Below are 57,671 nucleotides of genomic sequence, written 5' to 3'. Positions count from 1 at the left end.
CCGGTGACAATCACCACTTTCTCTTTCAGATACAAATCCATCACTCAACTCCGTTAATCCGTAGCTAGCCCATAGCCAGGCTGTAAACGCGGTTGGCCGTCCCGCCCCAAATTGCCGCCTGTTGTGCGGGGCTCAGCGCGGCGACGGCCTGTTCGCACAGGTGATAAACCTGGCCGTAATCGCCGGCCAGCAGGCACACCGGCCAGTCGGAGCCGAACATCAGCCGCTTCGGGCCGAATGCCTCCAGCGCCGCCTCAAAAAACGGCAGCAGCTGCTGCGCCTGCCAACCGCCGCCGGGCACTTCGGTAATCAACCCGGACAGCTTGCAGGCCACGTGGGGCAACGCCGCCAGCGGTTTGATTTGCTGCGCCCAATGCTGCGCGCCACGAGCGATATCCGGTTTGCCGAGATGATCCAGCACCAGCCAGTAATCGTCGTGCCGGGCGGCAAACTGCGCCGCAGCCGCCAGATCCCGGTGGGTGACCAGAATGTCGTAGACATAACCGTGCCGCTGCAGCGTCTGCATGCCGTGCCGCACCGCCTGCCGCTCCAGCCAGGCCGCCGGTTGCGGCTCATCCTGAACCAGATGACGCAGGCCGCGCAGCAGCGGCTGTTGGCGCAGTTCATCAAGCCGCTGCGGCAGCTGTGGCGAGGCAATGTCCAGCCATCCCACCACGCCGGATACGCCGCTGCTTTGCTGCACCTGCGCCAACAGCGTCCGGGTTTCCTGCTCGCACTGACGGGCCTGCACCACCAGCGCGCCGTCGAAACCGTGGCGTTTCAGCAGCGGTTCGAGCTGCGCCGGGCCGTAGTCCTGACGCAGCACCGCCATCTGTTCGCTAATCCACGGATACTCCTGCGGCCGATAGCGCCAGTAGTGTTGGTGAGCGTCGATGCGCAGCATGCCGTGCTCCCGCTTCAACCGCGAAACCGGTACTGTTCGATCGACGCAGGATGCATCTCGATCGAATATCCAGGGTGTTGCGGCGGCATGTAGGCCGCGCCCCGGATATCGCAAGGATGAATAAAATGTTCATGCAGGTGGTCAACGTATTCGATCACTCGCCCGTCGTGGGTGCCGGCGATGCACAGGTAATCGATCATCGACAGATGCTGCACGTATTCGCACAACCCCACGCCACCGGCATGCGGGCACACCGGCAAGTTGTATTTCGCCGCCATCAGCATCACCGCCAACACCTCGTTGACCCCACCAAGGCGGCAGGCGTCGATCTGCACCACGTCAATCGCCCCGCGCATGATGAACTGCTTGAACATAATGCGGTTCTGGCACATCTCGCCGGTGGCAACCTTGACCGGATGGATCCCTTCGCGGATGCGGCGATGCCCTTCAATGTCGTCCGGGCTGGTCGGTTCTTCGATAAACCAGGGTTTGGCGAACGCCAGGTGCTTCACCCAGGGAATGGCGTCGTTAACTTCCCACACCTGGTTGGCGTCGATCATCAGTTGGCGATCGGGGCCAATCACCTCGCGGGCGATGCGCACGCGGCGGATATCGTCTTCCAGATCGCGGCCCACTTTCAGCTTCAGGTAGGAGAAACCGGCGTCGACCGCTTCCTGGCACAACCGACGCAGCTTGTCGTCCGGGTAGCCCAGCCAGCCGGCGGAGGTGGTGTAGCACGGATAGCCTTCCTCCAGCAGCCGCGCCAGACGCTGTTCCTTACCCTCGGCCCGCTGGTTCAGCAGGTTGAGCGCCTCCTGCGGCGTAATGCAGTCGGTGATGTAACGGAAATCGATGCAACGCACCAGTTCCTCCGGCGTCATCTCCGCCACCAGCCGCCACACCGGTTTGCCCACGGATTTGGCCCACAGATCCCATACCGCATTCACCACCGCCCCGGTCGCCAGGTGAATCGCGCCCTTGTCCGGCCCAATCCAGCGCAGTTGGCTGTCGCCGGTAAAACGCCGCCAAAACGCGCCCATATCGGCGGCAATCTCCTCAAGCCGGACGCCGACAATCTGATGCTCCAGCGCGCGGATCGCTGCGCAGCAGATCTCGTTGCCGCGGCCGATGGTAAAGGTCAGCCCGTGGCCGCGCAGATCGGCGCGATCGGTCTCCAGGATCACGTACGCCGCCGAATAGTCCGGATCCGGATTCATCGCGTCGGATCCGTCCAGCCCCAGCGACGTGGGGAAACGAATATCTTCAACCCGCAGTGCGGTAATCGTCGTCATGGTGCGGCTCCCCATCAGGCCTGTACGGTTGTTTGACGCTGTTCACCCAATCCCTCGATACCCAGACGCATCGTCTGCCCGGCCTTCAGGTAGATGGGTTGCGGCTTCTGCCCCATGCCCACGCCCGGTGGCGTGCCGGTGGAGATCACGTCGCCCGGCTGCAGGCTCATAAAGCGGCTCAGGTAGCTGATGATGTGCGGAATGCGGAAGATCATGGTGCTGGTGTTGCCGTCCTGATAGCGTTTGCCGTCCACCTCCAGCCACAGGTTCAGGCGGTGAGGGTCGGCAATTTCATCGGCGGTCACCAGCCAGGGGCCGGTGGGGCCGAAGGTGTCGCACCCCTTGCCCTTGTCCCAGGTGCCGCCGCGCTCAATCTGGAATTCACGTTCGGAAACGTCGTTAATCACGCAGTAGCCGGCGACGTGACGCAGGGCATCCTGCTCACTGATATAACGCCCGCCCTGGCCGATGATCACGCCCAGCTCCACTTCCCAGTCGGTTTTGACCGAATCGCGCGGAATTTGCACGTCGTCGTTTGGCCCCACCACCGCGCTGGTCCATTTGCTGAACACTACAGGTTCGCCGGGGATCGCCGCACCGGTTTCCGCCGCGTGATCGGCGTAATTGAGGCCAATGCAGATAAACTTGCCGATGTGGCCGACGCACGGCCCCAGGCGCGGTTGCCCCTCGACCAGCGGCAGTTGGTTGATATCCAGCGCACGCAGTTTTTCCAGTGACGCCGGCAGCAGCGCCTCACCGCTGACATCGGCGATATGCTGCGAAAGGTCGCGGATCTGGCCGTTATTGTCCAACACTCCCGGGCGTTCCTGTCCTGGCGCGCCATAGCGTAAAAGTTTCATGTCATCCTCTCTGAGAAAATATGTCGGAGGGGTGGGCCAGCAGGCGTCGTGAGCGCCGGTAGTTTGAGTGAGGACAGCGCGCAGGACCCGGAGCGTACACGGAGTACGTGAGGAGTCCGAGCACTGCCCAAGCTCAAAATGGCAAGCGCAACAGCCTGATGGGCCATTCCTCAGTTGCTCCAGCCGCCGTCGATGATCTGCACCGTGCCGGTGGTATAAGAGCTGGCATCCGAAGCCAGATACAACGCCAACTGAGCGATCTCGGCGGTCGTGCCGATGCGGCCAATCGGCTGGCGGGCGACAAACGCCTGATAAACCTCTTCCTCGCTGCGCCCCTGTTCACGCGCCTGCTCGGCAATGCGCTGGCGCAACGACGGCGACTCCACCGTGCCGGGGCAGATGGCGTTACAGCGAATGCCCTGGGTAACGTAATCCGCTGCCACCGAACGCGTCAGGCCGATCACCGCCGCCTTGGTGGTGCTGTAAGCAAAGCGGTTCGGCACCCCTTTCACGCTAGAGGCGACCGAAGACATATTGATAATCGAGCCGTTTTTACGCGCCAGCATCCCGGGCAAAAAGGCGCGGATCATGCGGAACATCGCCGTCACGTTAAGCTCGTTGGCGAACGCCCACTGCTCCTCGCTGCACGCCAAAATCGACCCGCTGTGCACCACGCCTGCGCAGTTAAACAACACGTCGACTGGCCCGAGGGTCTCCGCCGCCGCAGCTATCGCGGCCGGATCGGTGACGTCAAGCGTCAGCGCCTGAATGCCGGGCAGCCCCTGCAGTTGGCCGATGTTGATATCGGTGGCGATCACTTCCGCGCCCGCCTCGGCGAACAGCCTGACGGTGCTGAAGCCGATACCCTGTCCGGCGGCGGTGATCAGCACGCGTTTCCCGGTTAAATTCATTTTCGCTCCCTTGGCCTAAAGGTCCAATGGTCAGGCCATTAAAGGCGATTAAAGGTCAGACCTTTAACATGACAAAAGACGCTTTACGCGTTATCGTTTGGTGAGAATGTTATGAGACACACTTAAAACAGCATTTTGATTAACCAACTTTTTACACTTGATTAACCATTACTCAAGCGGCTTGACTAATAACTGTGCGCTGAATCACTTAACGCTAAACAGCTCAAGGTAACCCATGCCTATCACTCGACTGGAAAACCCACGTATTTACAGACAGATAGCCGATCAACTAAAGCGGCTCATCGAAAACAACGAATTTCCCCCGGGCAGCCGCTTGCCGTCCGAGCGGGATCTGGCCCAGCAGTTACAGGTCAGCCGCGCCTCGGTACGTGAGGCGCTGATCGCGCTGGAAGTGATTGGTCTGGTCGACGTGAAAGTCGGTAACGGCGTGATCGTGCGGGCGCAGGCACCGATTTTGGCCTCGCAGGAGCCGGTGATGGCGCAAGCCGGGCGCGACCAATGGGCGGAAATCGATGATGAACTGAATATCGAGCTGGATTTTAACGCCGAGTTGCCGCCGTTCTCGCTGCTGCAAACCCGCTTGTTGATCGAACCGGAAACCGCCGCGCTGGCGGCGCGCCACGCCACCGACGACGAGTTGGCGGGTATTCGGGCGGCCTATGAGCAAAACTGCCGCGATAACCGCGCCGGATCGGCCACCCACCCCGGCGACCGGCTGTTCCACATCCGCATTGCCCAGGCCAGCGGCAACCCGGCCTATGCGTTCGTTATCGGCCACCTGCTCGGCCATCGCTACGGCAGCATGTTCCGCGTGCTGCAACGCCACTATACGCCGGACGATATGCCGCACCGTTCAGAACAGGAACACCGGGCAATTCTGGAGGCGATCGAGGCGCGTGACGTGCGCGGCGCACGCAAGGCCATGAAAGCGCATCTGGATGAAGTGATCGCCATCTTTACCCGCGCGCAATAGGCCGTTTCGGCACGGCGGGGGCAAGGGTAAAAATTTTGACGGACCGCTCTTTTTTCCACATGCAGCCGGGGCCAAGGCACATTACACTGGCAGCATATTGCCCCCTATGGCTTTCAGTTGCAGCGAGCGCAGGTAACGACACTGCGGCTTGAAAGACGACGGGTATAGGCCGCGTCAGTCACGCCACGGCCCGGGCCCTTTCCTGCAGCCTTTAACATGGATAACGATCGTTGAAGAACTCTTTCCGCGCTTCATTGCTGGCGCTGAGCCTGTGCGCCGCGCCACTGGCCGCTCACGCCGCCGACCCGCAACTGGCCTCGCAAATCGTCGACCAGTATGCCGAACACATTTTCTTCAACAGCGGCGCCACCGGTATGGCGCTGGTGGTGATTGACAACAATCAGGTGGTTAACCGCAGCTTTGGCGATACCAAGCCGGGCAATGATCTGCGCCCGCGCCCGGATTCGTTGATCCGCATCGCCTCAATCACCAAGTTGATGACCAGCGAAGTGATGGTCAAAATGGCGGCGGAAGGCCGGGTCAAGCTGACCGATCCGCTGCGAAAATACGCCCCGCCGGGTGCCTCAGTGCCGGCCTATAATTCGCGCCAGCCCATTACCCTGCTGAACCTGGCGACCCACACCAGCTCGCTGCCGCGCGAGCAACCGGGTCAAAAACCGGCGAAAACGCCGGTGTTCACCTGGCCAACCAAGGCACAGCGCTGGCAGTGGCTCGAACACGCCAACGTCACCGTGCCGCCGGGCGTGCGCGCCGCCTATTCCAACCTGGCATATGATCTGCTGGCAGATGCCTTATCGCGGGCGGCAAACAAACCCTACAGCGCCCTGTTGCGCGAAAAAATCACCGCGCCGCTCGGCATGGTCGACACCACCCTCACCCCCAGCGCCGAACAGTGCTCGCGCCTGATGGTGGCGGCTGCCGGGCCAAGCGCCTGTCGCGATACCACCGCAGCGGCCGGCAGCGGCGGGATTTATTCCACCCCGCGCGACATGCAACGCTGGATGCAACAGTTCCTCTCTTCCAACACCGCCGGCGCACGTAAATCGACGGCGGCCAGCGAACAAACCATGTACTTCCAGCGCAACGACTTGGTGTCGCTGAAAGGGATGGACGTGCCGGGTGAGGCAAGCGCGTTGGGATTGGGTTGGGTGTATATGGCACCGAAGGACGGCCTGCCGGGCATTATTCAGAAAACCGGCGGTGGCGGGGGTTTTATTACCTATATGGCGATGATCCCGCAGAAAAATATCGGCGTCTTCGTGGTGGTAACTCGCTCAGATCTGACCAAATTCACCAATATGAGCGATCCGGTTAACCGGCTGGTGGGGGATTTGGCGGCCAACAAAAGCTAGAATGTCGGGGCGAGCAGGCTCGCCCCGACAACACTCAGGCCAAAGTCATTCCGTGCATCACCGGGTGGAAGTTGCGTTTGAAGTAGATCAGGCCGTTACCGGCGGCGCTCACCAGGATCTGGCGGATCTGCACCAGATACACCTGATGGGTGCCGATGCTCTGGATCTGCGTGATCTCCCCTTCCAGGCTGGCCAGCGCATTGCGCAGGGCCGGCTGGCCCAACGGCCCGCTTTGCCACTCCTCCAGCCGGAAGCGCTCCTCCATGCTGACGTCGGTCATGCCGGCGAAATGGCGCGCCATCAGCTCCTGCTCATGGTTCAGCACGTTGACGCACAATCGCTGATTCTCCTGGAAGACCGGGTTCATCGCGCTGTTGCGGTTAATGCAAACCAGCAGCGTCGGCGGCGTATCTGTCACCGAGCAGACTGCGGTAGCGGTGATGCCGCAGCGCCCCGCCGGGCCGTCGGTAGTCACAATATTCACCGCCGCAGACAGGCTGGCCATGGCGTCGCGAAACCGCAGACGGTGTTCATTTTCCTGAGACATACACCCCTCCTCCTGAATTACTTCAGCAGATTATCCAGCTGATTTATATCGCCATTGTTATGCAGGTGCGGCACTTTCCAGCCGTGCTGATCGTAATCGGACAGGCACTTGTCGACCATCTGCATCATCTGATCCATGGTGCCGGATCCCTGCGCGTGGCGCAGACACTGCAGGCGGATCTCGTCCTGGCTGCCGGCATAGTTGATCTCATACAGCTCATGACGGCCGCCGAACTCGCTGCCGATCGCATCCCACATCAGCTTGAGGATCTTGATGCGCTCGACGTGATCCATACCGTCCGATCCGCGCACGTAACGCGCCAGGTATTTGTCGATCTCCGGGTTGTTCATGTCGCGCACGCTGGACGGCAGATAAATCAGCCCGCTGGTGACGTTCTTTTCGATGATGTGCTTCACCTTGGTGTAGGCCATCGGCGCCATCACGCGGTAGGTTTGCAAGGCGGCGGAATCCGGCAGATAGGCGCCGTTTTCCCATTTTGTGGACTCCGCGCACATCGCATCGCTCAGCGACCAGAACAGGTTGCGCCAGGCCACCACTTCGCCGAGATCGGCCTGCACGCCGCGGAACTCCAGCACGCCGGTGCAAGACAGGCTCTTTTGCAGCAGCGCGGTGATAAAGTCCATCTTCACCGCCAGGCGCACGCAGGCCTGCAGCGGGAACAGCCGGGCGAAACCGCCCTGGGTGCTCCAACGGCGACAACGATCGAAATCGCGGTAGATCAGCACGTTTTCCCAGGGGATCAATACGTGATCCATAATCAGGATCGCATCGTTCTCGTCAAAACGGCTCGAGAGCGGGTAATCGAATGGCGATCCGGTCGCGCCGGCCACCAGCTCATAGGAGGCGCGGGAGATAAGCTTCACCCCTTCGGCATCCATCGGCGCCACAAACATCAGCGCAAAGTCCGGGTTATCGCCCATCACCTGGGCGGAGCCGAAGCCGATAAAGTTGTAGTGGGTCAACGCCGAGTTGGTCGCCACCACCTTGGCGCCGCTGACGATAATGCCGGCGTCGGTCTCTTTCTCCACCTGGATATAAACGTCTTTCACTTCGTTGACCGGTTTGTGGCGGTCAATCGGCGGGTTGACGATGGCGTGGTTAAAGTACAGGCCGGTTTCCTGAATGCGTTGGTACCAATGGCGGGCGTTATCGGCGAACTGGCCATAAAACTCCGGATAAGCGCCCAGCGCGCAGCCGAAGGCCGCCTTGTAATCCGGGGTGCGCCCCATCCAGCCGTAGGTCTGGCGCGACCAGTCGGCAATGGCGTCACGCTGCTGGCGCATTTCTTCCGGGCTACGGGCGTAGCGGAAGAACTTGTGCGTATAGCCGCCGTTGCCGGTGTCGGTATTCCAGCACAAACGATCCTGGCTAACCGGATCGTGCAGCGCGTCGTACAGCTGGCCGACCGAAGCCGCCGCATTGCGGAACGCCGGGTGGGTGGTGACGTCCTTCACCCGCTCGCCGTAAATATAGATTTCGCGGCCATCCTGCAGGCTTTTCAGGTATTCGGCGCCGGTGAACGGGCGTTTGCTGTCGGCACGAAAGTCTTCTGGTTTCATTTAAGTCTTCCTCGTAATCGGCATTTTTCAGACCCTGGACTCGGTCATTTGTTAAATTCATGTTTCTTTTTGGTTGCTTAATTGAAGCTGCCAATGCCGGTTTCGAGAAGAGACTTTTGCGGCAATCGCCGGTACTTTTCCGGCGGATTGGCCGCAATGGCTGCAAATTGTGATCCAGCTTACGAAAGGGGATGCTGCGCGGCGCGGTAGGTCGAAGGCGAACAGCCTTCCAGGCGATTGAAAAAACGGGCGAAGTAGGCCGGGTCCTTGAACCCCAGGCTGTAAGCGGTCTCATGTACGGTACAGGCGCTGAACAGCAGCATACGCTTGGCTTCGCGCAGCAACCTGTCGAAGATCAGCCGTTTGGGGGGTTGGTTGGCGAAACGGCGGCACAGGTCGTTCAGCCGTGATTCGGTCACCCCCAACGCCTGCGCGTAGTCCGGTACCGACAGATGATCGCGGAAGCGTTCATCCACCATTTTGTTGAAACGCTGGAACAATTTCAGCTCGCCGCGCACCCCGCCGGTGGCGGTATCCTCCAACGCGGCATTGCGCAACAGTAGGGTAAACACCGCCTGCGCCAGCAGCGCCAGCGTCTGCTCGCGGCCGGCCAGCTGCTGGCCGAATTCACGGCGGATCAGTGCCCAATAATGGCTCAGCGCCGTCAACTCCTGCGGGGCGTCCGCCATCGACAGACAGATGCCCGGCATATCGAGCGCCAGATTGCTGCCGGGGTACAGCCGCTCCAGCAGCGGCCAAATCAGCTCCTGGCGCACCGTCAGCACGTGGCCGTCACTGACCGGCTCGGTGAAGAATGCATGCGGCACCGAGGGCGGCGTCAGGATAAACAGCGGCGCCTGCACCGAATAGTGCTGGCTATCGAGCTGCAACTCAATCTTGCCGGTCTCCAGAAAATGCACCTGGAAGAAACGGTCGTGCCAATGCACCTGCATGTCGCGGCCAAAAAACGCCGCCAGCCCGGCAAAGGTTTCGTAGTGCACTTCATCGGCGGCGTAACGCGCATCGTACTCTTTGCAGATGTCGATATTGGCGATAAAACCGGTACTTTTTTGCACATCCTCCTCCCTCAGCGATGAGATCGGTAAAATAGCCTTATTAGGCGTCATTGTCGCAGGCAGTTTGGCCATGGACAGCGCGCAGGAACCCGAGCGTACACGCAGTACGTAAGGGTTCCGAGCACTGCCCTAGGCAAAAATGGCAAGTAAAATAGCCTAATATCAGGCTTATGGCGTGGCCCGCGGACGCGAGCCCTGCATCGGAATGCGCCAGACGATCAACGCCCCGATGACCAACAGCGCCGCCACGAAATACAGCCCGGCATTAAAACTGCCGGTCAGATCCTTAAGCCAACCGATCAACAACGGGCTGACTGCCGATCCTATATTGCCGGTGGCGTTGATCACTGCGATCCCGATCGCGCGCGCTTCCAGGCTGATGGATTGATCCGGCGTGGTCCAGAAGATCGCCATCGCGGTGAAGGACCCCACCGAAGCCATGACGATCCCAAGCAGTTGAACCATGCTGTGATCGGTGGCCGAGGCCAGCAGCCAGCCGGCGGCGGCAAACAGATAGGGCAGCGCGGTATGCCGCTTGCGCTCCTGCAGGCGATCCGATCGTTTGCTCCACCACACCATGCCGGCGATGGTACAGATCTGCGGGATCGCCGCCAAAATGCCGATCACGATATTGCTGCTGCCCTGGTTGAAGCTCTGCAGGATCTGCGGCGTCCAGATGTTGATGGCGCTCAGGGTATTGGTCAGGCAAAAATAGGCCAGCGTGTACATCAATACGATCGGGGTGAACACCTCACGCCACAGGCTGCGCTGCTGCATCGCCCGCTGGCTGCGCGGCCCGTTGGGCTGCACCAGTTGCAGCTTGTCGGCGTCCATCATCGCCTTCAGGCTGGCTTTCTCTTCGTCGGTCAGCCACTTGGCCTTGGCCGGCGTATCGTCGAGATAGAACCACACCACCACGCCCAGCAACACCGAAGGAATGCCTTCCAGCAGGAACAGCCATTGCCAGCCCTTGAGGTTCATCAACCCGTCCAGCGCCAGAATGTAGCCCGAGACCAGTGAACCGATAGCCATGGTCACCGGCATGGCTATCATAAACAGCGCGTTGGCGCGGGCGCGGTAAAACGCCGGGAACCAATAGGTGAGATACACCAGAATGCCGGGCAGGAAACCGGCTTCGGTGATGCCGACGATCATGCGCAGCACATACAGGCTGGTCGGGCCGGTGGCGAACAACGTGCAGGTCGAAGCGATGCCCCACAGCACCATGATGGTAGCGATCCAGCGCCGCGCGCCGACGATCCCGAGCATGATATTGCTGGGAATGCCGAAGATCACGTAGGTGACGTAAAACAGCGTCGCCGCCAGGCCAAACATGGTCGAACTGAGGCCGAGATCCTTACCCATCGTCAGCCCGGCGAAACCGATATTGATGCGGTCGAGGAAAGAGAAAACAAACAGCACGAACAGGAAAATAATCAGTCGCCGAAACAGCTTTTTAATCACCGATTGCTCGGCGGCGGTTAACGCTTTATGTTGCTGCGCCGGGTTGACCGGCGGCAGCGAATCGACGTTGCTCATGGTAGCTCCGATTAATAAACGCCCGGGGATGGCGGTTGCGCCGGCGGCAGATCCTGTTTAAAACGGCTCGCCAGGGATTCCGCCGCACGCGCCAGCAGGGTGGTGTCCACCCCAACGGCGACAAACAGCGCGCCGGAAGCCAGGTAATGCTGCGCCAACTGCGGATTGGCCATCAGGATGCCCGGCGCTTTGCCGGCCGCGCTGATGCGCGCAATGGCGTCGTCAATGGTGCGTTGCACTTCCGGGTGCTGCGGGTTGCCGGCAAACCCCATGTCGGCGCTCAGATCCGCCGGGCCGATAAACACCCCGTCGACGCCTTCCACCTGCAGGATAGCGTCCAGATTTTTCACCGCCTCGCGGGTCTCGATCTGCACCAGCACGCACATCTGCGCATCGGCCTGCTGCAGATAATCCGGTACCCGATTCCAGCGAGAAGCTCGCGCCAGCGCACTGCCGACGCCACGTACGCCGCGCGGCGGATAACGGGTGGCTCGCACCGCCTCGCGCGCTTGTTCGGCATTCTGAATCATCGGGATCAGCAGGGTCTGCGCACCGACGTCCAGCAGCTGTTTGATGATCACCGCATCGTTCCAGGGCGGGCGCACCACCGGGTGGCTCGGGTAAGGTGCTATCGCCTGCAACTGGCCCAGCACCGTCTGCACGTTATTGGGCGCGTGTTCGCCGTCGATCAGCAACCAGTCGAAGCCGGCACCGGCCAACAGCTCCGCGCTGTAGCTGCTGCACAGCCCCAGCCACAGGCCAATCTGCGGGCGCTTTTCCTGCAATGCCCGTTTGAAATGGTTGGTTAACATTGAACCCCCTTATACGAACCGGCAGCTGATACAACCCATCGGGCCGTAATCGACGTGGAAGGTGTCGCCGCGCCGCGCCGGCACCGGCCGGGTAAAGGAACCGCCGAGGATCACCTGGCCGGCCTCCAGCTCTACGTCATACGGGAACAGTTTGTTGGCCAGCCAGGCGACGCCGTTGGCCGGGTGGTTGAGCACCGCCGCCGCCACGCCGGACTCTTCGATCACCCCGTTGCGGTACAGCAGCGCACTGATCCAACGCAGGTCCAGCGCGTCCGGTTTGATCGGCCGGCCGCCCATCACTACCCCGGCGTTGGCGGCATTATCGGAAATGGTGTCGAACACCTTGCGCGGCCGCTGGGTCTGCGGATCGACGTTATGGCTGCGTGCATCGATGATCTCCAGCGCCGGAATGACGTAATCGGTGGCGTTGTACACGTCGAACAGCGTGCAGTTCGGCCCGCGCAGCGGTTTGGCCAACACGAACGCCAGCTCCACCTCAACGCGCGGCACGATAAAACGATCGACGGGAATGTCGCTGCCGTCGTTGAAGAACATGTCGTCCAGCAGCGCGCCGAAATCCGGTTCGGTGATCTGCGAGCTGACCTGCATGGCGCGTGAGGTCAGGCCGATCTTATGGCCCTTCAGCGTACGGCCTTCTGCGATCTTCAGCGCCACCCACTGCCGCTGAATGGCATAAGCGTCCTCAAGGGTGATCTCGGGGTGATCCAGCGACAGCGCGCGGATCTGTTCGCGGCTCTGTTCCGCCTGATGCAAGCGCTGCACGGCGCGGCTAATCAGCTCTTTATCCAACATTTACGGCCCCTTACTCTTTGCGAAATAGCGCATGGACATTGTTCTGCTTGTAATTCAGCACCGGATCCAGCTCTTCCATCGTGAAAGAGAGCGCCAGATAACGCTGCGCCATCAGCGCGGCAAAGTGTTCCTTGATCAGCGCAAACAGCATTTCCCCTACCTGCTCACGGCTCTCCAGGCTGCGGCCGTGGCCGATTTTCAACGTCATGTGCACGAAGGCGTAATCCTGCTTGCCGTCGGCCATTTGCCAGGTGTCCAGCCAGATGGCGCGGCTGCGTACCCCGGCCAACGGGAAGATGCCGGTATCCGCCAGTGCCTGATTGACTTTGGCGAACAGCGCGGGAAGAGCGGCCTCTTCGCGGATGTTATTGGTGCATTCAGCATAAAAATGCGGCATGGGCGCTCCTCAGGCTTCGGTCGGCAGCGGGAACACGGCGTTAACCTGCCCGGTGCCGGAACTGGCGAACAGCGGGGTGACGAACTCCACCTTGCCGTCATAGTTGTCCCAACCCAGCAGGCCAAGCAGCATCACGGTGTCGTGCATGTTGCCTTCGCCGTAGCAGTAGTCGGCGTACTCCGGCAGCATGGCGCAAAACTCGCGGAACCGCCCTTCTTCCCACAGCTTGACCACCCGCTCGTCCATCTGCTGGTCAAACTGGCGGGTGTAGCTGTTCATGCCCTCTTCGGCGCGCTGATCGTCGATAAAGCGATGCGACAGCGAACCGCTGGCCAGCACCGCCACGGTGCCGTCGTATTTCTCGATGGCGGTTTTGATCGCCTCGCCCAGCCGGCGGCTGTCGGCAAAGTCATGCACCGTGCAGAACGCCGAGATCGACACCACCTTGAAATGCTTGTCGCCGTTCATGTAGCGCATCGGCACCAGCGTGCCGTATTCCAGCTTCAGGCTCGGGATGTCGTGCGCCTTGGCACGCACCCCCAGTTTGCAGGCTTCGTCGGCGATCATCTGGCCCAGTTCCGGGTTGCCGTCGTAGTCGTAGGCCATGTCGCGGATAAAATGCGGCAGCTCGTTGCTGGTATACAGGCCGGAGAAATGCGCGCTGCAATTGATGTGATAGGCGCTGTTCACCAGCCAGTGGGTGTCGAACACGATGATGGTGTCGACGCCCATTTCGCGGCAGCGCGCACCGATCTCTTTATGACCGTCGATCGCCGCCTGGCGGCAACCGAAGTTTTTGCCCGGAATTTCCGACAGGTACATCGACGGAACATGCGTAATCTTGGCGGCCAGAGCTAACTTGCCCATAAATCCTCCTATCCCCGTCATACTTCAAGCTGCAGGCGTGTTGGCTGCCTTTACTCACCCGAATCACTTACCTCAGTAAGCTCATCGGGACTCGCTCAGTTGCCGCCTTCCTGCAACTCGAATTATTTAGGGTATATTTTCAGTTTTAAAACACGGAGACGGTATCAACAGGCGTTATTGTCGCAGCCAATTTGCGGGCGGACAGCGCGCAAGAACCGCAGCGTACACGTAGTACGTGAGGATTCTGAGCACTGCCCAACCACAAAGTGGCAAGTAAAATAGCCTGCCTAATTTGTCTCAGACGCCCCAGCGCGGGATGGGGTGATCACCCATGGAAATACAGACGTTCTTCATCTCGGCGAACACTTCAAAGCTGTATTCCCCGCCTTCACGCCCGGTGCCGGACGCTTTCACGCCGCCGAACGGCTGGCGCAGATCGCGTACGTTTTGGGTGTTGACGAACACCATGCCCGCTTCAATATTGCGGGCCAGACGCAGCACCTTGCTCACATCCTGTGTCCAGATGTAGGACGCCAGGCCGTATTCCACGTCGTTGGCCATGCGCAGACCGTCTTCTTCCGATTTGAACGGCAGCAGGCAGGCCACCGGCCCGAAGATCTCCTCCTGCGCGATGCGCATCCGGTTGTCGACGTCCGCCAGCACCGTTGGGCGCAAGAAGTTGCCGTGGCTCAGCCCGGCCGGTTTTTCCGGGCCGCCGGCCAACAGGGTCGCCCCTTCTTCCACCCCCAGGCGGATATAGCCGGAGACTTTTTCCCAGTGCTGCGGGCTGATCAGCGCCCCCACCTGGGTGTTGGGATCTTGCGGATCGCCCACGCGCAGGCGGTTGGCACGCTCGGCGAAACGTTTGACGAATTCCGGGTAGATGCTTTCCTGAATGAAAATGCGCGAACCGGCAGTACAGCGTTCACCGTTGATCGAGAAGATGGTGAACAGCGCGGCGTCCAGCGCGCGTTCGATGTCCGCATCCTCAAAAATCAGCACCGGCGATTTGCCGCCCAGCTCCATGGAAAATTTCTTCAACCCGGCGCTCTCGATGATGCGGCGGCCGGTGGCGGTACCGCCGGTGAACGACACGGCGCGCACGTCCTTATGGCGCACCAGCGCGTCGCCGGCGGTTGCGCCGTAGCCCTGCACCACGTTGAGCACCCCGGCCGGGATGCCGGCTTCCAGCGCCAGTTCACCCAGGCGATCGGCGGTCAGCGGCGACAACTCGGACATTTTCAACACCGCAGTATTGCCCAGTGCCAGGCAGGGCGCGGTTTTCCAGGTGGCGGTCATGAAGGGCACGTTCCACGGCGACACCAGCGCGCACACCCCGACCGGCTGGATCAGCGTGTAGTTGAGCATTTTGTCGTCCACCGGGTAGGTGCGGCCGTTCATCTGCTGGCAGATTTCGGCGAAGAACTCGAAGTTATGCGAGGCTCGTGGGATCAGCACGTTTTTGGTCTGGTGGATCGGCAGGCCGGTATCGGCGGTTTCCATCTCGGCGATCTGCGGCACGTTCTCGTCAATCAGTTCGCCCAGGCGGCGCATCAGGCGTGCGCGCTCTTTCATCGGCGTATTGGCCCATTTGGGGAACGCCGCTTTGGCGGCAGCCACCGCCTGGTCGATCTCCCGTTGTCCGCCGGATGCCACTTCCGCCAGCACCTCGCCGTTGGCCGGGTTGCTGGTGGTGAAATACTCTGTGCTGGCGACGTTCTTGCCGTTGATCCAATGGTTGATGGTTTTCATCGCAGGCTTTCCTCGTAATCTTTTTCACTGATGATGTGGTTAACCAAACGGCCGATACCCTCGATTTCCACCACCACCTCGTCGCCCGGCTGCACGTCGGCCAGCCCTTTCGGCGTGCCGGTGGCGATCATGTCGCCCGGTTGCAGCGTCATAAATTCGCTCAGGTAGGCGATCAGGAACGGGATATCGAAAATCATGTCGGCGGTGCTGCCGCGCTGGCGCAGTTCGCCGTTGACGTAGGTGCTGAGCGCCAGGCGGTGCGGATCGGCGATATCATCGCGATCGACGATGTACGGCCCAATGGGCGTCAGGGTGTCGCGGCTTTTCACCCGCAGGTTCGGCCGATAGTAGTTTTCCAGATAGTCGCGGATGGCGTAGTCGTTGCACAGCGTGTAACCGGCCACATACTCCATCGCCTGTTCGCGGCTGACGTTGCGGGCGGTTTTACCGATCACTACCACCAGCTCGGCTTCGTAGTGCATATATTCCACGCCGGCTGGGCGTACCGACACCTGGCGGTGGCCGGTCAGGGTGTTCGGCGCCTTGAGGAACACCAGCGGCTCTTCCGGCGCCTTGAATTCCAGCTCGCTGGCGTGGTCGGCATAGTTGAGGCCCAGGGCAAACACCGTTCCCTGCGCCGGGGGCAGCCACTCGGTGTCCCGTTCCTGCAACACAGTGCCGTCCGGCAGGGTAACGCGTAGTTGGTCATCCACGCGGGCGTTAACAATCTGGCCATGATGGCGAATACGGGCGTGTCTCATGATAATTCTCCTGCCTGCGTCACGCGGTTGGTCAGCGTGGGTAGCCCGGCGGCGCGCACCGTCACTTCATCCCCCGGGTTGAGATCCACCCGCTGATGCGGAGTGCCAATCAGCACCGCGTCGCCCGGTTGCAGGGTAATGAAATCGCTGATGGCGGCGATCAGTTCAGGCACCGAGCGCACCAGATCGGCGGTCGACCAGCGATCCCGCTCCACGCCGTTGATTTCGGTGACGATCTCAAGCTTGCCGGTTGCTGACAGCTGGCCGATATCCCCCAGCGGACAAAAACCGTCGCGACACTTCGCCTTGATCGCCGGGCGGTAAAAGCTGCTTTCCGGCAGGCTGACGTCGTTGGCCAGCGCATAGCCCGCCAGATAATCCGCCACCCGCTCGGCCGGCACCTTACGGGCGATAGCGCCGATCACCACCGCCAGCGTAGCGCCGCTCTGCACCTTCTCACCGGCCGGGAACGGGATCGCCCCGCCGTTGGCGAGGTGGGTATTGCGCGGTTTGATAAACCACACCGGAGTCTTGGGCGGGGTGCTATAGGGCGGCTGATGGAACGCCTGATCCCAGGCGTCAATCTGGCTGCGGTGGTTCAACGCGACGGAAAATACGGTGCCTTTCATGCAAACTCCTCTCGTGACAGAACATGACAACCGGCATTCATTAATATATTAACGATTAGTTTTATACGCTGTTTAGGATTTACGCAACGCGGTTGGATTGATTTGTGATCCTGATAACAAAATATTCACAACTCAGAAAAATTAACGATACCATTCAAAGAATTAATCTTTTTTTGGCGTATTTTTACCCGCCGGCCGCTTTTTCGCTTTATCCGTCGGGGTAAAACTGGCTATTATTAAGTTATTAACAAATCAGGCTTTGTAGCGGCGCACTCTATTGTGCTCCTGGTCTCCGCAGGCTGAGCCCCTACGAAAGAAGCCGACATACCAAACACCTTGACAGTAAAGGCCAAATCTATGCATGAATCCTTAACCATTGCCCTGTTGCAGGCGCGTGAAACCGCCATGGGGTTTTTCCGCCCGATACTGAAAAGCCACAATCTGACGGAACAGCAGTGGCGCATCATCCGCGTGCTGGCCAACAACCGCTCGATTGAATTCCACGAGTTGGCGGCAGAAACCTGCATCCTGCGCCCCAGCCTGACCGGCATTTTGTCGCGCATGGAGCGCGATAAGCTGATTTTCCGCCTGAAACCGGTTAACGATCAGCGCAAGCTGTACGTTTCGCTGACCCAGCCGGGCCAGGAGCTGTACGACGTGGCGCGCCATCAGGTGGAACAGGGTTACCGTGAGATTGAAGCCGCGTTTTCGCGGCAGAAGATGGATCAACTGATGACGTTGCTGGACGAGCTGATCACCCTGGGCGACAAACTGCCGGCCAACGTGACGGCCCATCCCGCCAAGAAGTGATTCAATGAATCGGCGTCCTCAATGAACGGGCGTTGCAGCTAAATAGCTGTGTTTAATACCGCTACACCCTAAGCTTGAGGTTGGTGGGCGTCATGGCAGGTTAGCCGACCGTTGAGCGCAGGGATGCGCGATACGAGCCCCCAGGGACGGGTTCACGGCGCGTCGGCGTTCTGCATGACCCCCACCTGTAGCACTATTCGGCGCAGCTAGTTACGCCTGCAGCCAACCACGCTGCAGCGTCAAGTAAGAAGAGAATTCGCTTCCGGCAGCAGTGCGCCGCCGTCCACCACCAGCGTCTGGCCGGTGATATAGGCCGCCGCCGGCGAAGCGAGAAACACCATCGCCGCGGCGATGTCTTCCGGCTCCCCCAGCCGCCCGAGCGGCACTGCAGCCGCAATCGCCTGATTGACTGCCGCGCCGCCCAGATTGGCCATTGCCGGCGTGCGTATCATCCCCGGCTCCACGCCGTTAACCCGAATGCCCACCGGTGCCAGCTCCAGCGCCGCCGCGCGAATAAACCCGTTCACGCCGGCCTTTGAGGCTGCGTAGTGTGCCAGCCCCGGATAAGCTACCCGCGGTCCGGTCACCGACGAGGTCACCAGCACGCAGCCGCCCTGGCGGCGCATCCACGGCAGCGCCGCCTGCGCCAGAAAGAACGGTGCCATCAGATTGACGCTCAGCGTGCGTTGCAACAGCGGGGCATCAATGTCGGCAAACGGCGTCAGCGGGAAGTAGGCCGCATTGTGGACAACCACGTCCAGCCGCTGATGCTGCTCCCCCACCGCCGCGACCCGTTCGGCAATCTGCGCCGCGTCGGCCACATCGCAGGCCACGGCCTGCACCCGCCAGCCTTGCCGTTGCAAGGTCTCCGCCGCGTCCTGCGCCTTGCGCAGTTGCAGATCGGCCATCACCACCGTCGCGCCCAGGCGGGCAAAGGCGCCGACAATCGCCAGCCCGATGCCCTGGGCACCGCCGGTCACCAACACCACCTGACCGCTGAAGGCATCGGCCGCATAGGTTGCGTTCATCGGCTTATCCCCTTGGATACCGGGTGGTATTCAGCACCTGCGCATGAGCGCCCACCGCAAAATTGCTCAGTGCGCTGAAGTCGCTGCCCTGATAGCCGAGGATCTTGCCGTCGGTACGCATCGCCTGCAGATCGATCATCACCACGCCCAGCGTCGGCACGATCTTCTCGCGCCACACGAACAGGTACAGCTGCTCGGCGACTTTCACGTAATGGCAACGATCGACGTCCGCCAGCCCTTTCTCAACGCCGTCCAGACACTGCCAGGCATAGAAATTGTCGTTCAGGTAGATGTGCTCGTAACGTTCGGTCGGGCTGTAGGTGTACATATTGCGCATGCCGATCAGTTCGTCGGTGAAATGCGGCAATGCGGCGGCCGCATTATGCAGCATGCCGAAGCGGAATTCGGCGTTGACCGCCGTGAGCGGCAAGCCTTGTTCAACGCGGCTGAAAGCATCCAGCCGGGTTTGCCGTTCATCCGGCAATTGGCCGTACACCAGGGTGAAATTGCCCTGATTGCGATCGCACACCAGCGTCATGCTGGCGTTGTCTTGCGAAGGATCGAGAAAATCGATAAACAAAATACCGGAGCGAATGCTGGTGGCACGATAAGCAATACCCGTGCGCGCGCCCCAGTTCAGCCTTTGGTCGTCGGTAAAATGACACTTCAGCGTTTCGCCATCGGCAAAATGCAATGTCAGCGTGCTGCCGCTCAGCCCGAGCTGCCGTTCCAGCGTGTTGCTGTGCGGCGCAAAGCCTTCCGCCAGTGCGCCAACCTGAATAAATACCGCCTCTGTACTCATCTGATTCTCCTTAAAGGGAAGTAAAAGCCAACGTCGGCACGTCGACGATGGTAGAGCCGCCATCGGCCACCAGCGCCGCACCGGTAATGATTGACGCCTCGGCAGAGCAGAGAAAACGGCAGATACCGGCGATGTCTTCCGCACTGGCCGGCCGACGCAGCGGCACATCACGGCACACCATCCGGTAAGCCTGCTCCAGCGAGATCCGATGGGCGTCCATCAGCGGCTGCATCTCCTCGTCCGCCATCGGCGTCGTCACCCAACCGGGGCACACCGCATTGGCGCGCACCCCGAGCGGGCCATAATCGCGGGCGATGGAACGCATCAGCCCGATCAGCGCATGCTTGGCGGTGACGTAACCGCACACCTCCGGCCCGGCGGCCAGCGAGGCGATAGAGGCGACGAACAGCAGGTTGCCGCCGGTTTTCACCAGCTCAGGCAAGCAGGCGCGCGCGCTGGCGAAAGCGCTGTTGAGATTGCTGTCCAGCGCGCCTTGCCACTGCGCGTCGCTCGTGTCGGTAATGCGCCCAACCCCCATGCCGCCGGCGCAGCCGATCAGACAATCGATGCGCCCGCCCTGCCGCAAAATGGCCGGCAGCAGGATGGTATTCCAGCTTTCGCCGCTCGACGCGTCGCCCACCAGCGCCACGGCGCCGATTTCCTCGGCCAACAGCGCCAGCGGTTCGCGGCGACGGCCGATGATAAACACCCTGTCGCCCTGGGCGGCCAGCCGCCGGGCACAGGCGGCCCCCACTCCGGTGCCGCCGCCGGTAATCACCACCACTCTATTCATCCAGTTTCTCCATCAGTTGGCCGATCATCAGCAGGCTGCTCAGCAGTAACCGCCGCTGTTCCGGCTCCAGCCGCAGGTAGCGACGGCCGGCCGGCAATCGGCTGACCACTTCAGACGCGGCAAAATGTTCGATATCCAGCCGCCAACATCCGTCGGCCACCCTCAGTTGGATGCTGCGGAAATCGAGCTGCTCCAGCGTCTGGCCAATCTGCGGATAACGTTGCAAGGCCTCGATCACCCGCTGCGCCGTGGCAGTGTTCCAGGCGGCGCGATAAACCACGCCCCTGCGCCGCAACCAACCACCGGCGGTAATGCGCAGCACCAGCGGCTCCGCCAACGTGCTTGCCCCCTGCAGGCGGAAGCGATGGCTGACGATATGCGCCATAAACAGCGAGCTGACCCGTTCGCTGACCTCAATCACCGGCCCCTGCGGCAGCGTCAAGCGCAGTTGGCACGGCGCAGGACGTTCGCAGGCATAGGGCTGAAGGTTTTGCGCCAACCGAGTGAGCGTCGCCCCCGGCTGATAACCCGCCGGCTGTCGCCGCCACACACGATTAAGTGAGGGAAGTAAGCCGATCAAACTGCGCCTCCTCGTTTTCCGTTTTGGCGAAGGCGGTTTCCAGCACCTGTTCGACCGGCACCGGTTTGAACGGGTTGACCTTCTGCACGCACAGCGTCCAGAACAGCGCATAGGCGGCGGTCAGACCGATCATGATGCTGAAGGGGATATAGACGTCACGCGGGTTCATGCCCGGCGGAGTGATGTAGATAATCGCCAGCACAATGCCGACGCTGGAGACGATTTGCGGCAGCGGGAAGCACGGCGATTTGTAGGCGCGCGGCAGATCCGGCCGGCGGATACGCAGGATCACCACTGAACAAGTCACCAAAAGATAGGCCACGCCCCAGGCGCACACCGCAGCCAGCACCAGGGGAATAATGCGCTCGAGATTGCCCTGAATGACGAAGGCGTGTACGCAGGGGATCAGCACCGCCACCAGAATGCCCACCACCGGGGTTTTAAAGCGCGGGTGCAGATAAGCGAAAATGCGCGGCAGCGCGCCGTCCAGCGCCATGCCGTACAGAATGCGCGGCACCGCCGCCATCAGCGTATTAATGGTCGCCGCCCCGGCCAGCAGCAGCCCGATACCGAGCCAATATTTGCCGAACTCGCCCATCACCTGCCCGGCAAAGGCCGGGATCGCCATCGGCGTGTCCAGCAAGTGAACGCCGTTGGCGGCATCCACCACCACGTTCTCCACCTGATGACTGAGCGCGGCGCCGTAAAGCGCCATGCAGACCGCCACACCACACAGCCCCAACGACATGGCGCGCGGGATCACTCTGGCGGAGCCTTTGATCTCCGGCGCCATCGGCGTCACCAGTTCACAGCCGACAAACATAAACATCGCCATGCCGATCAGGCTGAACACCGCAAAGGGATCGCCCAGGCTCAGCGTGCTGCCGAACCAGCCTTCCAGCGGCACCGCATGCGGCGACAGCAGCCCGGCGATACCGAAGATCACCAGCGTGCTCCACATGGTGAAAGTCAGCACGATCTCCGCCTTGCCGAACGCCTCGATGCCAAACGCATTGAGCAGGCCGAACAGGATCACCAACCCGACGCCAATCATCCAGGAGGCGTTGTGGGTTGCCATCAGCGTGTTGAGGTGTTCGAAATTCACCAACGCCATGATGCCGGAGAGAATGGTTTCGGCGGTGCCGGCAAAGATATGCACAATCAGATAGGCCGACAGCGCGCCGGTAATGGCAAAAAAACGGCCCATGCCGCAGGCGATATAGTCATACACCGAGCCGGACGTCGGCAACATCGCCGCCGCCTCCGAAAAGGTGGTGAGCTGGGCTTGCATCATGATGAAGGCGATCAGCATCGCCAGCGCGAAGGTGTCGCCGCCAATACCGAAACCGCTGGTGACGGTGAGGATCACCGGACTGGCCATAATCACCCCAACCGAGCTGGCCAGCGTAGTGGGGAATCCGACCTTGCCCCGTTCAAGGTGGGCATGAAGCCGCGACGACAGGTTCATGGGTAGTTCCTCTTAGAGTTTTTGCCCTGGTGTTGTTTGTGCAGGTTTACGCCGCAATTAGCGGCGATCTCACTATAGAGAGGAAAGGAAAATACTGGCTATCGTCCTTAAGGACGAGGCCGAACCATAGCTTTTTCCTCTTATCTTTTTAGCCCGGCCAGCCGTTATGGTTTGAATCTCGATGAGGGGATTTTCGAGAGAATGCGGGGAACAGCGCGTCTGTCCATCGTTCTTAGGAACGAGCCGCCGGCAGCGAGCGAAGAGGGGTCGCCAACCGGCGATACGCACAGCGCCGTCCCCCTGGCAGGGGAAATCACTTTAAATTCAGCGGGAAGGAGGCATGCCATTCGTTAATATATTAACTAAATATTGACGCAAGGCCGCCCATTCCCCAGCCAAACGGGGGGCGTTGCCTTGTTATTTATGTATTTTATTGCAATCAGGCTCACGTTGTTAATATGTTCTTATTGTGTTACCGAATTGCTACAACTATGCTGGGATCGTTCATATATTGAACGACGCATTCTCCAGAACGCAGGGTAGGTAAAGGAGGGAAATGAATCATGCACAGCACATCATCCGATGCCTTTATCAACAGCTGTCTGACTACCATTGCGCATTTGATCCCGGTGTCCGCCGGGGTGTTTTATCTGGTCAATCAAGATCTGCGGCCAGACCACTATATTTTGCACGGCATTTCCGATAAAACGCATCAGCAATATCTGACCCATTTTCAGCAGATTGATCCGCTTAAACCCGCCAATTTCCACCAGCAGGATATCAGCATGGTCGGCATGAGCCCGGCGGCCATCGCCAATAATCGCCACTATTATCATGACTTTATGCTGCCGAATGACATGCGCGATATGACGGAGATTTTTATCCGCCAGCGTAAACGCATTATCGCCGGCGTCTCTTTGATCCGCGATACGCCGTTTACCGAGGTGGAGCGCGGCCGCCTGCGGGCGGTACTGCCGCTGATAGAACTGGCGACGCGCGATCTGCTGCCGGGCGGCGAAGCCCAGTTGCTGACCGCCAAGGAGCAGGAGATCGTCAATATGGTGCGCGAAGGGGCCAGCAATAAACGCATCGCCCTGAAACTGGGCATTTCACTTTCGACGGTGAAAACCCATATGCGCAATATCTTTGCCAAAACCGAGGTAGCAAACCGCACCGAATTGGTGGCCAGCAGCTTTATTGCCCTGGGTTAATTCACCCATAGCGATTGCTTATGGCTGCACGGACGCAACGCTTCGAAATGTCGTTTTCTTCTGGACCACCGCACGTTGTGCCCCTACGTCATTCCCGTTTTGCCGCTACGCTGAATAGGGTTTCCGTTATCCTGCCGATGAGAAAATACTATGTCTGAACAAAAGATTAGCTTTATCAAAGGTGGCCATGGCGATATTGCGGTGCATGACTGGAGCCATGATCGGCCGCGTTTTCTGGCGCTGCTGGTACACGGTTACGGCGAGCATCTTGGCCGTTATCAGTACGTGGCGCGCACGCTGGAAGCACTGGGCGCACGCGTGTTTGGCCCGGACCACCTCGGCCATGGGCTATCGCAGGGCGAGCGCGTATTGATTGAGGATTATGACGCCGTAGTCGACGACGTTCGCCGCGTAGTAGAGCATTTTCAGCGGCTGCACCCCGACGTGCCGCTGGTGGTCATCGGCCATTCGATGGGCGGCATGATCGCCACCCGTTATACCCAGCGTTATCGCGAAGGTATCCGCGCACTGGTGCTATCCGGCCCGCTGATTGGCGAAAGAACCCTGATATCCGACTTGCTTGATCTGCCCGCGATCCCGAACGAACCGCTGGATACCGCCACTTTATCGCGCGATCCGGCCGTTGGCGAAGCCTATCAGGCCGCTCCTTTGGTGTGGCACGGGCCATTCAAACGACCGACGCTACGCGCCATGCAGCAGATCCTGGCAAAAATCAACGCAGGGCCGGGTTTCGGCACGCTGCCTACGCTGTGGATACACGGCGATGACGATCGGCTGGTGCTGATGGCCGAATCGCAGACCGCCATCGATCGGCTGAAGGGCAGCGATTTCGACGCCATGATCAACCCCGGCGGGCGGCATGAGAGTTTTAACGAAACCAACAAAGATCAGATATTGAAGCGGGTCACCGATTTTATCGAGCGGGTGCTGGGATAGCGGATTTCCCCTCTCCCGGCGGAGAGGGGCTAACGGTGAGATCAACCTTCGACGATGGCGAGATAGTGTTTTACAAAACGATCGGAGGTGATTTCCCAGCGCACCGGCGTGCCCTTTTCGACAAACCACGAATCCCCGGCCTGATACTGCACGGACTTCCCGGTGTTCTCATCGGTCAACGTCGCGGTCCCTTCCCACACGGTGGCGTGCTCGGCAAACGGATACTCCATCACAAAAATGCCGCGCGTACAGCTGAAAACGCCGCAGTTCAGGTTATCGGTCGGCTCACCGAAAAGCGTCGCTATCCCGACGTTCGGGGAACCTGCGATCACTCGGGCACCCAGGTTGCTGACGCTGCCCATCTCCAGCAGTTCAGGCAGCGGCTGCTTAAGCAGTAATGGTTTCATGTCTTTCTCCTCTGATAAGAATTAACGGCGGCCTTTCCAGTAGCCGGATGTCTGGTGCCAGGCCTTGCCGGCGGTGGTCATCACCCGGCGCAACCGATCTTTACCGAAGATGTTGGCGTGCGGGATAGAACTCATCAGATCGTAACGATCAGATCCTTCACTCATGCCCTCCGCCAGCACTTTGCAGACGATATGGCTTGGCGTCACGCCAAAGCCGGAATAGCCCTGTACGTAGAACACATTGTCGTGCTGCGGCAAGGTACCTATCTGCGGGAACAGGTTGGCGCAACAGCACAGCGGCCCGCCCCAGGCCAGATCGATCTTCACGTCATGCAGGTACGGGAACACTTTCAGCATCAGGTTGCGGTTCCAGGCTTTGAGATCCGCCGGGATGTACTCGATCAACCGAGTGGCGCTGCCGAACAGCAGGCGGTTTTCATTGGTGACCCGGTAGTAATCGATCACCGGGCGAATGTCGCTGTAGGCGCCGCGGATCGGGCTGATGCGCCGGATCAGTTCCTCGGGCAGCGGTTCGGTCGCCAGCTGGAAAGCGTAGGTGTTGATGGTTTTACTATGGATGAACGGCTCCATGCCGTTGAGAAAGCCGTTGCACGCCCACAGCATCTTGTGGGCGCGCACCGAGCCCATGGCGGTGCGAACCTGAATGCGCGAACCGTACTCGACGTTGAGCACGCTGCTGTTTTCGAAGATTTTCACGCCGTAGCCGCTCAATGCCTTGGCCTCGCCCAGCAGCAGGTTGAGCGAGTGCACGTGGCCGCCGCCCATGTGCTTCAATGCGCAGGTGTAAGCGTCGGATCCCACCACCTGTTTCACTTCCGCGCCGGTATAAAGTTCGATCTCTTCATTCGGCGATACCGCCCTGAACTCTTTTAGCCAGCTACGCAGGGTTTTCTCCTGGCGCACATTGCTGCCAAGATAGCCGTAACCAAAGCGGAAATCGGCGTCGATAGCGTATTTCTTGATGCGCTCACGGATAATGCCAGCGCCGAGGTTGCTGATTTTAAAGATGGTTTCCAGCCCGGACGGCCCGACGTGGCGTTTGATTTTTTCCAGATCGTGACCGATGCCGGCCATCACCTGCCCGCCGTTGCGCCCGGTGCCGCCGTAGCCCAAATGGCGCCCCTCCAGAATGGCGATGTTGGTGATGCCCCGCTCCGCCAGCTCCAGCGCGGTATTGATACCGGAGAAGCCGCCGCCGATGATCACCACGTCAACGTCCAGATCGTCTTCCAGCGTCGGGAAGCGCAGATCGTACTTTTTGGTTGCCGCGTAGTAAGTTAACGATTCGATATTATTGTTCACTGCCGCACTCCCGAAGACCCTATGCCCTACAGCGGATTATCGGGAGCGGCCGGCAAAGCCACCATGTCCCCTTAGGGACATTTGCTACAAAAAATTAACATTATGCGCTGCGGCGGTTCGGCCCGGCCAACAGCAGGTTGAACAGTTCGGCCTGCGAACCGATATCCAGCTTGCCGTAGATGTTCTTGCGATGGTTTTTCACCGTCCCCAGGCTGATGAACAGCCGGTCGGCAATCTGTTGCGAGCCGCAGCCGCTCAGGATCAGATCGACAATTTCGCGTTCTCGCGGGGTCAACAGATAGCGCACCTGCACGCTGCTGTTCTCTGCCGTATCCGGCAATACCGGCGCGGCGACCACTTCGTCATGCAGGCGCGCGATGCTTTTGAGCAACGTCAACGCGCCCCTTAACTCAGCCAGTTGCGGGTAACGCACCCCCACCGTCTGGCGCGCCGAGCCGAAAAACACCCCCAGCCCACGTTCCGACGTCAGTGGCAGCAGCACGCCGGCCTCGTCGTGCCAGCCGGTTTTACGGTAAAAATTACGGTAATAGTCAGTGTGATAGAAACCGCACGGTGCCAACTGACGCAGCGAAAACACCTCACCGCTGTCGCCGCCGCTTAGCACCTGATAAAACGGATCCTGCAGGTAAGCACCCTGCTGGTAGATTTGGTTGATCGCATCGCTGTTTTCACGCTCGGTTTTGAGCAGGCAACGCGGCGCGCGGCCCCGTTCGAAGGCATAAACAATGGCGTTGTCGAAGGCGAAGAAACCCTCCATCCAGGCCAGCAGGCTGGGATAAAACCTGGGGGTCGCTACCGCGTCAATCACCGTCGATAATCGTTCGACCTGAATATTCATCTCCGCCCTCGCCATCATTAATAAATTAACAATTACTTTGCTCCGGATAAAACCGGCGGTGTCGTGGCCTGCTTATTATAAAATGCACTCAACAGCGCCAAATGCAAGGTTTCGCTTGCTCGCATGTTAAACAAATCACAGCTTCGCCAGATTATGGCAGCCGGTCGCGCGCGGATATTGTTAATATATTAATAAATGAGTTTCAGGCAGTGAAAAGCAGTGGTTCACCCGCCGATGCTGGCTTATGCTGTGATTTTACCGCGCCAAGGAGAAAACATGACCACCAGCCTGACGATCGCCAACCGGCATACCTGGTTCGGCCACGGCAGTATTAGCCAACTGATCCCACTACTGGCCGCCGATCCCCAGCCGACATTGCTGTTCAGTTGCCGCTCATTCCTCAATGGCGTGGTGTATGCCTCGTTGGCAGATGCCCTGACGCCGCTGCTGATCGGCACCGAGATCGTCAGCCACGAAGCCTCGCCGCAGGAGATCGACGCCTGGGTCGCGCGTTGGCGCGGCAAGGTGCAACGGGTGGTGGCGATAGGCGGCGGCAGCGTGCTGGATGCCGCCAAGGCGTTTGCTGCTTTGGTGGAGCACCCGTTGCCGACACTGCGCTATATGGAAAAGATCGGTGATACCAAAATCAGCGGCGCTACCCTGCCGCTGATCGCCATCCCGACCACTGCCGGCACCGGCAGTGAAGTGACCCAGAACGCGGTGATCACCGACACCCGGCTCAGCAAGGTGAAAGCCTCGCTGCGCCATAACAACTTCGTGCCGCATACCGCCATCCTGGATCCGCAGCTGCTGCAGGGCGCGCCGGACCCGGTGCTGGCTTACTGCGCCATCGACGCCTTTACCCACCTGTTCGAAGCCTATCTGTCCAAAACCGCCAGCGCCATGACGCGCGAGATGTCGCTGACCGGCATCCGCCATTTCCTGGACGCCTGGCCGGCGCTCAACCGCAGCGATCGCGCCCGTGAAGCCATCATGCAAGCCTCTTACCTTGGCGGGTTGACGTTGAGCGCCGCCGGGCTGGGGGTGATCCACGGCATTGCCGGCGAGATTGGCGCGCTGCACGATTACCATCACGGCCAGGTCTGCGGCCGCCTGCTGCTCCCCTTCCTCGAACTGCTGGCGCAAAGCGAGCAGCCGCAACAGCGCGCGCTGATGAGCGATCTGGCCGCACGCCTGTTCCCCGAACAGCAGGACAGCCCGGAACGCTATCTGATCGAATTTATTACCCGCAACGCCATCGCGCCGTTCTGGCAGGATGATTTGCCGATTTCCAGCGACGAACTGGCGGTGACGCTGGAGAAATCCAACAGCAAAAACGCGTTGATCGACTATACCGCCGCGCAACGGCAACTGATGATCGAAGGCGCATTCCGCGTCGAATGATAATATAATGAGATCATAGCAATAGCGGGAGATCGGAAATGGGTATCATCGGCTGGATTTTCACCGGCATCGCCATTGGCATTCTGGTTGGCGTACTGCTGAAAATCTTCAGTAGGAAGAAGAAAGACCAATAAGCGTCAGGCCGTTCCATGGGCCGCCAGCAGGCACTCGCGGAACGGCCTTACCCCCGCCGCGTACCGTTCAACGTACTTGCCGGCTGACGAATACCCATGAAGGAGCCGTACCTTCGGCTCCTCCAATGACCCTTGCTTTACTGACGGGTTATCTCGGCTACTTAATTTAACGACATAAACCCCGGTCGGGCGGAATCAACGCTGATGATAACTTCTCGCACGTCTGAAGCCTCCGCAGACTTGGAGAAACTTCTGTTTAATACGCCGATAGCGTTCTTGGTTCCACCGGTAACTGTTTTATCAAAGATGTAAGGAACCCCACCAAGACCGCCACTAATATATAAAGGTTTGAGTTTGCCGTCCCAATTTGAACTAATAAGTTCCGCAGAGTCACCTTCAACAGTGAGTTCCAACGTTTGATCAAAGTGGCATTGATCATTCGTCAAAGACTGAGCCGGGTAAATCGCCGTATTTTGCGCCTTCACAACCTGATCGAAATCTTTCCCAGACTTAATAAGGACTTCATCACTTTCAGGCGCCCCTAAAACCACTTTAACATCACATTTGTTATTATTACTCACCTTCAACCGGAAACCGTCATCATTGGCATATGACGATCCTGCGACTAACGTTAGCAACAGAAAAGAAAGACTCAATTTCTTCATGGATTTTATCCTAAAAATATATAATAACCGGAAATCGTTCTCGTCATCTGGATAAGCGAAAATACGATCTCAGCCTGTGCGCAGAATATGGCTTTGAGTTACCCAACGTTAAATTTGGCCTGAAACCTATCGCTGGCGCCTTTAAGATTCCATCGATAGTTCTGTAACCTAATTGCCATCTGGCGCCAGCAAATATATAAGAAAGGATAATAATTCGATCTTAATTCTTATTATTTAAGGCTTAATTTTCAGTAAGTTTCAACTCGCACAAGGTTGAGAAAGAGGGTTTGAACGCCAGGCTCAGCGCACGCCGGCCTGGCCCCTTCTGAATTAGCCGCCCGGTTTCGGCGCCGGGTAGTCGTAATCCAGTTTCAGCGGTTCGGCGTAAACACTGTCCCACAGCTGGCTGTAGAGTGTGTCCAGCCGCTGGCTCATCGCCGGGTTGTGCAGCACCAGTTCCAGGTTGCGCGAGTTATCCAGATAGCCACCGGTCCAGTTGCTGGTACCCACCCAGGCGGTTTCGCCGTCGATAGTCATCAGCTTGCTGTGGATCACCCGGGCGAACGGGATAAACCCGTGGCTGGCCGGCGGAATGGTCACCACCTTTATTTGCACGTTCGGCACCAGCGCCAGGCTTTTCAGCCAGGCGATATCGGGCTTTTTGGTGTTCCAGTTGGCCACCATCAGCTCGATCTGCACGCCACGCGCGGCGGCGCTGCGCAGGGCATTGTCGATGACCGCGTAATAAGGCCGGCTGCGTTCGGGGCCGTAAGACAACGGCGCATAGTCCATCACCTGCACCCACACCTGCCGTTTGGCGTTCGCCAGCAGACGCGGCAGCTCAACCTGCGAGTCAATTACGCCGGCCGGGTTATAGGCGCGCGGGCTGGCGACCAGATAGTTGCCCTGCGGCGTTGCCGCCGTGGGCTGATACGCCAGCTGCGGCACCGGTTTATCCGCCGTCAGCAACGCCTGCGCCCGCCAGTCCTGCTCGAAGATCGCCTGAATCTGCCCGACAACCCCGGCATCGCTGATGCGCAGCCCGGTTTCATGAATATGCTCCAGCGCCCGCCAGTCGAAGTTCTGGCTGCCGACAAACGCCTGCTCGCCGTCCACCAGCAGGTATTTGGCGTGCAAAATACCGCCGCTCAACCGCTGGTAAGGAATAATCCTCAGCTCCAGGTTGGGGATCGCCTTCAGCTGTTCCAGCGTCTCCGGGGTGGAGATACGGATCCCCTTCTCTTCCATCAGAAAACGGATTTTCACCCCACGCTCGCCCGCCGCTTTCAGGTGCTGCAGCACGCCGTCCAGCCGCGAACCCTGTTGGTTCGCCACATAGAACTGGCCCAGATCGATGCGGGTTTTCGCCGCATCGAACATCTGCTGCCACACCTCGGCGGTGTTGCGCAGGTCATCCGCCTGCAACGCGGTTTCCACCGGCGCGGTATACACCAGCTCGTAGCCGGGAATAGCAAAACGCGCCGCCGCACTCTGGCTCAACATCAACAAACAGCTACCCCATAACGCCGTGTAAAGGCGGCCTAATGGCCGCCGTGGTCGATGGCCATTAGGCATAGCGCGGTGCCTCACTGTCAACCCATTGCTCGCGACTGCCGTTTTCCGGGCGGCTGGCCGGTGCACCGGCACGGATCAACAACACTTTCAGCAGTTCGTTGATGCGCTCCATGCGGCTTTGCAGGTAGTTGTTGCCCACCAGGCACAGCAGCGCGATGGCGATCCCCAGCCCGGTGGCGTACAGCGCGGTGCCCATGCCGGCGGACACCAGACTCGGCTCCGACACCCCGGAAGCGGCCAGCGCCTTAAAGGTTTCGATGATCCCCATCACCGTGCCCAGCAGCCCCAGCAGCGGGGCGGCGGTGACGATGGTTTCCAACAGCCACAGACCACGCGCCATCAGCGGTTTGCTCAACAGGTACTGCGCGTCGACCAGATCCCCTATCGCTTCGCGGTCACCGGCACGGTGCTTCTGCTCCAGTACCGGCGCGATCACCGCCAGCGGCAGGCTGTTGCGCTGGGTCAGTTCATCCGGCAGATCGGCGGCGCGATGCACGTCCGGCGTCAGCGCCTGCTCCAACCGACGGGCCTGGCGCTGGGTGTAAGCGAAATACAGCGCGCGTTCGATAATGATCACCAGCGCAATCGCCAGTGCGGCGTACATCACGTAGAAAATAATGTCGTGCAACAAATTGGCATTCATAACATACCCCTAAAATGAGTTAAAAGGTGGCTTCCAGCGACACGCTGAAGGTGCGCTCTTCCCCGACGTTGTAATACGGCGTACTGGCTTTCACGCCGCCATAAGGCGCGGCGTTGAAGGTGGTGGTACGCACCGAGGTCAGGTATTCCTTGTCAAACAGGTTGCTGACGCCAAAGCGCAGCGCTGCGCTTTTGATGATTTTCTTGTCCACCGGCAAATGCACCCCCGCCGCCAGATCGAACACCGTGCGGCCGCCGATCTTCTCGTCGTTGGTCAGATCGCCGTAGAACGAGCTGACGTATTTGCCGCTGACGCTGCCGTAATACAGGCCGTCGTCGTAGCCCAGCGTCATGTTCAGCAGGTTTTTCGGCACGTTCGGCACCTCTTTGCCGGACGTCGGCAGCGGCAGCCCGCCGTTGCTGACGATGTCGTTCTTCTGCTTCGACTGGGTATAGGTGTATGAGGTGTAGTAGTTAAAGTTGTGCGGCAATTGGCCGCTCCACTCCAGCTCCAGCCCTTTGTTCTCCACGTTGCCGATATTCATCATCTCGTAGTCGCCGGACGCGTTGGTGGTGGAGACCTGACGATCGCTGTAGCGCATATAGAACAGCGTGGCGCTCATCAGCATGTCTTCCTGCTGGAAACGCCAGCCCAGCTCGTGGTTCCAGCTCAGTTCCGGCTTGGTGCTGATCGAGTCGCCGACGTTGTACAGCACGTAGTTCGGCGGGGTACGCATGTTGCGCGTCAGGTTATAGAACACCTGATTTTCCTGGTTCAGCTTGTAGCTGGCGCTGAAGTTCGGCAGGAACTCGTGGTAAGTGGCATCGCGCTTCTCCGGCACGTTGTACAGGCTGCCCCGGTTGTCCCCTTTGCGTTCCACGTACTGATAGGCCAGCCCGCCGACGAAGGTCCAGTCCGGCGTGGCGTACCAGGTGTCCTGCAGCCACACTTTCTGCGCCGGGGTGATGGTGTATTGGTTACGGCCCTGCACAGTATTGCCGTTGGCGTCCTGCACCTGATCGGAACCGCCCGGTTTGCCCGAAATCTGCGCCGGGTTGCCGTCGTCCTTGATGCTGATAAATGGCTGGGTCTGCAACTGGCGCGCACGTTCATACCAGTAGCCGATATCCAGGCTGTGCTGATCGTTGATGTCCCACTTCAGCTTGGTGGTAATGCCGGGGCGCCAGGTCTGGGTCCACGACGGGCGATAATAGGTGTTGGACTGCAAATTGCTGAGGTCATACTGGCCGGCCTTGTCCGAGGTATTGGACAGCACCGACGCCGTCTGGCCGGTGAAGCTGCCGCCGTTGCCCCAGTAGTAATAGGGTTGCAGGGTCAGCGACAGATTGTCGCGCAGCTGCAACTTTTGGGTGAAGGACAGCGTGAAGGTATCGAACGGGTTGCGGTTGAGTTTGTAGTACTTGTTCAACTGGCTCTTGCTGTTGTATTCCGGCGTGGTGGCGTAGTCGGTATAACGCCCGTCGTTTTCGAACTGCGCCTTGCTCAGGGTGTTGTAGTTGACGTTCTGCTGGCGGTTGTACTTCATGACCAGGTTACTGCTGTTGCCGTTGCCGTCTTCGTACAGCGAGTTCATCTCGAACTTGTTGGAATATTCGCGCCCTTCACCGCGCCATTTTTTCGCCTCGGTGTGCGAGTAGGAAATCCAGTTGCTGAAACCCTTGTACTCGCCGGTTTCCAGACGGGCAAAGGTTTTGCTCAGGTTATTGCTGCCCAGCGTCTGTTTGACGAAGCCGCCGAAATCTTTTGCCGGCCGGCGCGTCACCATGCCGATATTGCCGCCGCTGGAACCGATGTGCGGGCCATCCGCCTCGGATGAACCCTGGGTGACGAACACTTCCTCCAGGTTCTCCGAGTCGCCCAGCAGGTTCGGGTAAACCGCATAGTTGCCGGAATCGTTGATCGGGATGCCGTCCATCGACAGGCCGATCTGATCCGAGTTCATGCCGCGCATGGTGTAATCGACGCCGCTCAGGCCGCTGGCGTCGTTGCTGTTGACGTTCAGGCCCGGCGTGTATTTCAGTTTGTCGATGGCATTGGCCGCGGCGGGCATTTTGTCCATCGCCTCTTTGGTGACGGTGGAGCGCGCCTTGGCGCTGTCGTCCTGCACCATCATGCCGCCGCCCAGCGACTGCCCTTTTACGCTGATGGTACCGACGTCGGTGGTGTCCGCCGCCAGCGCCGCGCCCGGCAACATCGCCGACATCACCGCCAGATAAATCCCAGATCGATTGAAAGACTTCATTGTTTCCATCCCCTAAAAATCAAACTGTTATGCCAGGTCGCTAAGGCGCCTGATAATTGAACGTGGCTGAAAATCGTTTTGTTGTTTGCCCGGCAAAAGCGTCGCTCGGGAACGGCTTCACCTGGCTGATGCTTTGTAAACTGCCCATCGCCGCGCGGTTCAGCAGCATGCTGGCAGCCTTGTTGGCGATGCCGGAAGAGAGCACACGGCCGCTGCGATCGACCTCCAGCCAGACCTCGACGTTGCCCTGCGGCCGTTCGAGCGAAGCCTGCCGCCCGCTCGGGTAGCGCTTGCGCTGTTCCAGTTCGCGGCGCAGTGCCTGCAAATAACCGTTTTCGATCGCCTGGGCATTCACCTTCGGCGCGGCAGGCGCGGCCGGCGTTGGCGCAGGTTTGCTGACCAGCGCTTTCGGCGTTGGCGGTGCGGATACCGGTTTGGCCTTCTCTGCCGGTTTGGCTTTCTCTTTCACCGGCTTGGGCTTGGGTTTGGGCTGCGGTTTGGGAACCGGCTTGGCCTCGATAATCGGCTCAGGGGCCGGCACCACAGGTTCAGGAACGGGTTGCGGCTCCGGTGGCGGGGGTTCGGGTTGCGGTGGGGTTTCCACCGGCGGTTCCGGCTGAGGTTCAGGCTCCGGCTCGACCAGCGCCAGTTCCATGGTGGTGTCGTCATAGCGGGGCTGGATTTTCAGCGCAGCCTGCTGGCTGGCGAACAGCAAACAACCCGCCACGATCAGCGCCGGCAGCCAGCTGAAAAGGTGACGTGAACGATAGAGCAGATACATGTCACAGCTTCCGTGTGGCGATGGAGACGGAATAGAATCCGCCCTGACGCAGGTTATCCATCACCGCCACCAGCCGCTCCACCGCAACGCCCTTGTCGCTGTTGACGATAATGGTGGTGGTCTGGTTTTCCTGCTGCTGCTGTTTGAGCGTGCTGACCAGCGCGTTAAGCGCCACCGGTTGGCCGTCCAACTGCAATTGCTCCTCTGCCCCCAACGTGATGATCGCCTTCTTCTGCGGCTTCAGTTGCTGAGCGCTGCCGGCGGATGGCAACTGGGTTTTCAGTCCCAACGCGGGAATGACGTTCAGGCTGATCAACACAAAAAACACCAACAAAAACATCATCACGTCGATCATCGGGATCAGCTCGATGTGCGCCTTGTTCTTTTTCGGTTCGTTCCAGTTACGCATGGCACTCCCTCCCAAAAGCAAAGCAGCCAATATAGGAGGCCTTTGTTTACCTTTCGTTACGCTTTTGTGATCTTATTCTCACAGCCTGGATTTTTTGCGAAGATTATTTCAACCCCAGGCGCTGCAGAGGATATATAACCCGTTAATTAGCTCTAGTTTTTATCGAAATAACTGGGATTCAGGCCTATCGCCGTACTGATGACAGAGTCGTAAATGTGAAAATAGTGACAGGATGTACCGATCGGACGGGGTGAGAAAAAGGCGGGCTTTTACCCGCCTTCGGATTTATTTCGTCAGAAGCGGAGGAATGGTCGGCACTTCCGGCGCATTATCGATATCGTGCCGAGTCATGCGAAATTCGAGCGGATAATGTTCCCGTTCCGTTCTGCGGGCGGGTTCGGTGTTTCGCCAAGTATAGTGGCAGTGCCGGCACTGATATACCGTCCATACGTCCTTGACCGGCGAATGCGCCATGACGTCTATTTTCTTATCGGCACAACGAGGACAAATCATATGAGCTCCTTAATGGCGGTTAGCCAGCATGGCGGTTAATTTATCCACCCAAAGAGCGGTCTCGGGCAAGTCTTTGACCGGCTGGCTGTAGTGGCCACGCATATCCGGATAAACCGGCGTTGTCGCGTCGATGATTAATTTGTCCGTGATACCCGCAGGGCTGGAAGCGGGATCCAATCTCAGCACGGACATGTTTGGTATTTGCACCAGGTCGCCGGCCGGGTTGACCTTGGTGGACAACGCCCACATGACCTGCGGCAGGTTAAAGGGGTCAACATCTTCATCGACCATGATCACCATTTTCACGTAACCAAGGCCGTGCGGTGTGGTCATTGCCCGCATCCCCACCGCACGTGCAAAACCGCCATAACGTTTTTTGGTTGAAATGATGACGAGAAGCCCATGGGTATACATCGCATTCACCGCCTGCACTTCCGGAAATTCGGCTTTCAGCTGTTGATACAACGGCACGCAGGTTGCCGGCCCTATCAGATAGTCGATTTCTGTCCAGGGCATGCCCAGATACAAGGATTCAAAAATCGGCCGTGAGCGGTAAGAAACCTTATCAATGCGCACCACCGTCATCTTGCGGCCACCGGAATAGTGGCCCGTAAACTCACCGAAAGGGCCTTCAAGCTCGCGCTTGCGGCCTTCAATCACCCCTTCAATGATGACTTCAGAACCCCAGGGTACATCGAAGCCAGTCAAGGGGGCCGCCGCTATCGGGTACGGACTTCCACGGAGGGCGCCGGCCATTTCATACTCCGACTGATCGTATTTCAGCGACGTCGCCCCCATCAGCGTAATGATCGGGTCGTTGCCCAGCGTAATGGTGATAGGAAGATCCTCTCCGCGTTCTTCGGCTTTATGAAGATGCAGTGCGATATCGTGCACTGGTACAGGTTGCAGACCAAGCTTGCGTTTTCCCTTCACCTGCATACGATAAATGCCGACGTTTTGCTTGCCGAAGTGCCCGGGATCTTCAGGGTCACGGGAAACGACGCAGGCTTTATCAAGATAGAATCCGCCGTCACCGTCGTTTAAGCGAAACAGCGGAAGGATATCAAACAGATTAATATCCTCGCCGTTGACCTCGTTCTGAGCCCAGGGCGGGTTATCGCGGCGTTCCACAGAGACAGGGAAACGATCCCAGCGGCGAATATACTCATCGATTTGCTGTTTCACCGGCGTTGTCGGCGGGAGCCCCAGGGAAATGGCGTGGTTTTGCCATGATCCCATGGCGTTCATGACCACATGAGCATGTTCAAATCCTTTAATGTTCCTGAATGAAATGGCCGGGGCGCCTTCACCGATTCTTCCGGTTGCGTTTGCCGCCGCGGCAATATCCGGTTCCGCCTGAACCTCCTCTGTAATTTCGAGTAATTGTCCGGCCTCATCCAGCGCAGATAAATAACTTCGAAGATCATCATAAGCCATCTTTAAACCTCCTCACTGTCAGCCTCTTTTTTGCCGTTCTCTATTAATCCAGCCCAGCGTTTGCCTGGCTGCAATCAATGCCGAATTGATCCGGAACCCGCGCGATAACAGGTATCTTGAAACAGCCAATAAAGCCCATTACGAGTCCGCGCTTTTAGTATTGAAGGCGATGATTGGGAAATAATAAAGATGAGTTCGCCATGCGATATTGACGACAGAGGATGGTGACCGAAAGGCATAAAAAAAAGACGCCCTAAGGCGTCTTTTATCGCAATCACTGAAGCCCGAGGCTATCAGTTCACTTTAACCGGCATACCGGAACGGGCTTTGATCGCCGCGTCCACTTCGCTCTGGTTAACGGCAGGATCCATCGCCACTTTGCCCACGGCGGCAGAAAGGGTTAACGGCACCGGATCTTTGGATTTCAGTTCTTCTTCGTTAGCGGAAAGCGGATTGTGCACTTCCAGGTAACGGGAACCGTCCGGCTCAACGGTGGCTTTCACCGGCTCGTTGATAAACTGCACGCGGGTGCCGACCGGCACGTTGTCGAACAGATATTTGATGTCGTCAGCACGCAGACGCACACAGCCGTGGCTCACGCGCAGACCGATACCGAAGTTGGCGTTGGTGCCGTGGATCGCATACAGGCGGCCAACGTACAGCGCATACAGGCCCATCGGGTTGTCCGGACCGGCCGGGAACACTGCCGGCAGGATTTCGCCGTCTGCCGCGTATTCTTCACGCATTTTGGCGGTTGGCGTCCAGGTTGGGCCGTCTTTTTTACGCTGTACCGAGGTTACCCAGTTCAGCGGGGTGTCTTTACCCAACTGGCCGATACCGATTGGCAGCACGACCACGGTGTTGGTGCCTTTCGGGTAGTAGTACAGACGCATCTCGGCGCTGTTGATGATGATGCCCTGACGCGGAGCGTCCGGCAGGATCAACTGCTGTGGGATGGTCAGGGTGCTGCCCGCTTTCGGCAGGAACGGATCCACGCCCGGGTTGGCTTCCAGCATATTGCTCAGGCCCATCTGGTATTGAGCGGCAAAGCTCTCCAGCGGCAGTTTGCTGTCTTCCGGTACGGTAATCTGGATGTTTTCACCAACCAGACGGCTGTCTTTGGCAGGTAAAGGATAAACGACAGCGAAGGCAGCCTGGCTGAATGCAACCAGCGCCGTAAACAGGGTTAATAACGCGCGAATGTTCATTTTCATCTTCGTGTTGGTCGGTGGCCACTGGCAGATTATTGATATAGGTTATTTTCGGCCATAAATGACCGGATGCGCATTATATGTGCACATTGACCTAAGTGCTAAACATTACCGGTGTCATGGCGCACTTTTTTGTAACCTGCTGCGGCGTGAAGATGAATTACTGTGAAAAACGCCGCTAAAGCGCGGCGGTTGGCGGTGTCATTCGGCGTATGGGGATCAGGTATTCACAACGGATCGCCGTGCTCGCTCCATTGCACACCCCACCCGGTGTGGGGTAAAAACGCTCGATATCCTGCCCAGGCCGGCGGACCGCTTTCATCATCGGGATCGCGGTGTCGTACAGGCGAGCGATAAAGTTTTGCAACTCTTCCACCCTGCCCTGATAGGCAAAACTGGCATAGTCGCCTTGCTCGATAAACACCGCCTCGCCTTCCGCCTGTTGATCCGCCAGCGCCACGGTATAGACCACGCGTTTGGCACCGCGTTGGCGGCTGTCCGCTTCCAGGCTGGTGAGGCCATACACCACCGTCGGCAGTTCGGCTTGCGTGCGTACCATCTGGCGCCAGGCGTGTTGACGCAGCTCGTTTTTCGGATGCGGCAGTGGCTCCAGGGCGCCGCTGCTACGCCGGGTACGCCCCACCAGTTGCATGGCAGGCAGAGTGACAATGTCCGCCTGCGGCAACGGCCCTTCACTCAAACGCAGCGGGGGTTGCATGCCGTGGCTGGCCCAATCCGGGCTGCGGCGATAGCCGGCCGGCGGCAAACCGAACTGCTTTTTGAAACAGCGGGTGAAGGTCTGCTGAGAATCAAACTGGTATTTATCGGCAATGCAGGCCACGCTGATGTGGGTGAGCCGCAGCTCGCGCGCAGCCGCGCTCAGCCTTCTGCGCCGGGCGTAGGTTCCCAGAACATGGCCGGTGACCTGTTTGAACAACCGCTGCAAATGCCATTTGGAATAGCCGGACCTGGCGGCGATATCGTCCAGCGTCAGCGGCTGGTCAAGATTTTGCTCAATCCAGTCCAGCAGCTGCATGATTACCTGTTGCTGATACATTACGCCCCCTCAAAGAGCCAAGACTGGCGCCTACTTTATCGACTCCCGCGCTAGACCGCATTGCACAATCAGGACATAATGTTTTTCAATTGCGCCACATTGATAACTATTCTCATGACCATTATTACCAAGCCGCGTTTCGATATCGATCAGGTGCCACGGGCGATTTTCGCCGTTCAGGGTTCCACCATCAGCAGCGATTGGGAGATGGCCCCTCACCGCCACCGCAAAGCGCAGCTGATTTATACGGTGCGCGGGATGATCCGCTGCGAGGCGGAAAACGGCCTGTGGTTGGTGCCGCCACAGTGCGCGCTTTGGATGCCGGGCAACGTGCTGCATAACGCCCAGGGGGCCGGCGACACCGAATGCTATTGCCTGTTTGTCGATCAGGACGCTATCGCCGGCCTGCCCACCCATTGCTGCACGCTGGCGGTGTCGCCGTTGCTGCGCGAGCTGCTGTTGCAGGCCAGCGGGTTCGATCCGCTCTATGACGAACAGGGCCCGGAAGGGCGGCTGACCACCGTGCTGCTGGATCAGGTGGTCAACGCACCGATCGAGAACCTGCATTTGCCGGTCTCTCAGGACGCGCGCATTCGCCAACTGACCGAACGCCTGCTGGCCAATCCGGCGGACAAAGCCACCCTGAGCCAATGGGCGCTGCGCATCGGCATGAGCGAACGCTCTCTCAATCGCACCCTGCAGCAGCAATTGGGCATGAGCTTCGGCCATTGGCGGCGGCAGTTGCACGTGATGCTGGCGTTGCAACGGCTGACCAAGGGCGACAGCGTGCAGAAGGTGGCGCTGGATCTGGGCTATGAGAGCGCCAGCGGCTTTGTCACCATGTTTCGCAAAGCGGTGGGCAAACCGCCGGCGCGCTATCTGGCCGAGAGAAATGCCTCAGACCCGGCGGTGGTCAGCGGAATAGCAATGTAAAAAGGCCGGCATCGACGCCGGCCTGCGGGAAACATCAGAAGTCGTAGAACACCGTAATCCAGGTGGAATCCGGCTCTTTGTCGCTGCTGTTGGCCAGCGTGCGCTCAACGTACACCGACAGCCCGTAACCGATAGTGGTGCCCGCGCCAAGGTAAACGTGATTGGCGTGGTAGTCTTCGTCGCCCTTCAGCTGCAGCGAGTCCGCCGCCACATAAGGTTGAATCGATTTAAGGTACGGCTTGTCGATATTGAAGGTGTAGCCGACGAAGCCTTCCACCCCATAGCCGCTGCCGGCGAAATAATGCGATAGCGTGCGTTCGCGGGTGCTTGGCACATAGTCCTTGTAATAGCTGGCGGTGCCGACGATATACCAGTTGTTCGGCTGCCAGGTCAGCGCGGTGCCAGACAGTTGCTGGTGGTAGTCTTTCTCGTTATACAGGTTGTCTTTAATCTTCACGTCGGTGTAGCTGTAGGCGGCGCTGAAGGTAAATTCTTTCGTCACCTTATAATCGAAGCCCAACCCGCCGCCGCCCTTGCGGCGATAACTGAGATTATCGGCAGTGTGCAGATCGTCTTCCGGCAATAAATAGTTGGCGTACAGGGTGAGCGGCCCAAAATCATTGGTGTATTTCAGGCTGTTCTTCGGTTTATTCCCCCCGTCGTAGTCGCCGGAAATACCAATGCCGGTACCGCCCGCATGGCCATCGTTATCCCAGACGTCGCTTTTAATGCCGACGACCGAATAATAAATGCCGTATTGGTGGCCGAAGGTTAAGGTGCCGTAGCGGTCATCTTTGAAGCCGCCATACAGCTGGCGCTGATGGTCGCGCTTGCCGTCTTCGTTGTAGTGGCCATCCCAACTCAGCGCGTGTGCCAGATCGACCCCCCACTCGTAGTAGCCGATAATCGAGGTATCCTGCGTCAGCGCATAGTCGCCGCTAAAGCGAAAGCGCGTGCCGCCGTCGTGACCATTTTTATAATATCCCGGCTCGGGGCCATTATTAAATATCCATTCAGGGCGAATACTGCCGCCGACTTTTAAACTTAGTGGCGCCAGCAACACATTGCTTTGCGGGTTTTTATCCAGAATGGTGATCTCTGCCTGCGCGCTGGCGGATAACACCGACAGCACAACACCGCCAATGAATATTGGCGTTTTTATATATCTCATTATTACCCCTGCCCGAAAAGTTATTTTTATAAATGCGGTGATCTTAATTCACGCATAAACAATTACCCGATGTGTGCAAATGACGCAAGTTATAAAAACTCATGTCATAACCTATCGTTATCCACCGCAGGGTTATATTCTCACCATAAAAGTATTCAATTGTAACTCAATGCAAGACGATGTAATTAACTGCTTGCGTAACATACGAAAAAAGGATTTTTAACCAATAGAATCCTCCGTTATTATCAGGATTTTATTATAAGTGATAACAAATAAATATTATTACAGCGTTCGAATAATAACGTAGATAAATTAATTATTCGTTATCCAGCCACAGGAAAAACAAGGAATCCAACGCGGCAAAACGGCAATGGTGACCTTTCGCCCCCCTTCACACTGTGATTTTCACCCCAACCCACGCCGAAATAGCTCCCCTTCGGCATGAATAATGATTACTATTCTCAAACACAAGGATCGGCGCGCAACGACGCGACCGGCCGGATTTTCCCTTTATTCAATGTTGAGCTTTCCTGGCTCCAGGGCAACCGCCCTGTGGGCGATATGCTTCGTTAACTCCATGGAGAGGTTATGAATTCTGCCACCACCACCAGCCGCCGCTTTGGCGCACGCGCCACCTTCCCGCTGCTGCTGCTCACGTCGATGCTGTTTTCCGCCCCGCTGCTCGCCCAGGGCGAGCCTGAACTGCTGCGCAAACCGGTAGGCAAAGGCGCTTACGAGCTGGTGTACAGCCAGGGCGAAAACGCGCTGTACCTGGCAACCTCGCAAAGCCGCAAGCTGGACAAGGGCGGCGTGGTTTATCGGCTGGATCCCAATACGCTGGACATCACCCAGGTGATTCACAACGACATCAAGCCCTTCGGCGCAGCGATTAACGGCAAGACCGATACGCTGTTCTTCGGCAACACGGTAAACAACTCGGTGACCGCTATCGACGCCAAAACCGGCGAAGTGAAAGGCCGCCTGGTGCTGGATGCCCGCCAACGCACCGAGACGGTAAAACCGCTGGCACCGCGTGAGCTGGTGGCCGACGCCGCGACCGACACGCTGTACATTACCGGGCTGGGCGAATCCAGCGTGGTCTGGGTGGTGGACGGTAAAGATCTCACCCTGCGCACCACCATCGCCGATACCGGCAAATACGGCACCGGCCTGGCGCTGGATGCCGCAGCCGGCCGCCTGTATGTGACCAACGCCGACGGCGAACTGGTGACTATCGACACCAAAACCAACAAGGTGCTCACCCGCAAAAAGCTGGATGAAGCCAAAGAGCACTTCTTCCTGAACATCAGCCTGGATCCGGCCACCCACCGCGCGTTTATCACCGACTCCAAGCAAGCGCAGGTGTTGGTTGTCGACACCCGCGACGGCACCGTCCTGAGCAAAATCGAGGTACCGGAATCGCTGGCGGTGCTGTTCAACCCGGCGCGCAATGAAGTTTACGTGACCCACCGCAAGGCGGGCGAAGTGAGCGTGATCGACGCCAAAAGTTACAAGCTGCTGAACACCCTCAAGACGCCGACCCACCCGAACAGCCTGGCGCTGTCACCGGATGGCCAGACGCTGTACGTCAGCGTCAAACAGGCGTCCAGCCGCGAAAAAGAAGCCACGGATCCGGATGACGTGATCCGTATCGCGTTGAAATAATCAAGACCGGGGGCGCTTCGGTGCCCCCACCTCTACGGCTTACCCAAAAACCCGTCGGCTTCCTGAACCACCGCCTTTTGGGTCGCCCGCTGGTAAAGGCACAGCGCCTTGCCCGGCTTGTTCTTCATAAACGGCTGCGGGTAGCGCCCGCTGATCAACAGCGCCGAGTAACCGACTGCGTCATCATAATGAATGATCGCCCCGGCGGCTTTGGCCGCTTTCAATCCGCTGGCCTTCAGGCAGGCAGCCTGCAACGCGTTATCGCCCTTGGCCCAGGCGGTTTCGGATGACGCTGCCGCATGGAAGGCGGTGATGACGGCGGCAAGCAGGATAACGATTCTGAACATGGCTCTCTCCGATTTATTTTGTTCTCCGCAGTATATGCAGCCTTTTATTATTCAGCCATCGGACAGCCGCGTATTATTTACAGCTTTTTTATTCCGGGCGGAAATAAAGTTACGGCGTTTTTACAGACAGTTTTCAGAGGCGCGGATAACATCATTACATCGCCATAATGGCCTCACGAGACGGATGCCGCATGTGTTTATACCCTGCCTTTTTTATTATTGAACCCGCGTGTTCCATTAAGTTCGGGGGCCGCCATGTATTCTAATATTATTGGCTTCAACCCTCTACTGGCGGATATTCCGGCCTCGCGATCGCGTTCGTTTCGCAAAGAAGTCGAACAGTATTTACAGCGCTATCCGGATACCGAACACGTCGATATTTATCTCAACGATCTCAATGGCCAGTTTCGCGGCAAGCGGCTGCCGGTGGCCGAACTGTTTTCGCTGGATAAGGGCTGCTATTTCCCGTTGTCGATTTATGCCATGGATCTCGGCGGGCGGGTGATCGAGGAAAGCGGGCTGGGCCAGCAGGCGGGCGAACCGGATCGCTTGTGCCTGCCGGTACCCGGCACGCTGCGGCCCTGCGCCCGCGATCCGCAACGCCATGCTCAACTGCTGCTGACGATGAAAGATGCCGATGGCGACGCCTGCGAGCTGGAACCGCGCGTGGTGCTGCAACAGCTGCTCGGGCGCTTGCATGCCAAAGGCTATTACCCGGTGGTGGCGGCCGAGCTGGAGTTTTATCTGCACGATCCGCAGCAACTGCCCGCCGGGGCCGGCCACAGCCCAACGCAGAGTTTTTCTGTCGATGCGCCGGCGCGCCACCACGCACTGCTCAATGAGATTGAGCATCAGGCCCGGCTGCAGGCGCTGCCGCTGACGGGGATCGTAGCCGAGGCCGCCTCCGGCCAGTACGAGTTGAACCTGCACCACAGCGCGCGGGTGCTGGAAGCCTGCGACCAGGTGCTGGCCCTGAAACGGCTGACGCGCCAGATGGCGGAAAAACACCACCAGCACGCCTGCTTTATGGCCAAGCCCTGCGCGCAGGCCGCCGGCAGCGGTCTGCATTTTCATCTCAGCCTGCAGGATGAACAGGGCCACAACCTGTTGGCCGGCACGCCGGGCGAGCTGAGCGCCACCATGACGCAGGCGATCGCCGGGATGCTGGCGCTGATGCCGGCCTCGATGGCGATATTCGCGCCGAACATCAATGCGTTCCGCCGTTTCCGCCCAGGCATGCACGTGCCGCTGCGCGCCTCCTGGGGCCACAACAACCGCACGGTGGCGCTGCGTTTACCCTGCGCCGACAGCGCCAACCAGCGGATCGAATACCGGCTGGCCGGTGCCGACGCCAACCCCTATCTGGCGGTGGCGGCGATGCTGAGCGGCATGCTGTACGGGCTGGAACACGCACTGCCGCTGCCCCCGGCGGCCTGCGGCAACGGGTATGAAAACGACGACGCGGCGGCGCTGCCGCTTAGCCAGCAAGAAGCGCTAACGCTGTTCCGGCAAAGCTTGCCGCTGCGCGAAATGCTCGGCCCGGCGTTTACCGCCCTGTGGCACACCTGCAAGACCGCCGAATTGCGCCGTTTTGAAGAGCAGGTCACCGAGGTGGAAATAAGCTGGATGCTGTAACGCGGCGGCTATCCGCCGATGAATACGCAATGCGAAGAGGAAAGCCCCATGTCCCGTTTGGTTTTGATCTCGAATAGGCAGTGTGACAGCAAAGATCTGGCCTGCGCCACGCAGGCTCTTTCGCCCGATGGCGCGCGTGAGGCGGATCGGGGATTGTGGTTGGGCTGGAACGGCGACGTGCAGAACTTTGGCGAACGCCCGATCAACTATCGACACAACGTCGGCTATGAGCAAGTGACCTTCCCGCTGTCGATCGACGAGTTTTGCCGCCACTATCAGGGCTACTATCACGATGGCCTGTGGCCGGTGTTCCACAACCAGTCGGAGAAAGCGCATTTCACGCCGGAGAATTACCGGGCTTACCGGCAGCTCAACCTGCATTTCGCCGACATCGCCTGCGAATATGTCTGCCCAGACGACATCATCTGCATTGATGATTACCAGTTGCTGCCCTGCGGCCAGGCGCTGAAGGAACAAGGATTGCTGAACCCGAGCGCGTTCTTTTTCCACTTGCCGTTCCCGTCGGCGGCGGTGCTCAGGCAGATCCCCGAGCACCGCGGGTTAATCGAGTCGCTGTTTTTCTACGATCTGATTGGCTTTCAGTCGCTTGACGACCGCAATAACTTCCTCAGCTATCTGGCCAGCGAATACCCGCTGGAGATGTTGCCCGACGACCAGTTGCAGGTTAACGGGCACATCTTCGCCACCGGCATCTTCCCGGCCGGGATCAACGCCAGGAAGATTTATTGATTCAGGCGGCCACCCGCCGGCGTTCCGGTTCGCGCCCCCGCGGGTTCACCTCTTTGCCGAACAACCCGACCTCTTTCTGAACGTGCAGGAACGCCGGCCGCATCAGGTTTTCCCGGCGTTTTTCTTTACGCCGGCTTGCGGTTGTCGCCGATATCCCAGCAGGTACGCGGCGAGACATTGCCGCCCCCGCGCCGTACGAAATATAAGCCATCTTGATTGAACGCCCCCTTCCGGCGTGTTGATAGAGGACAGCGTCATGCCAGACCATAGCTATCGCCCGCCGACCATCGACCAACGGGATCAATGGCTCCAACAAGCCAACACCGCCCAAACCGAGCCTTCCCCGAGGGGGAGGTATTGCCATCTGCTGATAGCCCGCGACGCCCCCGGCCACATAGACTCTCCCGCCGGGGTTGGCGTAATGGTGAGCGTGAAGGGGTTGACGGTGAATGGCACCGCGCTTGCCACCTGGCTCGCCAAAAAAGTGATGGCGATAATGAGCGGCGAGGAAACGCCTTCCGTTTGACGCAACCCACGAAACTGCTGCATACGGCATCGGCCACACCCGATGCCGTTCATCTCTCACACATCTCCAACCGCTCACCTGCCCATTTCAACCGTTCACCCAGCGCAGGGAACCGCTGACTGAAATTCACATGTCTTCCCTTTCCCTAACCCGCAATGATGAGCTGTTGCCAAACCTACGGCGCCACCGTTATCCGCACCCCGGCCACGCGCCTGAAACATCTTATAAGCGGATTAACTCACTCATTTTTTTGCAGATTAGAATATTAAGGACACCTCATGAACCGAGAGGGGATTTTAAAACACATTCCGTGGATGCTACTGGGGATACTCGGTGCATCCTGCCTGGGCGTGGTTGCGCTGCGCCGTGGCGAAAACATCAGTGCGCTGTGGATCATCGTCGCGTCGGTGGCGGTGTATCTGGTGGCGTACCGGTATTACAGCCTGTATATCGCCACCAGGGTGATGAAACTGGACGCCTTCCGCGCCACCCCGGCGGTGGTCAACAACGACGGCCTGAACTACGTGCCGACCAACAAGAACGTGCTGTTCGGCCACCACTTCGCCGCCATTGCCGGCGCAGGCCCGCTGGTCGGCCCGGTGCTGGCGGCGCAGGTCGGTTACCTGCCCGGCACGCTGTGGCTGCTGGGTGGCGTAGTGCTGGCGGGGGCGGTGCAGGACTTTATGGTGCTGTTCATCTCCTCGCGCCGCAACGGCGCTTCGCTCGGCGAGATCATCAAAAAGGAAATGGGCCCGGTGCCGGGCACCATCGCGCTGTTTGGCTGCTTCCTGATTATGATCATCATCCTGGCGGTGCTGGCCCTGATCGTGGTGAAAGCCCTGGCGGAAAGCCCGTGGGGCGTGTTCACCGTCTGCGCCACCGTGCCGATCGCACTGTTTATGGGCATTTACATGCGCTTCCTGCGCCCCGGCCGGGTGGGTGAAGTGTCGGTGATTGGCATCGTGCTGCTGGTGGCATCCATCTGGTTCGGCGGCGTGATCGCCCAGGATCCGTACTGGGGCCCGGCGCTGACCTTTAAAGACACCACCATCACCTTCACGCTGATTGGCTATGCGTTCGTCTCCGCCCTGCTGCCGGTGTGGCTGATCCTGGCACCGCGCGACTATCTGGCCACCTTCCTGAAGATTGGCGTGATTGTCGGGCTGGCGATTGGCATCGTGATCCTCAACCCCGAGCTGAAAATGCCGGCGGTGACGCAGTTTGTCGACGGCACCGGGCCGGTGTGGAAAGGCTCGGTGTTCCCGTTCCTGTTCATTACCATCGCCTGCGGCGCGGTGTCCGGTTTCCATGCGTTGATCGCTTCCGGCACCACGCCGAAGCTGCTGGCCAATGAAAAAGATGCGCGCTTTATCGGTTACGGCGCGATGCTGATGGAATCCTTCGTCGCCATCATGGCGCTGGTGGCGGCCTCGATCATCGAACCGGGCCTGTACTTCGCCATGAACACCCCACCGGCGGCACTGGGCATCACCATGCCGGACCTGCACCGTTTGGGCACCGAAGACGCGCCGATGATCATGGCGTCGCTCAAAGACGTGACCGCCCACGCGGCGGCGACCGTCAGCTCCTGGGGCTTCGTCATCAGCCCGGAACAGATCCTGCAAACCGCCAGGGACATCGGCGAGCCTTCGGTGCTGAACCGCGCCGGTGGCGCGCCAACGCTGGCGGTGGGCATCGCCCACGTGTTCCACCAGATCATCCCTGGCGCCAATATGGGCTTCTGGTATCACTTCGGCATTCTGTTCGAGGCGCTGTTCATCCTGACTGCGCTGGACGCCGGCACCCGTTCCGGCCGCTTTATGCTGCAGGACTTGCTGGGTAACTTTGCGCCCTTCCTGAAAAAAACCGACTCGCTGGTGGCCGGTATCGTCGGCACCGCCGGTTGCGTGGGGCTGTGGGGCTACCTGCTGTACCAAGGGGTGGTCGATCCGCTCGGCGGCGTGAAAAGCCTGTGGCCGCTGTTCGGCATCTCCAACCAGATGCTGGCGGCCGTGGCGCTGGTGTTGGGCACCGTGGTGCTGATCAAGATGAAGCGTACCCAATACATTTGGGTCACCGTGCTGCCGGCGGTGTGGCTGCTGATTTGCACCACCTATGCGCTGGGCCTGAAGCTGTTTAGCGACAACCCGCAACTGGAAGGTTTCTTCTTCCAGGCCGGCGAGTACAAACGCAAAATCGCCGAGGGCGGCGCCGAGCTGAGCGCCCAGCAGGTAGCCAACATGCAGCATATCGTGGTGAACAACTACACCAACGCCGGGCTGAGCATTCTGTTCCTGCTGGTGGTGTACAGCATCATCTTCTACGGGGTGAAAACCGCGATGACGGCATATAAAAACCCGAACCGCAGCGACCAGGAAACGCCGTACGTGCCGGTGCCCGAAGAAGCGCCATCCCACGGTGTAACTGAGGGGGACGTCAAAGTTTCGCCGCAGCACTGATGGTGATTTAACGGATACCCTGCATATATCCTTCATATTTCAAGCCGCAGGGGTGTTGGCTGCACTATTCGGCCCATCCTTGGGCCTCACCCCTTACGGGGCCGCTGCAAGCAGCGTTCAAATCTGCTCCCGGTAGATTTGTCGCTCACCCCAGTCACTTGGTGGACCAAGTTCCTGGGGTTTCGCTCAGTTGCCGCCTACCTGCAACTTGAAATCTATTGGATATAATGAGATCTATTACGCAGGGTATTCTCTTCAATCAATAAGGACAGGCCATGTTCGGAAATCTCGGCCAGGCGGGGAAATATCTCGGGCAGGCGGCGCGCATGTTGGTGGGCGTGCCTGACTACGATACCTACGTCCAGCACATGAAAGACAACCACCCGGACAAGCCGGTGATGACCTATAAAGAGTTTTTCCGCGAACGCCAGCAGGCCCGCTACGGCGGCGACGGCAAAGGCGGCATGCGCTGCTGCTGATTTGAGCCAATAAGGACCCGACATGAAACCCATCGCCGTCACCATTTTGACCGGCTTTTTGGGCGCAGGCAAAACCACCCTGCTGCGCCATATTCTGAACGCCGACCACGGCTACAAGATTGCGGTTATCGAAAACGAATTCGGCGAAGTGCCGATCGACAATGCGCTGATTGGCGACCGCGCCAGCCGCATCACCACCCTGAGCAACGGCTGCATCTGCTGCAGCAAAGCCAACGAGCTGGCAGACGCGCTGCTGGATCTGCTGGATGGCGTAGACGGCGGCCAGTTGGAATTCGACCGGCTGATCATCGAATGCACCGGCATGGCCGACCCCGGCCCGATCACCCAGACCTTTTTCTCGCACGAGCTCATTTGCGAACGCTTCCTGCTGGACGGCATCATCACGCTGGTGGACGCCGCGCACGCCGACCAACAACTGAACCAGTTCAGCATCGCACAGGCGCAGGTGGGCTACGCCGATCGCATTCTGCTGAGCAAAACCGACGTAGCGCCGGACTGCGAGGCGCTGATCCAACGCCTGCAGCTGATGAACGCCCGCGCGCCGGTTTACACCGTGACGCACGGCGATATCGACCTGAGCCTGCTGTTCGGCATCGAAGGCTTTACGCTCAACGACAGGCTGAACCTGACGCCGCCCGCCCCGCTGTTCCGCCGCATTCCGCAGCCGCAGAACGACATCCGGTCGATCGTGGTGTACCACGACCGCCCGCTGGAACTGATGCAGATTTCCGAAGTGATGGAAGGCCTGCTGCTGGAATACGCCGACAGCCTGCTGCGCTACAAGGGCATTTTGTCGATCAGGGACGACCCGCGCCGGCTGCTGTTCCAGGGCGTGCAACGGCTGTATAACGCCGACTGGGACCGCGAGTGGCTGCCGGAGGAAGAACGGCGCAGTACGCTGGTGTTTATCGGCGTGGACTTGCCTGAGGAGGAGATCCGGCAGCGGATTGGCGGGTTGGGTTGAAATAGCGACGTTGTGCACTGCTCCAGCCAAAGGGTAAGCGAAAGCTTGCCCTTTTTCGTTAACGGGACAAGCTCCCAAGGTTGGCCTCCAACAGAAGTGAATATTCAACGCCCCACCGGCAGCCGCTGCCAAATAAAATAATTTTAAAATCAATTATTACAAAGACACTTCTTGCAATATGAACATCTTCACCTGTAAAAATAAAAAAAGAAATAATTAACGAATTAACCATTAAAAAAATAAAAAGACAATGCAAAAATTAATGAAATGTTAAAGTTATTAACCATTCATGTTGACAATAAACAACACAGAAGCTACTGTTATTCCGCCATCAAGGCACATAATAAAAATCTCATTCAATCAGGGAAGAATAATGGACACCACACCATTTAATTAATAGCTAAGGGAATCCCCGCCATGATTTCACAATCAAAAAACGCCCACTATCAGGTTATTCTTGATGGTGAGGACACGGGTAGCTTTTGCGCCGAGAAGTCACTATTAGATAACTTTGAGAGCAAAGGTATCGATATTCCACATTTATGTCGCGCAGGAAAATGCGGCTGTTGCAAAATGTTGTTAGTCAAAGGTGAAGTGCGTCATGGAAAACAAAGCGCCCTGGCCGAAGATGAGCTTGAGGAAAATATTATATTAGCTTGCTGTGCCTATCCGTTGTCGGATATTGAAGTCGAACTCTACTAAAGAAGGATTCTTTCCGTGAGTATAATTGAAACAACCCTGAAAAAATGGGATCGCGCTGCTATTGTCCGTTCCCGTCCGCGTCGTATACTTAATGAGCAAGATTACCAATCCAGGCAATATTTCCCTACGGAACGTCTGCCGCTTTGCATGCACCCGCGCGTGGCGGCGTTGGGTGACGAAGCGCTGCGCTATATTCAGGTCCAAACGCTTTATCACTATCTGAATGGCATCGCCAACATTGAGCTGGATATTATTAATGACTCAACCTACAAGTTGTACAAAAATACCGCAGGCGTCGATTTCCCCGCGGATATGCGCCTGGATGCATTAACCGTCGTTGTAGATGAGTCCTATCATGCTCTGGTCGCACTAGACCTTATCAATCAGGTCGAACAAATGACGGGCATAGCGCCGCTGAGCATGCCGAAAGACACCGAAGCGTCCTTCGCGCTCGCGCTCGCGCTTGGCCAGACCCCGGATGAACACCGAGAATTATTCCGGCTGGTGTGCGTTTCCCTGTCAGAACAGGCGTTAACCACCGATCTCATCGATGTCATCGACAATGAAGATATTTTCCCCTCCTTCTATCAGATCATGAAAGACCATGTCGCGGACGAAGGCCGACACGCCCGCTTTTCTCAACAGATACTTGGGCATATATGGCGCCACAGCGATATGCATGCAAAAGAGGCGATGAAACGCCCTATCCTGACCTTTATTGAACACTATACGACGGATGCCATCGCTAAAGAATTTAGCGCCCGGATGTTAGGTCATTTGAATATGGATGCAGAAGCCATCGCCGCCGTCATTCACGACACTTATCCACCTGCCGACACCAAGCCATGGGAAACCAATAATATTGTTACGCAGCAGATGCTGCTGGCACTGGATAAAGCGGGCATACTCGAAGACCTGCCGATGTCGAAAATAACGCAGGCATAAAACAGACAAACCGAATAAAAACGGGGCATCAGCACCGGATGCTCACGTTACACTATTACTAGGAAGCCAATGTGGAACTATTAAACATAGTATTCTCAGGTGATATTCATTGCGGGGAAGCGCTCACCTCAGAAATACAAGAATATGGTCATCATATTTACCCGTTATCTTCATCCTCTCTACCAGCCGGAAAAATCGACCTGATAATAACGACAAACAATCATCAGGATGAATTACAACGACTGCAGAAATTATCTGAAAACGTTCTGGTGATATCGTCAAATAAAGAAATAATCACCGATGTAGATAGTTTACAAAAACAAGAATACTTATCCCTGTACTTTATTCAAAAAGAAAAAACCGGCTACCTGTGCGGCAGCCTGATACCCGATACCCGACATAGCCAACGGAATAACGCAGCGCAGTTGAAAGACTTAATCTGCGACGTAGTGGTCTCTCTGTCACGCGGCATACTGCCTGACAATATCAGTTTGCCTCCTTGCATCGGCCAGAAATGTTATTCCGCGCCGCCAGAACGCCTGCGCGCTTTGATCGTCACGCTTTTACAGCGCCTGGGTGACCAAACCCAGGGGCGTTGCGCGACCGATCTCTGTTTCGTCACCTGGCGAAAAGAAGCTGACTTCCACACCCTTGCCGAAGATCAGGTCACGCCGGAGAATCAAAACCTGCGGCATTTCTTCTTCAATGAAACCGGCATTCTCAAACAAAACCGATACGCGCAAGCCAATGCGATGATCACCCTCGCCCCCGTCGGCGATGGCGTGTTGGTCACGGTAACTGGGGACGATGCCCGTTTCCAACGCTTCACCGACTATCTGGACGCGCTGCTCATCTCTCAGGACGATCCCGCTACCGCACCGCTGGTCATTTCTCCTGATGAAATACGCCAGTTGGCGTCCTTCAATGATACCGCGGAGCCGGCCCTGCTTTCCCAAGATATCGTCACCCTGTTTCGCCGTACGGCGGCGGAAAATTCTGCGCTTATCGCCTTGCATGCCGACGACAGAGAATACAGCTACGCTGAGCTCGATGACGCCTCTGACAGAATGGCTTGTTGGCTGCTCGAACACCGCGGCGACGTAGACGGCCACGACATTATCGCCGTATCCATGCAGAAATCCGCCCTGCTGCCGATCGTAATGCTGGGCATACTGAAAAGTAATAAGACCTATGTTCTGCTCGACCCGCAGGCCCCGGCGACCCGCAATCAGAATATCCTTGATGATGTGCGGCCCACGCTGATCCTGGCCGATACTCTTCTGCAGGCGGGGAATGCGCCGTGCATTGATCCGGCAACCATTAACTACCCGGCAATGACCCTGCCGGCGTCACCTCTTCCCCTGCCGTCCGATGGCCTGGCTTACCTCTGTTACACCTCGGGCACCACCGGCAAAGCTAAAGGCGTCATGATCACCCGTGAGGGGCTTGCCAATGTCGCGCAAAACCATCGCGACTTCATGCGGTTGGAAACCGGCAGTAAAGTCCTGTCGATTGCCTCTCTGGGTTTTGACGCTTTTGGCTGGGATGTTTATGGTGCCTTGATCAGCGGATCAACGCTCTACCTCGCGCCTACGTCATTGCATACCGAAACCGATGCCTTATTCCGTTACCTCGCGCGGCACGAGGTGAACCATATCACCATTACCCCGGCCATCCTTGAATTGCTGCCACGTGAAGCCTGGCGCGGTTTAAAATCGATGATTGTGATGGGCGATGCACCGCCGGCGGATGTGGTGGCCTGGTGGGCGGAGCAGACTCGTCTGTGCAACGGCTATGGCCCGACAGAGGCCACCATCGCCACCTCTCTGTGCGAATATCAGCCCGGCGTGGCCTGGAACTGCATTGGTAAACCGCTGAAGAATTACCGCTGCCATATCCTGGATGCGCACAATAATCTGCAGCCCCTCGGCTTCGAGGGTGAATTGTGCATCGCCGGGCACGGCCTTGCCCGCGGTTATTTGAATCAGCCCGAATTGACCGGCGAAAAATTCATCACGATCGCCCTACCCGGCAATCCGGGTAAAGAACGCATTTACAAAACGGGCGATATCGCCAAGTGGGATAAACAGGGCAATATTATTTTTATTGGCCGCAAAGACCATCAGGTCAAGATTCGCGGCGTGCGTATCGAAATTGGCGAAGTGGAAACGGCCATTCGCACCCATCCGCAGGTAGAAAGCGTGTGCGTGGTAGCCAAACCGCAGACCGCCGGCAAAGCGCTGGTGGCGTTTGTGCAAGCCTCGTCGCCGGCCCTGACCGCCGATGGCTTGCGGCATTCGCTGGCCCCTCTGCTGCATGCAGCCGCCATTCCGACCGCTTTCGTTTTCTTGCCTGCATTGCCGTTGACCACCAATGGCAAAGTGGCGCGCCAGCAGTTGGAAAACTGGGTTATAGAAGACGATGACGGCGATATGGCGTTGCCGGAAACCGAAACGGAAGTGATCCTGGAGCGCATCGTGACCGCGGCCATCGGTTGTACCCGTGCCGACGTCACGCAGGACTTTATCTGCCTGGGTGCACACTCGCTTACCATGAGTAAAATCGTTTCGCTGGTCGCCCGGGATTTGTGCTGTCGTCTGAATATCGCCGACCTTTTCCAAAACAATACGATACGTAAACTGGCGGAATATATTGAGAATAAGGCGGTCTCCGCCGACAGGGCCGTCCCCATCGGCGAGCAACGCCGTGCGGCGCTCAGCCCCCAGCAAAATTTACTGTGGTACCTGAGCGCGCTGAATCCTGATGATTGCAGTTATAACCTGCCCATTGCGGTGGAGATCCGCGGGCCGCTAAATCTTTCGCTGTTCGAGCAGGCCATCAATTTCATTTATGAAAAACATGAAAGCCTGCGTACTCAATTCGGCGAGGATCAGGGCATCGCCTATCAGCATGCGCTGCCGCATATTCCCATTAACCTTGCCGGGCATACCCTCACCGGGCAGCATCCTCCTCTGGAAGACAGGGTGAAACAGCTTTGCGCCGCCCCCTTCGATATTACCCGCCGCCCGCCGGTCACCCTGCGTTTGGTGCAGTACCATGACCAGCACCACGTGTTAGTGTGGGTGAAACACAACATTCTGACTGATGCCTGGAGTGAGGATCTCATCCTCAACGATCTTTGGCGGCAATACAATTATCTGTGCGGCGGGGGCCCCTACGCACTGCCGGTACCCGAGGTTCAAACAATTGATATCGTCAATGATGCCGGGGAACCCCGCCTCGAGAGCGATATCGCCTACTGGCAGCAAAAACTGCACGCGTGCAGAGAGTTGGATTTCCCCTTAGACATGCCTCGCCCCCTGGCACCGACGCATGCCGGCGAACGCATAGGCCGCCGGTTGGATCCCGCCGTCGCGGAGCTGCTGGAACAGCGCGCCAGGGTATTGGGCGCGACTCCCTTCGTTTTGCTTACCGCAGCGCTGACCTATCTGCTGAGTAAATACACCAACCAAGACGATATTGTCATTGGCAGCGCCATCGCCGCGCGCGACAACCTTTACCTCGAGCAGGTGAGCGGATTCCACGTCAATACCGTACCGCTGCGCACGGTGCTGAGCGCGGATGACACCCTGGCAACCCTGATCGGTAAAATGACGGAAACCTGTACGGGCGCCTATCGGCACCAACAGCTGTCCTTCGACCGCATTCTCCACCAGCTTGATTACGAGCGCGTATCGAACAAAAACCCGCTGTTCCAAATCATGGCCATTCTGCAAAACGCCGGAGACGTGTGCCAGGCAGGTCTCCATGACTGCTCATTGCAAAAATTGCCGGTGTCTTCGGGTTTCTCGATGTTCGACATGACCTGGAACTTCAGTCTGGCCGCAGACGGCATCAGCATTGAGATTGATTACGCCAGCGAATTGTTCCACGCCGCCAGATTGCAGATGATGCTGAACAATTATGAACAGGTACTGCATCAGCTGCTGACGCAATCCCCCTCGATGGCGCTTGCCGCTATCAACCCACTCAGCGAGGCGGAGCAAACCCGGCTTTTACAGCTGGCGAGCAATACGACGCAGAGCGCGCGCGGGACGCTGATCGAGCAAATTCATGACCTGGCACGCAGGCAGCCGGATTTGCCGGCGGTGAGCTGCGAAAAAGAGAGTTACAGCTACGAGCAACTGTGGCGCCTCTCAGAGCATATCGCCCATTACCTGAGCGAGTTGGACAGCAACGCGTTTTCTGTCGGCATTATGATGGAAAAGAGCTGCAGGGTGGCGGCGCTGATCCTCGGCGCGCTCAAGGCCGGCAAATACTATATTCCCATTGATGTCCATTACCCGGCGGATCGCGTGCGATACATGATTGACGATGCGCGAACGAAAATCCTGGTCACCGACGAAGCAAACACCGCGGTGCCGACGGATTGCCCGCACGTGACTTTCGAGTCAATACTGTCTGCCCGCCCCGCCGTTGAGCAAACGCGTTCGAACGGAGAAGAGGATCCGCTGGCTTACATCATGTACACCTCAGGCTCTACCGGCAACCCGAAAGGCGTGATGATTAGTCACAGTAATCTGAACAATTTCACCAATGACTTTGCCGACCGGTTGGCCCTGGGGCCTGCTGACAAGATGTTGAGCCTGACGAGCATCAGTTTCGATATTTTCGGCCTGGAACTGTTTTGCTCTCTGGTCTCGGGTGCCCATGTCGTGCTGTGCCCGCGGGAAACCGCCATGGATCCCGTCAGGCTTTATCATTTTATCGAGCAGCAACAACCCAGCGTCATTCAGGCCACCCCGACCGTCTGGGGCACCATCGTCAGCCATTTACCGGCGGCGGGCAGCCGGCCGCTGACGGTGCTGTGCGGCGGCGAAAAAATGCCCGTCGCGCTGCTTTCACAGCTGCGGCGCATCGCCACTCAGGTGCTGCAGGTCTATGGGCCGACGGAAACCACCATCTGGTCAACCTGTGCCGATCTGACCTTTGAGGGCGACAGCACCTGCATCGGCACGCCGATAAACATGACCGAGGCTTTCATCATGGACTCGACCGGCGGCCTGGTGCCCAGCGGCGCTTTCGGCGAGCTTTGCCTGGGCGGCGCCGGCGTATCTCCGGGCTACTGGAACAACGGTGCGCTGAGCGCCCAGGCGTTCATCAAACGCCAGGTCCTTGGTGCCGTCCGTTACCTGTATAAAACCGGCGACATCGCGCGCTTCAACAGCCGTGGGCAATTGGAATACCTGGGCCGTAACGATCACCAGGTAAAAATTCGCGGCCATCGCATTGAGCTCAGCGAGATCGACCTCAATTTATCCGCCATGGATAGCATCGCGCATGCCTTGAGCCTGATCGTCGGAGAAGGGAATAACGCCAGGATCGTCAGTTACCTGCAAATGGTGCCCGGCGCGGAGTTAAACGAGAAATCCGTGCGCGCGGCGTTGAAGAGCAGGCTGCCCAACATCATGATCCCCTCCAGCTTTATGGTGCTGTCCGCTTTCCCGCTGACCAACAACAACAAGATCGACGTTCGCAGGCTACCTGCCCCGACGATAACCTACTCGGCCTCCGAAACGGATTACGTGCCGCCGGCCAGCGAGGCGGAACACGCCATGCAGAAAATCTGGCAAGCCGTGTTGATGCAGGAACACATCAGCGTGACGGACAGTTTTT

The 57,671-nt window shown here is 58.4% G+C and carries 54 protein-coding genes (2 of these 54 only partly in view); 17 read left to right on the top strand and 37 right to left on the bottom strand.

Annotated features, from left to right (window positions below):
- From V2S86_RS16920 to V2S86_RS16900, 5 genes are all read right to left on the bottom strand, one after another.
- Window positions 1-41: the beginning of an SDR family oxidoreductase gene (locus V2S86_RS16920; protein ID WP_330763402.1), read on the bottom strand. The gene continues 736 nt to the left of window position 1, outside the view; the window shows 41 of its 777 coding nt (coding positions 1-41); it begins with the start codon at window positions 39-41; its stop codon lies off the left edge, out of view.
- A gap of 23 nt (window positions 42-64) precedes the next feature.
- On the bottom strand, window positions 65-904 hold the full coding sequence (locus tag V2S86_RS16915) for an amidohydrolase family protein (protein WP_330763401.1): 840 nt from the start codon (window positions 902-904) through the stop codon (window positions 65-67).
- A gap of 14 nt (window positions 905-918) precedes the next feature.
- Window positions 919-2,196 carry an L-fuconate dehydratase gene (locus V2S86_RS16910; RefSeq protein ID WP_330763400.1) on the bottom strand — a complete coding sequence of 426 codons (1,278 nt, stop codon included), beginning with the start codon at window positions 2,194-2,196 and terminating at the stop codon, window positions 919-921.
- Window positions 2,197-2,210: 14 nt separating this feature from the next.
- Window positions 2,211-3,056 carry a fumarylacetoacetate hydrolase family protein gene (locus V2S86_RS16905; protein ID WP_330763399.1) on the bottom strand — a complete coding sequence of 282 codons (846 nt, stop codon included), beginning with the start codon at window positions 3,054-3,056 and terminating at the stop codon, window positions 2,211-2,213.
- Window positions 3,057-3,226: 170 nt separating this feature from the next.
- Entirely contained in the window at window positions 3,227-3,967 is a 741-nt protein-coding gene (locus V2S86_RS16900; protein WP_330763398.1) for an SDR family oxidoreductase, read from the bottom strand.
- Window positions 3,968-4,202: 235 nt separating this feature from the next.
- On the opposite strand from V2S86_RS16900, the gene V2S86_RS16895 reads away from it, so the two are divergent.
- Both V2S86_RS16895 and ampH read left to right on the top strand, forming a co-directional pair.
- Window positions 4,203-4,961, top strand: coding sequence for a FadR/GntR family transcriptional regulator (locus tag V2S86_RS16895; protein ID WP_330763397.1), 759 nt, complete (start codon window positions 4,203-4,205; stop codon window positions 4,959-4,961).
- Between the two features lie 230 nt (window positions 4,962-5,191).
- On the top strand, window positions 5,192-6,334 hold the full coding sequence (gene ampH, locus V2S86_RS16890; protein WP_330763396.1) for a D-alanyl-D-alanine-carboxypeptidase/endopeptidase AmpH: 1,143 nt from the start codon (window positions 5,192-5,194) through the stop codon (window positions 6,332-6,334).
- A gap of 34 nt (window positions 6,335-6,368) precedes the next feature.
- Here the strand turns inward: ampH and hpaC are convergent, their stop codons facing one another.
- From hpaC to V2S86_RS16835, 11 genes are all read right to left on the bottom strand, one after another.
- A complete protein-coding gene (gene hpaC, locus V2S86_RS16885) occupies window positions 6,369-6,881 on the bottom strand; it encodes a 4-hydroxyphenylacetate 3-monooxygenase, reductase component (protein ID WP_330763395.1) in 513 nt (170 codons plus the stop codon).
- Window positions 6,882-6,898: 17 nt separating this feature from the next.
- The gene (gene hpaB, locus V2S86_RS16880) at window positions 6,899-8,461 is read right to left on the bottom strand and encodes a 4-hydroxyphenylacetate 3-monooxygenase, oxygenase component (protein WP_330763394.1); all 1,563 of its coding nucleotides are present in this window, start codon (window positions 8,459-8,461) and stop codon (window positions 6,899-6,901) included.
- Window positions 8,462-8,640: 179 nt separating this feature from the next.
- Window positions 8,641-9,537: a 4-hydroxyphenylacetate catabolism regulatory protein HpaA gene (gene hpaA / locus V2S86_RS16875; RefSeq protein ID WP_311994097.1), complete on the bottom strand. Its 897-nt coding sequence runs from the start codon at window positions 9,535-9,537 to the stop codon at window positions 8,641-8,643.
- A 168-nt stretch (window positions 9,538-9,705) separates the two neighbouring features.
- Window positions 9,706-11,076 (bottom strand): 4-hydroxyphenylacetate permease, encoded by a 1,371-nt coding sequence (hpaX, locus tag V2S86_RS16870; protein WP_330763393.1) that lies wholly within the window; start codon window positions 11,074-11,076, stop codon window positions 9,706-9,708.
- Between the two features lie 11 nt (window positions 11,077-11,087).
- Window positions 11,088-11,888: a 4-hydroxy-2-oxoheptanedioate aldolase gene (gene hpaI / locus V2S86_RS16865; protein ID WP_330763392.1), complete on the bottom strand. Its 801-nt coding sequence runs from the start codon at window positions 11,886-11,888 to the stop codon at window positions 11,088-11,090.
- A gap of 9 nt (window positions 11,889-11,897) precedes the next feature.
- Complete coding sequence (gene hpaH / locus V2S86_RS16860) at window positions 11,898-12,701, bottom strand: 2-oxo-hept-4-ene-1,7-dioate hydratase (RefSeq protein WP_004949866.1); 804 nt, start codon at window positions 12,699-12,701, stop codon at window positions 11,898-11,900.
- A gap of 10 nt (window positions 12,702-12,711) precedes the next feature.
- Entirely contained in the window at window positions 12,712-13,098 is a 387-nt protein-coding gene (locus V2S86_RS16855) for a 5-carboxymethyl-2-hydroxymuconate Delta-isomerase (protein WP_330763391.1), read from the bottom strand.
- A gap of 9 nt (window positions 13,099-13,107) precedes the next feature.
- Window positions 13,108-13,965: a 3,4-dihydroxyphenylacetate 2,3-dioxygenase gene (hpaD, locus tag V2S86_RS16850; RefSeq protein WP_330763390.1), complete on the bottom strand. Its 858-nt coding sequence runs from the start codon at window positions 13,963-13,965 to the stop codon at window positions 13,108-13,110.
- 297 nt (window positions 13,966-14,262) lie between these two features.
- On the bottom strand, window positions 14,263-15,717 hold the full coding sequence (gene hpaE / locus V2S86_RS16845; protein ID WP_330763389.1) for a 5-carboxymethyl-2-hydroxymuconate semialdehyde dehydrogenase: 1,455 nt from the start codon (window positions 15,715-15,717) through the stop codon (window positions 14,263-14,265).
- Entirely contained in the window at window positions 15,714-16,478 is a 765-nt protein-coding gene (locus V2S86_RS16840; protein WP_330763388.1) for a fumarylacetoacetate hydrolase family protein, read from the bottom strand. The genes hpaE and V2S86_RS16840 overlap by 4 nt, the downstream gene beginning before the upstream one ends.
- Window positions 16,475-17,107, bottom strand: coding sequence for a fumarylacetoacetate hydrolase family protein (locus V2S86_RS16835; protein ID WP_330763387.1), 633 nt, complete (start codon window positions 17,105-17,107; stop codon window positions 16,475-16,477). Before V2S86_RS16835 ends, V2S86_RS16840 begins: the two co-directional genes overlap by 4 nt.
- A gap of 357 nt (window positions 17,108-17,464) precedes the next feature.
- Here V2S86_RS16835 and hpaR point away from each other — a divergent pair, with 357 nt between their 5' ends.
- Window positions 17,465-17,917, top strand: coding sequence for a homoprotocatechuate degradation operon regulator HpaR (gene hpaR, locus V2S86_RS16830; RefSeq protein ID WP_330763386.1), 453 nt, complete (start codon window positions 17,465-17,467; stop codon window positions 17,915-17,917).
- Between the two features lie 239 nt (window positions 17,918-18,156).
- Here the strand turns inward: hpaR and V2S86_RS16825 are convergent, their stop codons facing one another.
- Genes V2S86_RS16825 through V2S86_RS16805 form a run of 5 tightly spaced genes read right to left on the bottom strand, consistent with a single transcriptional unit; the run spans window position 18,157 to window position 22,588 of the window.
- Window positions 18,157-18,945, bottom strand: coding sequence for an SDR family oxidoreductase (locus tag V2S86_RS16825; protein WP_330763385.1), 789 nt, complete (start codon window positions 18,943-18,945; stop codon window positions 18,157-18,159).
- A gap of 4 nt (window positions 18,946-18,949) precedes the next feature.
- A complete protein-coding gene (locus V2S86_RS16820; protein WP_330763383.1) occupies window positions 18,950-19,747 on the bottom strand; it encodes a MoaF C-terminal domain-containing protein in 798 nt (265 codons plus the stop codon).
- Window positions 19,748-19,757: 10 nt separating this feature from the next.
- Window positions 19,758-20,540 carry an SDR family NAD(P)-dependent oxidoreductase gene (locus V2S86_RS16815; RefSeq protein WP_330763382.1) on the bottom strand — a complete coding sequence of 261 codons (783 nt, stop codon included), beginning with the start codon at window positions 20,538-20,540 and terminating at the stop codon, window positions 19,758-19,760.
- Window positions 20,533-21,120: a DUF3156 family protein gene (locus tag V2S86_RS16810; protein ID WP_330763381.1), complete on the bottom strand. Its 588-nt coding sequence runs from the start codon at window positions 21,118-21,120 to the stop codon at window positions 20,533-20,535. Before V2S86_RS16810 ends, V2S86_RS16815 begins: the two co-directional genes overlap by 8 nt.
- Window positions 21,095-22,588, bottom strand: coding sequence for an APC family permease (locus tag V2S86_RS16805; protein ID WP_330763380.1), 1,494 nt, complete (start codon window positions 22,586-22,588; stop codon window positions 21,095-21,097). The genes V2S86_RS16810 and V2S86_RS16805 overlap by 26 nt, the downstream gene beginning before the upstream one ends.
- Before the next feature lie 563 nt (window positions 22,589-23,151).
- Here V2S86_RS16805 and V2S86_RS16800 point away from each other — a divergent pair.
- Entirely contained in the window at window positions 23,152-23,799 is a 648-nt protein-coding gene (locus V2S86_RS16800) for a response regulator transcription factor (protein WP_006323452.1), read from the top strand.
- 150 nt (window positions 23,800-23,949) lie between these two features.
- Window positions 23,950-24,756 (top strand): alpha/beta fold hydrolase, encoded by an 807-nt coding sequence (locus V2S86_RS16795; RefSeq protein WP_330763379.1) that lies wholly within the window; start codon window positions 23,950-23,952, stop codon window positions 24,754-24,756.
- Between the two features lie 41 nt (window positions 24,757-24,797).
- Here V2S86_RS16795 and V2S86_RS16790 read toward each other — a convergent pair whose 3' ends face one another.
- The 3 genes from V2S86_RS16790 to V2S86_RS16780 all read right to left on the bottom strand — a co-directional run bounded on the left by V2S86_RS16790 (window position 24,798) and on the right by V2S86_RS16780 (window position 27,345).
- Window positions 24,798-25,163, bottom strand: coding sequence for a cupin domain-containing protein (locus tag V2S86_RS16790; RefSeq protein WP_330763378.1), 366 nt, complete (start codon window positions 25,161-25,163; stop codon window positions 24,798-24,800).
- 21 nt (window positions 25,164-25,184) lie between these two features.
- On the bottom strand, window positions 25,185-26,486 hold the full coding sequence (locus V2S86_RS16785; protein ID WP_330763377.1) for an NAD(P)/FAD-dependent oxidoreductase: 1,302 nt from the start codon (window positions 26,484-26,486) through the stop codon (window positions 25,185-25,187).
- 100 nt (window positions 26,487-26,586) lie between these two features.
- Window positions 26,587-27,345, bottom strand: coding sequence for a response regulator transcription factor (locus V2S86_RS16780; protein WP_330763376.1), 759 nt, complete (start codon window positions 27,343-27,345; stop codon window positions 26,587-26,589).
- Between the two features lie 276 nt (window positions 27,346-27,621).
- On the opposite strand from V2S86_RS16780, the gene V2S86_RS16775 reads away from it, so the two are divergent.
- Window positions 27,622-28,749, top strand: coding sequence for an iron-containing alcohol dehydrogenase (locus V2S86_RS16775; protein WP_330763375.1), 1,128 nt, complete (start codon window positions 27,622-27,624; stop codon window positions 28,747-28,749).
- Window positions 28,750-29,044: 295 nt separating this feature from the next.
- Here the strand turns inward: V2S86_RS16775 and V2S86_RS16770 are convergent, their stop codons facing one another.
- From V2S86_RS16770 to V2S86_RS16725, 10 genes are all read right to left on the bottom strand, one after another.
- On the bottom strand, window positions 29,045-29,548 hold the full coding sequence (locus V2S86_RS16770; RefSeq protein ID WP_330763374.1) for a hypothetical protein: 504 nt from the start codon (window positions 29,546-29,548) through the stop codon (window positions 29,045-29,047).
- A 330-nt stretch (window positions 29,549-29,878) separates the two neighbouring features.
- Window positions 29,879-31,123 (bottom strand): phospholipase D-like domain-containing protein, encoded by a 1,245-nt coding sequence (locus V2S86_RS16765; protein WP_330763373.1) that lies wholly within the window; start codon window positions 31,121-31,123, stop codon window positions 29,879-29,881.
- Window positions 31,116-31,766, bottom strand: coding sequence for a MotA/TolQ/ExbB proton channel family protein (locus tag V2S86_RS16760; protein ID WP_004949824.1), 651 nt, complete (start codon window positions 31,764-31,766; stop codon window positions 31,116-31,118). The genes V2S86_RS16765 and V2S86_RS16760 overlap by 8 nt, the downstream gene beginning before the upstream one ends.
- 19 nt (window positions 31,767-31,785) lie before the next feature.
- Window positions 31,786-34,029 carry a TonB-dependent receptor family protein gene (locus tag V2S86_RS16755; RefSeq protein WP_330763372.1) on the bottom strand — a complete coding sequence of 748 codons (2,244 nt, stop codon included), beginning with the start codon at window positions 34,027-34,029 and terminating at the stop codon, window positions 31,786-31,788.
- 40 nt (window positions 34,030-34,069) lie between these two features.
- Window positions 34,070-34,810, bottom strand: coding sequence for an energy transducer TonB (locus V2S86_RS16750; protein ID WP_330763371.1), 741 nt, complete (start codon window positions 34,808-34,810; stop codon window positions 34,070-34,072).
- Between the two features lies 1 nt (window position 34,811).
- Window positions 34,812-35,219, bottom strand: coding sequence for an ExbD/TolR family protein (locus V2S86_RS16745; RefSeq protein ID WP_004949818.1), 408 nt, complete (start codon window positions 35,217-35,219; stop codon window positions 34,812-34,814).
- A gap of 285 nt (window positions 35,220-35,504) precedes the next feature.
- Complete coding sequence (locus tag V2S86_RS16740; protein WP_330763370.1) at window positions 35,505-35,732, bottom strand: non-oxidative hydroxyarylic acid decarboxylases subunit D; 228 nt, start codon at window positions 35,730-35,732, stop codon at window positions 35,505-35,507.
- Between the two features lie 9 nt (window positions 35,733-35,741).
- Complete coding sequence (locus V2S86_RS16735; RefSeq protein ID WP_330763369.1) at window positions 35,742-37,169, bottom strand: non-oxidative hydroxyarylic acid decarboxylases subunit C; 1,428 nt, start codon at window positions 37,167-37,169, stop codon at window positions 35,742-35,744.
- A gap of 293 nt (window positions 37,170-37,462) precedes the next feature.
- Complete coding sequence (locus V2S86_RS16730) at window positions 37,463-38,383, bottom strand: L,D-transpeptidase family protein (RefSeq protein ID WP_330763368.1); 921 nt, start codon at window positions 38,381-38,383, stop codon at window positions 37,463-37,465.
- A 175-nt stretch (window positions 38,384-38,558) separates the two neighbouring features.
- Complete coding sequence (locus tag V2S86_RS16725; RefSeq protein WP_330763367.1) at window positions 38,559-39,437, bottom strand: helix-turn-helix domain-containing protein; 879 nt, start codon at window positions 39,435-39,437, stop codon at window positions 38,559-38,561.
- A gap of 114 nt (window positions 39,438-39,551) precedes the next feature.
- Here V2S86_RS16725 and V2S86_RS16720 point away from each other — a divergent pair, with 114 nt between their 5' ends.
- A complete protein-coding gene (locus V2S86_RS16720; RefSeq protein ID WP_330763365.1) occupies window positions 39,552-40,370 on the top strand; it encodes an AraC family transcriptional regulator in 819 nt (272 codons plus the stop codon).
- 34 nt (window positions 40,371-40,404) lie between these two features.
- Here the strand turns inward: V2S86_RS16720 and V2S86_RS16715 are convergent, their stop codons facing one another.
- Window positions 40,405-41,541, bottom strand: a complete 1,137-nt coding sequence (locus V2S86_RS16715; RefSeq protein WP_330763364.1) for a porin — start codon at window positions 41,539-41,541, stop codon at window positions 40,405-40,407.
- Window positions 41,542-42,129: 588 nt separating this feature from the next.
- Between V2S86_RS16715 and yncE the strand changes: the two genes are divergently transcribed.
- Window positions 42,130-43,206: a 7-bladed beta-propeller protein YncE gene (yncE, locus tag V2S86_RS16710; protein ID WP_442995989.1), complete on the top strand. Its 1,077-nt coding sequence runs from the start codon at window positions 42,130-42,132 to the stop codon at window positions 43,204-43,206.
- Between the two features lie 32 nt (window positions 43,207-43,238).
- Here the strand turns inward: yncE and V2S86_RS16705 are convergent, their stop codons facing one another.
- Complete coding sequence (locus V2S86_RS16705; RefSeq protein ID WP_330763363.1) at window positions 43,239-43,553, bottom strand: hypothetical protein; 315 nt, start codon at window positions 43,551-43,553, stop codon at window positions 43,239-43,241.
- A gap of 255 nt (window positions 43,554-43,808) precedes the next feature.
- Between V2S86_RS16705 and V2S86_RS16700 the strand changes: the two genes are divergently transcribed.
- On the top strand, window positions 43,809-45,188 hold the full coding sequence (locus V2S86_RS16700; protein ID WP_330763362.1) for a glutamine synthetase family protein: 1,380 nt from the start codon (window positions 43,809-43,811) through the stop codon (window positions 45,186-45,188).
- Window positions 45,189-45,236: 48 nt separating this feature from the next.
- Complete coding sequence (locus V2S86_RS16695) at window positions 45,237-45,938, top strand: trehalose-6-phosphate synthase (protein WP_330763361.1); 702 nt, start codon at window positions 45,237-45,239, stop codon at window positions 45,936-45,938.
- A gap of 1 nt (window position 45,939) precedes the next feature.
- Here the strand turns inward: V2S86_RS16695 and V2S86_RS16690 are convergent, their stop codons facing one another.
- A complete protein-coding gene (locus V2S86_RS16690) occupies window positions 45,940-46,116 on the bottom strand; it encodes a hypothetical protein (RefSeq protein WP_330763360.1) in 177 nt (58 codons plus the stop codon).
- 78 nt (window positions 46,117-46,194) lie between these two features.
- Here V2S86_RS16690 and V2S86_RS16685 point away from each other — a divergent pair, with 78 nt between their 5' ends.
- The 7 genes from V2S86_RS16685 to V2S86_RS16655 all read left to right on the top strand — a co-directional run.
- Complete coding sequence (locus V2S86_RS16685) at window positions 46,195-46,464, top strand: hypothetical protein (RefSeq protein WP_330763359.1); 270 nt, start codon at window positions 46,195-46,197, stop codon at window positions 46,462-46,464.
- Window positions 46,465-46,742: 278 nt separating this feature from the next.
- Window positions 46,743-48,923 (top strand): carbon starvation CstA family protein, encoded by a 2,181-nt coding sequence (locus tag V2S86_RS16680; protein WP_330763358.1) that lies wholly within the window; start codon window positions 46,743-46,745, stop codon window positions 48,921-48,923.
- 275 nt (window positions 48,924-49,198) lie between these two features.
- Window positions 49,199-49,402, top strand: coding sequence for a YbdD/YjiX family protein (locus V2S86_RS16675; RefSeq protein WP_004953088.1), 204 nt, complete (start codon window positions 49,199-49,201; stop codon window positions 49,400-49,402).
- A 22-nt stretch (window positions 49,403-49,424) separates the two neighbouring features.
- On the top strand, window positions 49,425-50,387 hold the full coding sequence (yjiA, locus tag V2S86_RS16670) for a GTPase (RefSeq protein WP_330763357.1): 963 nt from the start codon (window positions 49,425-49,427) through the stop codon (window positions 50,385-50,387).
- Between the two features lie 417 nt (window positions 50,388-50,804).
- Window positions 50,805-51,089 (top strand): 2Fe-2S iron-sulfur cluster-binding protein, encoded by a 285-nt coding sequence (locus tag V2S86_RS16665; protein ID WP_330763356.1) that lies wholly within the window; start codon window positions 50,805-50,807, stop codon window positions 51,087-51,089.
- Window positions 51,090-51,104: 15 nt separating this feature from the next.
- Entirely contained in the window at window positions 51,105-52,034 is a 930-nt protein-coding gene (locus V2S86_RS16660) for a diiron oxygenase (protein WP_330763355.1), read from the top strand.
- A 425-nt stretch (window positions 52,035-52,459) separates the two neighbouring features.
- Window positions 52,460-57,671: the 5' portion of an amino acid adenylation domain-containing protein gene (locus V2S86_RS16655; RefSeq protein WP_330763354.1), read on the top strand. The gene runs 167 nt beyond the window's last position; only the first 5,212 of its 5,379 coding nucleotides appear in the window; it begins with the start codon at window positions 52,460-52,462; its stop codon lies beyond the right edge, outside the window.

The organism is Serratia sp. C2(1), from assembly GCF_036352655.1.
Classification (GTDB): Bacteria; Pseudomonadota; Gammaproteobacteria; order Enterobacterales; family Enterobacteriaceae; genus Serratia; species Serratia inhibens.
This window is presented reverse-complemented; position numbering and strand designations above follow the sequence as displayed.

Bases quoted from the DNA above. Each gene is read 5' to 3' on its own strand.
- V2S86_RS16915 (WP_330763401.1), bottom strand. From the start codon at position 904: ATGCTGCGCATCGACGCTCACCAACACTACTGGCGCTATCGGCCGCAG.
- V2S86_RS16910 (WP_330763400.1), bottom strand. From the start codon at position 2,196: ATGACGACGATTACCGCACTGCGGGTTGAAGATATTCGTTTCCCCACG.
- V2S86_RS16905 (WP_330763399.1), bottom strand. From the start codon at position 3,056: ATGAAACTTTTACGCTATGGCGCGCCAGGACAGGAACGCCCGGGAGTG.
- V2S86_RS16900 (WP_330763398.1), bottom strand. From the start codon at position 3,967: ATGAATTTAACCGGGAAACGCGTGCTGATCACCGCCGCCGGACAGGGT.
- V2S86_RS16895 (WP_330763397.1), top strand. From the start codon at position 4,203: ATGCCTATCACTCGACTGGAAAACCCACGTATTTACAGACAGATAGCC.
- hpaC (WP_330763395.1), bottom strand. From the start codon at position 6,881: ATGTCTCAGGAAAATGAACACCGTCTGCGGTTTCGCGACGCCATGGCC.
- hpaB (WP_330763394.1), bottom strand. From the start codon at position 8,461: ATGAAACCAGAAGACTTTCGTGCCGACAGCAAACGCCCGTTCACCGGC.
- hpaX (WP_330763393.1), bottom strand. From the start codon at position 11,076: ATGAGCAACGTCGATTCGCTGCCGCCGGTCAACCCGGCGCAGCAACAT.
- hpaI (WP_330763392.1), bottom strand. From the start codon at position 11,888: ATGTTAACCAACCATTTCAAACGGGCATTGCAGGAAAAGCGCCCGCAG.
- hpaH (WP_004949866.1), bottom strand. From the start codon at position 12,701: ATGTTGGATAAAGAGCTGATTAGCCGCGCCGTGCAGCGCTTGCATCAG.
- V2S86_RS16855 (WP_330763391.1), bottom strand. From the start codon at position 13,098: ATGCCGCATTTTTATGCTGAATGCACCAATAACATCCGCGAAGAGGCC.
- hpaD (WP_330763390.1), bottom strand. From the start codon at position 13,965: ATGGGCAAGTTAGCTCTGGCCGCCAAGATTACGCATGTTCCGTCGATG.
- hpaE (WP_330763389.1), bottom strand. From the start codon at position 15,717: ATGAAAACCATCAACCATTGGATCAACGGCAAGAACGTCGCCAGCACA.
- V2S86_RS16840 (WP_330763388.1), bottom strand. From the start codon at position 16,478: ATGAGACACGCCCGTATTCGCCATCATGGCCAGATTGTTAACGCCCGC.
- V2S86_RS16835 (WP_330763387.1), bottom strand. From the start codon at position 17,107: ATGAAAGGCACCGTATTTTCCGTCGCGTTGAACCACCGCAGCCAGATT.
- hpaR (WP_330763386.1), top strand. From the start codon at position 17,465: ATGCATGAATCCTTAACCATTGCCCTGTTGCAGGCGCGTGAAACCGCC.
- V2S86_RS16825 (WP_330763385.1), bottom strand. From the start codon at position 18,945: ATGAACGCAACCTATGCGGCCGATGCCTTCAGCGGTCAGGTGGTGTTG.
- V2S86_RS16820 (WP_330763383.1), bottom strand. From the start codon at position 19,747: ATGAGTACAGAGGCGGTATTTATTCAGGTTGGCGCACTGGCGGAAGGC.
- V2S86_RS16815 (WP_330763382.1), bottom strand. From the start codon at position 20,540: ATGAATAGAGTGGTGGTGATTACCGGCGGCGGCACCGGAGTGGGGGCC.
- V2S86_RS16805 (WP_330763380.1), bottom strand. From the start codon at position 22,588: ATGAACCTGTCGTCGCGGCTTCATGCCCACCTTGAACGGGGCAAGGTC.
- V2S86_RS16800 (WP_006323452.1), top strand. From the start codon at position 23,152: ATGCACAGCACATCATCCGATGCCTTTATCAACAGCTGTCTGACTACC.
- V2S86_RS16795 (WP_330763379.1), top strand. From the start codon at position 23,950: ATGTCTGAACAAAAGATTAGCTTTATCAAAGGTGGCCATGGCGATATT.
- V2S86_RS16790 (WP_330763378.1), bottom strand. From the start codon at position 25,163: ATGAAACCATTACTGCTTAAGCAGCCGCTGCCTGAACTGCTGGAGATG.
- V2S86_RS16780 (WP_330763376.1), bottom strand. From the start codon at position 27,345: ATGAATATTCAGGTCGAACGATTATCGACGGTGATTGACGCGGTAGCG.
- V2S86_RS16775 (WP_330763375.1), top strand. From the start codon at position 27,622: ATGACCACCAGCCTGACGATCGCCAACCGGCATACCTGGTTCGGCCAC.
- V2S86_RS16770 (WP_330763374.1), bottom strand. From the start codon at position 29,548: ATGAAGAAATTGAGTCTTTCTTTTCTGTTGCTAACGTTAGTCGCAGGA.
- V2S86_RS16765 (WP_330763373.1), bottom strand. From the start codon at position 31,123: ATGCCTAATGGCCATCGACCACGGCGGCCATTAGGCCGCCTTTACACG.
- V2S86_RS16760 (WP_004949824.1), bottom strand. From the start codon at position 31,766: ATGAATGCCAATTTGTTGCACGACATTATTTTCTACGTGATGTACGCC.
- V2S86_RS16755 (WP_330763372.1), bottom strand. From the start codon at position 34,029: ATGAAGTCTTTCAATCGATCTGGGATTTATCTGGCGGTGATGTCGGCG.
- V2S86_RS16750 (WP_330763371.1), bottom strand. From the start codon at position 34,810: ATGTATCTGCTCTATCGTTCACGTCACCTTTTCAGCTGGCTGCCGGCG.
- V2S86_RS16745 (WP_004949818.1), bottom strand. From the start codon at position 35,219: ATGCGTAACTGGAACGAACCGAAAAAGAACAAGGCGCACATCGAGCTG.
- V2S86_RS16740 (WP_330763370.1), bottom strand. From the start codon at position 35,732: ATGATTTGTCCTCGTTGTGCCGATAAGAAAATAGACGTCATGGCGCAT.
- V2S86_RS16735 (WP_330763369.1), bottom strand. From the start codon at position 37,169: ATGGCTTATGATGATCTTCGAAGTTATTTATCTGCGCTGGATGAGGCC.
- V2S86_RS16730 (WP_330763368.1), bottom strand. From the start codon at position 38,383: ATGAAAATGAACATTCGCGCGTTATTAACCCTGTTTACGGCGCTGGTT.
- V2S86_RS16725 (WP_330763367.1), bottom strand. From the start codon at position 39,437: ATGTATCAGCAACAGGTAATCATGCAGCTGCTGGACTGGATTGAGCAA.
- V2S86_RS16720 (WP_330763365.1), top strand. From the start codon at position 39,552: ATGACCATTATTACCAAGCCGCGTTTCGATATCGATCAGGTGCCACGG.
- V2S86_RS16715 (WP_330763364.1), bottom strand. From the start codon at position 41,541: ATGAGATATATAAAAACGCCAATATTCATTGGCGGTGTTGTGCTGTCG.
- yncE (WP_442995989.1), top strand. From the start codon at position 42,130: ATGAATTCTGCCACCACCACCAGCCGCCGCTTTGGCGCACGCGCCACC.
- V2S86_RS16705 (WP_330763363.1), bottom strand. From the start codon at position 43,553: ATGTTCAGAATCGTTATCCTGCTTGCCGCCGTCATCACCGCCTTCCAT.
- V2S86_RS16700 (WP_330763362.1), top strand. From the start codon at position 43,809: ATGTATTCTAATATTATTGGCTTCAACCCTCTACTGGCGGATATTCCG.
- V2S86_RS16695 (WP_330763361.1), top strand. From the start codon at position 45,237: ATGTCCCGTTTGGTTTTGATCTCGAATAGGCAGTGTGACAGCAAAGAT.
- V2S86_RS16690 (WP_330763360.1), bottom strand. From the start codon at position 46,116: ATGTCTCGCCGCGTACCTGCTGGGATATCGGCGACAACCGCAAGCCGG.
- V2S86_RS16685 (WP_330763359.1), top strand. From the start codon at position 46,195: ATGCCAGACCATAGCTATCGCCCGCCGACCATCGACCAACGGGATCAA.
- V2S86_RS16680 (WP_330763358.1), top strand. From the start codon at position 46,743: ATGAACCGAGAGGGGATTTTAAAACACATTCCGTGGATGCTACTGGGG.
- V2S86_RS16675 (WP_004953088.1), top strand. From the start codon at position 49,199: ATGTTCGGAAATCTCGGCCAGGCGGGGAAATATCTCGGGCAGGCGGCG.
- yjiA (WP_330763357.1), top strand. From the start codon at position 49,425: ATGAAACCCATCGCCGTCACCATTTTGACCGGCTTTTTGGGCGCAGGC.
- V2S86_RS16665 (WP_330763356.1), top strand. From the start codon at position 50,805: ATGATTTCACAATCAAAAAACGCCCACTATCAGGTTATTCTTGATGGT.